This window comes from Acinetobacter sp. Ac_5812 (genome assembly GCF_013072695.1).
Classification (GTDB): domain Bacteria; phylum Pseudomonadota; class Gammaproteobacteria; order Pseudomonadales; family Moraxellaceae; genus Acinetobacter.
This window is the reverse complement of sequence record NZ_LXUK01000022.1, coordinates 480,098-537,768: the sequence shown is the minus strand read 5'-3', so window position 1 is coordinate 537,768 and position 57,671 is coordinate 480,098. Positions and strand designations below refer to the sequence as shown.

Below are 57,671 nucleotides of genomic sequence, written 5' to 3'. Positions count from 1 at the left end.
CGTTGATTGTTGAATCGGGTTTTATTATTTGCCGCACCAGGCCCATCAATTTGCAAGACGGTTAATAAAAAAGGTCGTGAAACGTTTGAACCTGTACTAAATGCCCAATCCTGTTTTACAGCATCAGCAAAGGTGGCAGCTTCAACCTGTTTAACATTAACGATAACACCAGCCTGAGCCGCATGCTGAGCAAAAACCAATGCGGCATTGCTATCTGGCCCTGTATACAAATCAACCGCCAAGCTATTGCTAAAACTAGCTTCTTTCAACAATGCCTTCGCTTTATTTAAATCTTGCTTACGTTGCGCAATACTGTGGTCATATACAGGATCACTAAAGGAATAGAGATCATTTGCAACTCGTCCTTGTCCAGCCAAAGCCCGTTTAACCAAATCATCTCTATTGGCAATCAATCTAAAAGCTTGACGTACTCGAGGATCATTGAAAGGTGCTTTTGAGGTATTCATATCAAAAGATTGCCAAGCATCTGTTTCAGATGAAACGAGATTCAATCGTTTATTGGCTTGAATTAAAGAAATATGTTCGGCACTTACCCCTGAAGCAATGTCAATTTGACCAGATTGCAAAGCAGCAAGACGCCCTGTCTGATCTTTAAAATCAATGATTTCGATTGCATCAGCATAAGGCTTATTTTCTTTCCAATAGTTTTCAAAACGAACAAAGCGTGAACGTTGACCTGGTGTAAAACTGTCAAGCTTAAAGGGACCTGCTCCTACGACATTTTTAACTGGGTCATAATCTGTAGGAACAATTCCTCCCCAACTCATCCATGCCTCAGGTAAAGCAACTAAGCCTTTTCCTTGAGCAAAAGGGATCTCAACGGTGTATTCATCGACCTTCCTAACTCCATCTCGTTGCAATGAATAAAGATAGGCAGCAAATGGAGACGCGAGTTTAGGATCCGTCAAACGGCGTAAGGAGAAAATAACATCATCAGCAGTAATGGTTTTACCGTGATGAAATTCGAGTCCTTTTTTTAAGCGAATGGTCCATTTCGTTCCATCATTATTCGGCTCCGCAAATTCAGCAAGTGCAAGTTTAGGCTGGATATCTCTGCCCCATTCCCATAATTTTGCATATAAAGGCCACCCTCTGAATGCACTGGACATACCAATAGGTTTATGCGCGTCTAAATTACCTGCTTGATTGCCATTGATCACCCCAATTTTGATCACGCCACCTTTTTTGGGCGTATCATTTTGATCTGTACTCACATGAGTATTCTCAGAAGATGAAGAATCAGTTTTAGAACATCCTATCAGGCTCATTGCTGCAACAGCTCCAACCCCAAATCCAGTTTGTTTAATGAGTTCTCGACGTGTAATTTTGTTCATTTTTTCTCCCTTAAACGACGACTTCTTGATTCAAGAGAGAATCAATGGATGAGTTTTTATTGAGCTTAGGTAGCTCAAAACCATGATCGAGCTCTAATAAAGGGAACAATAAATCAGCTACACGATAGGCTTCTCCAATTAAAGGGAAACCAGATAAGATAAAGGCTGATACACCATGGCTTTCATATTCTTTAATTCGTTCAGCAATATTTTCAGCACTGCCGACCAAGGCAGTACCTGCTGCTGGGTTTAAAATATCAAAACCAAATAAAGATGGCCCAGTCCAAACATTAGGATAAATTTCAAAATCTTTAGCACGAGGTAATACGCCATGGCGGAGCAATGTCAGATTTCTTTGAACGATCGGATTTGGACTTTGATAACTCTCAAAAGTTTCATTAGGAGGAAGCTGTCGTTTAACCGCTTCGATTGCATAATTGACATCAATTTTGTCGAGTAATGACTGAGCATACTGCCAAGCCTCTTCTTCTGTTTCCCGAACAATAATTTGTAATCGAGTACCAAACTCTAAACTGCGCCCAATTTTTGCAGCCTCAGCAGCAACTTTGCCAAACTTTTCTCCAAGCAACGGTGGCGTATTTGCAAAACTTAAGTACACATCGAGTAACTCAACAGAATGCTGAACGCCTTTCGCAGAAGTTCCGGCTCCCCATAAAGGAACACCCTGCTTTTGAGTTGGACCATGCCATTTGGACATAGACGATCCACCTTCTAGACGTGGAGCAATTTGAATAAATTCCCCCTCAAATCCAGACCGATCACCTAAATAGTTTTGCTGAAATGCTGTCCAGTATTCTTTGCTAAAGTCATAACGCTCATCATGAGTATAGTGAATACCTAAAGCTGCCAAACCCTGATCATTTCCATTGACGACATTAAATAACAAACGCCCTTTAGAAAATGCATCAAAAGTTTGCGCATATTTTGCCAATACTGCTGGCTGGACTTCCCCAGGATGTTGGGCAACCAGAAACTTTAAACGTTCAGTAAATGGAATTAAACTTGCAGCAACAGCAAGTGTTTCATACTCGCTGGTGCCCATCAGTGAACCGTAAAAACCAAGTCGATCCGCAGTAATCGCAATCTGTTGCAAGTGTTCATAATCGGTATCCCACCGCCCAGATTCCAACCAAGGATATGGCCCATCCGGAGAAGTGAGATACCATAAAAGTTTTACAGCCATAGTATTCTCTATATTTATATTTGAATCAGATTTCTAATGAAGTGGAAGTAATCCAAGCGACTTCGCTTTATCGGTTAAACCACTCATTCGCCACTGCTGGTGTAAAACACCCTGTCCGTATTCACGGCTTCCCCCAGCTAATTCAGCAAGTAGCTGAATCTGTGCACCTTCCTCAAGCAATAGGATAAATTCAGCTGTTTCTTGTAATCCCTGACGTCCCCATACGGTTGCACCACCGTTGGCTTCTAAAATTGCTCGATGTTCGATATCAACGTTGAGTTGATCTAAAATGAAATCTACTTCTGCCTGACGGCGATCAATATAAATCGGTAGTTCTTTAAATAAATGAAAGCGCTGAACAGGCACATAACGAATCGGTAAGGTACGATGGGTTTGCGCCCAAGCCCCTAAATTCGGCGCGTGTACATGAGATATTGTGGTGACATCTGCATGCTCGCGAAAAAGTTTGTTATAACGCCCACCTGCATTTTTTCCTCCCAATAAAACTTCACCATCAATTGTCTCCACAAGTACTTTGCTTTTTTTATCTTTAGACCAAGGTCCTGCATAGTTAAAAGTGACTAAGGTATTATCAGGTCCACGTTCAACAAAATTAACCGTTCCATTTGCCGTGATTGTTCTTGTTTCACGAAATACTTCAAAAGCAAATTCAGCTTTTTCACGATTCAATTCGATAAAATCATTAAGTTCAGGGGAAAGTGGCGTTTGAATAAGTGTTGTCATGATCAATATCCTATTAAAATTGCTTATTTTGGCGGCGCTTTAAAACTTCGAGTAAAGGACGGTGGTCGACCCAAGTATTAATATCGACATCACGCTCGAGAAAACCATGTAACCAAAGGAAATCTTTTTGTTGTCTTAAAAGCTCTAAACGCTCTTCACTTAATGATGGATGTAAAGACTTATGAAAATTATTACGGTAGGCTGTCGCGACACTCTCTGCGCCTGCAATCGTTTCATCTTCAAGAATAACCAGCACTTCATCTAAATGATCTTGCGCCCAATCTGCGGTATCAAACAGCTCTTCCAGAAAATCAACGACGACATCAAAGTGATCTTTCAATAAGTCTTCATGTACAGTAATTGGACGAGGCGTACCATTGTTTACACGGGAGGTCACATCCTCAAATTGATCCAAATCAATCCCAACTTTTAAACCGCGTTTCGTCGCAGCTTCCACAGCAGATGCTCCCTTTACATAAACTGCATCAACTTCACCGGTGATTAATGCATCTAATCCAGACCAATACGTACTGGCATCACGTTGTTGTGTATTCGATTCCGCTCGTTCAGGGACTTCAATAAAATCCACATCACGGAAGGTTAAATTTGCGAGTTGCAAAGCACCTCGAATACCCTGTAAAGACATCGCTCTAAAAATGCTACCTGCCCGTTTGTCTGCATATTCAGGTAAAGCAACTTTTACGTTTTTTAAATGCTCTGGTTTGCTGATTTCAGAATCAGGGCGAACAATAATTACCTGCCATTCATCAATCCATGTCAAACCAATGAGTCGACTTGGAGCACCTTCAGAACGAGCAGCTAATGCTGGAACATTTCCACCTTCACGAAATAATGCGGGTAGTTGATGATCAAAATGATGAACAGATAGACCTTTACGGGCATCTTGTAAAACAGCAACATCAATACCATGCTGTTCAAACTTTTCAATCAGTGTCCCACGTTTGAGTGAGATACCTGTTGCTGTTGGCACTGGACATCGTGTGACCCAAATTTCAGATAAGGTGTTTTTTACCAATTCTTTAGAATTTTCTTTTTTATCGATAACAAGTGACATAGGTATTCCTTAAGATATTTCCAATTTCATATCACTTGTATTGAGCAGCTTTTATGCCAACCTTTATTATCTATATTTTTCAATAATTTAAATAAATATCAGTATCTCATTATTGTTTATATTTCATCATTTTTTGAAATCAGTGTTGTTTTAGCAACAGCTATTAGGAAAGAAAATAAACCACTCTTTGGCAGAAACAGCTTATTTGGGATTTCACGAAAATTTAAATTTCATACTATTTATTTAAATAACCCATCTATCCTTTTATTTCTGAATCTAACAGGTATAGCTGCTTCCCCTTGGCTTTGTACAACAATAAAGAATTAACTCTTTTAACAAGCAAAAACTATTTTGGTAATTTATTAACTAAATTGCCTTCCAAAACACTTACTTCAAGTTACTGAATACATTGAGTATAAAAATGACAACTTATGTGTTGTTTAACGGTAAGATAAGCTGTAATTTTCTATGTTAATTATGCTTAAATGCTAACTCTCTCATTTTTCAACTCGCTCAGGTTATAATGATGGTCTCCCAAAATATGGTTGATCTATTATGAACGCCTCCAATGACCCTCTACACGGCAAAAAACTTGCTGACATTTTGGATGAATTATTGGATTACTACGGTGGCTTTGAAGGCTTAAGTCGTAAAATTGAGATTAGATGTTTTTGCATAGATCCAAGTGTTAAGTCATCGTTGCGATTCTTACGTACCACACCATGGGCACGTGAAAAAGTAGAAAGCTTATATTTGTATGTCTTACGCCAAAAAGCCAAACAGAAATCGTAGCGATCAAAACGCTGCGTGGCTATGACTTCAATGTACTTTCATGTTTGCTTCAGCCAAATAAGCTTTTTTCGATGTCTTATTCCATAAACACAGTTCTTGCGCTGTTTTGTTTTTCATATGTGCTTGCGAATATTTTCCTTCAATCAAGACTGCTGAATATCCAACACGATCATCAAACAGCATGACATTGCTCACTGTCTTGGCATTTTTAAGTTGGCTCGCTTTTATACAAGCCGCTTTTATTTCCTGATCATGCTTGTTCCATGCCTGTTCAGAACTTGCAAAAGTTACGCTGCTCATCACAGTAGAACTTGCTACAAAACCTAAAATAGCAAAATATTTTAATAATTTACGATATCTTAATGTCATGGTCAGTGTCCTGAAAATTCGAGTGTCTAAACCTATACTGGAACAATCTCATGAGAGAATCTAGCAATTTACACATGTTGTAACAGCACATATTCAGGATTACACATAGTTCTCATTTGCGTGGCTTGAGCCTGTTTAAATGAAATACAATCCTGTCGATTTAGCATAAAGAATAATACGTAAAAATCTTTCTATATCTTTGATACTGCCTTTTGGTTTAGACCTGTTTCGCTTGTTTTTTAGGATGTCCCGTTATTAACCTTGATTTGATTACGGATCAAGCCTGTAGATTTTCTACTGGCTTTAACGAAAATTTATCGTTTGCTCAACACACGGTTGAACTTTAATATGATTTTAAAATGAGCTAACTCTTTCATATTTCGAATGACATTAAGAGGTAAAAATCATGACTGAGAAAGTCGCTATTGTTACGGCCGCAGGAAGTGGTATGGGTGCAGCAGTTGCTAAAAAACTAGCCGCAGATGGATATAAAGTTGCAATTCTATCATCATCAGGTAAAGGTAAAATTCTTGCAGATCAACTGAATGGCTTAGGTGTTACTGGATCTAACCAATCAATAGATGATATTCAACGCCTTATTGATGAAACGCTTGCTCGTTGGGGACGTATAGATGTTTTAGTCAACAGTGCTGGACATGGCCCACGCAAAGGAATTTTGGAATTAACAGATCAAGATTGGCATGATGGCATAGATACTTATTTTCTCAATGCTGTACGCCCTATTCGTTTAGTGATTCCGATCATGCAACAACAAAAACACGGCGTGATTGTAAATATTTCCAGTGCATGGACATTTGAGCCTAGTTCACTATTTCCAACGTCTGCCGTTGCCCGTTCAGGATTGGCAGCTTTTACCAAGATTTGTGCAGACACATATGCTATTGATAATATTCGTATTAATAATGTCTTACCTGGGTGGATTGATAGCCTACCCAAAACAGATGAAAGAACCAATAGTGTTCCAATGAAACGATATGGTTCAACAGAAGAGATTGCAGCTACAGTGGCTTTCCTTGCGTCGGATGGTGCTGCTTATATTACAGGACAAAATATCCGAGTAGATGGTGGTCTAACTCGCTCTGTATAACGACGTTTAATAAAAATTTGAAGGGATATAAATGATCTATACATTATTCCTTCAAGATTTGAACTAACCGAATCATCACCAATAAGTATCTATTTGTATGTTTGCTCAGTACCTAAATATTCGATACACCACTGCCAAATTTTATCGACTGTACTATTTAGATGTGAGCTTTTTTTTCTGACCAGATAATAACTTGGTTCAACAATTTTTGTTTCCGAAGTGACTTGGACGAGCTTTCCTAACTGAATATCTGCATCTACAAATGCTCGGCATGCTAAAGCAACCCCTTGCCCAGACAAAGCCGCATCTAGTGCCAGCGTGGTTTGATTAAATATAGCTCCAGATAACTTAGCGTTAGTGTTCAGAAAATTTGGCCAATGATCATGGGCATCGCGTAGCAATGGCATGTTTATCAACTGTTCAAGTTGCAAAGGAAGTGTTAAATCCTGAATAAAATCAGGACTTGCTACAGCAATAAGTTCCTGATGAAACAATAATCGTGTTTCTAGATTTTCTGGAAATGATTTTTGGGTGAGCCTGATAGCAATATCAACTTGATCACGATCAAAATCTGACATAACTTCAGTTGCAAGCGTGCATAAATTGATATCAGGCAGTACTGTATGTAAATCACCTAATCGGGGGATCAATATTTTGGTTGCAATCGTTGGTGTTACACTAATGGTTACTCGATCTGGCTGATCGAATAATGATTCTGTTGATTCAGCAAGAATATCAAAGGCACGCGTTATATCGACCAGATACTTTGTTCCCTCAGGAGTCAAAGATACTCCCCGTGGAAGTCGTTGGAATAGCGTAACATTTAGATGATCTTCTAATGCTCTCACCTGTTGAGCAATCGCACCCTGAGTCACTCCCAACTCATCGGCAGCAGCGCGAAAACTTAACTTTCGGCCAGCTGTTTCAAATGCACGTAAGGCATTTAAAGATGGCAGTTTTCTACGTGATACCATAAACACACAAGCAAGTAGTTTTTCTACACTCTAATTTTTTTGTGAATTGTATACAAGTCATTAAAGGGGCTAAATTTGCTATGCAGGTCTCTTTAAGCGATGTTATGGCTTGTGATCTTGGAAAGCCCTTCTCTATCAAAAAACATATCTTGTACTTTCTCTATTTTTGTGTATGATTGAGTAATCACTCAATTAATATTTTTGTATATGGCCCGTCCACGTAGTGAAGATAAACGTAATGCAATTTTAAATGCTGCGATTGAAACATTGGCAGAACTAGGAGAGCGTGCGTCTACCTCAAAAATTGCCAAAGTCGCTGGTGTAGCAGAAGGTACTTTGTTTACTTATTTCAGTAATAAAGAGGAACTACTTAACCAGTTATACCTTTTGCTAAAGGCCGAACTGCGCCAGGTCATCATGCTCAATTATCCGAACAACTCAGACTTGCAAACTCAACTGTTTTATATCTGGCAAAGCTATTTGGACTGGAGTTTAGATGCCCCACTTAAACGTAAAGTGATGGCGCAACTATCGACTTCTGAACAAATTACGGAACAGAGTAAGCAAATCGGTATGCAAACTTTTTGTGATTTTACTAAGACCATTCAAGAACACATCGATGAGGGAAAATTAAGAGATTACCCACCCTTGTTTATCGGTTCAATTCTGGGTGCATTAGCTGAAGTTACACTCAATTTTATTGCCCAAGATGCATCTCAGGCTGATCTTTATCGTAAGTCAGGTTTTGAAGCATTTTGGCATGCAGTTTCCGTGTAGATAAAGACCAAAGTAAGGATGTGCAGCATTCTTATTTTTTAAATCAATTAATGAGTGATTAAATACTCATTTAAATAAATCAAAATAAGTACTTAACTCGAGTTCTTATTTACAGATATAAGTTGTTCCACTCAAGGAAAACAAAATGACGATTTCGAACACAACAGACTTGTCTTCTACCTTCATGTCATCACAGCAGCATAACGGGAAATTTAGCAATACACGCCCAAATCTGCACGCACATTCTTTCGGAAAAACGCTCGGCTTAATGTGGAAATTTTTATTTAACAAGCCCAAAAATACGGTGCCAAACCGAGAAATTCCTGTTCTAAGTTTATCAAAAGAACAACTTATGAGTGCCCCAGACCGTTCTCTATTTCGTCTTGGGCATTCGACCATTTTATTAAAATTGCGTAATGAATTTTGGTTAACCGATCCTGTTTTTTCTGAGCGTGCTTCACCTTTTCAGTGGATTGGCCCAAAGCGTTTTCATCAACCACCAATTAGCATTGCTGACTTACCGCCGATTAAAGGCGTGATCTTGTCACATAATCACTATGACCATCTCGACTACCATGCAGTAATCCAACTCAAAGACAAAGTTGAACACTTCTTAACACCGCTTGGCGTTGGTGACGCACTGATTAAATGGGGCGTGCCGGCAGAAAAGGTACAGCAACTTGACTGGTGGGACACGACTCATGTAGATGGTCTTGAGCTGATTGCCACCCCTGCCCATCATTTTTCAGGCCGTGGTATGGGTGATAGCAATGCAACACTTTGGGCATCGTGGGTAATTATTGACAATGATCTACGGGTGTTTTTTAGTGGTGATACGGGTTATTTCAATGGATTTAAAGAGATTGGACATCGTTATGGCCCTTTCGATCTTACCATGTTAGAAACTGGTGCCTATGATCCAGAATGGCCAGATGTTCACATGCAACCTGAGCAAACTTTACAAGCGCATATCGATTTAAAAGGACGTCATTTGTTGCCTGTTCATAATGGGACTTTTGACTTGGCACTTCATGCTTGGGATGATCCATTTGAGCGTATCGTGGCTTTAGCACATCAAAATAACTTGGCGATTAGTACGCCTCAAATGGGTGAAATATTGAACTTAAACGAGCCGAATGCCGAAAACTATTGGTGGCGTTCGTAATTTTTTCAATTATTTTTAAATTATTTATATAGTCAAATTCTAGGTGAAAAGTATTTAAATTCAGTTGTATAAAACTATTCTTTTGATCCATTCAATCTCTTAATAAAACTAAGACTAACTTTGTCCCAGTTTTATTCTTGACTACAAACACAGACTATATTAGTCTGTGTTTGTAGTTGATCAATTATGAAATTAAATGGCTTATATCACTAGTAGCGTCGAGTATGCGATTCACTGTCTTCTTTTTCTTGTAAATAATGAAGATAAACCATTGAGTAGTAAGGATTTGGCTGAATTGCAAGGTGTCTCGCCAAGCTTTATGGCCAAGATTTTTCCTAAACTTGAAAAGGCAAAGCTTGTTTTAGCACAAGAAGGTATTCGTGGTGGGTATTTACTGGCTCGACCTGCTCATGAAATCAGTTTTCTTGATATTGTGAATGCAATTGAAGGTGAAAAACCACTTTTCGAATGCCAAGAAGTTCGTGGCAAATGCGCGGTCTTTAATAGTGCTCCCCCTGATTGGGCAACACATGGAGTATGTGCCGTACATGCAGTTATGCTACAGGCCGAGAAAGCTATGCGAGATGCATTAGGCGCACATACACTGGGTGATATTGCTGACCGTTTTGGTCGTTATGCCCCTGATGTATTTTTTAGTGATGTAAATGGCTGGATCAATGAACGCATCGAAGGAAGAACAGCAAAAATGCGGAAAAGTAAAATATCAAGGGATATTCCCGACTAAAGCGTGATAGGACTTAGCGTCCTAACGTAATTACTTCCCTAATCTTTTTAACCCCCCTTCTCAGATTTTTCGAACAGTCAGAGAAAGGATTCGCTCATCCTGAATTTTATGATGAGTTGGAATTTGTATGTTCGAATGAATCGACCAAAAGGATCATTAAATGAGTAAGCGTATTATTATTGCCGGTTCTGGCTTTGCTGGTCTATGGGCTGCACTTGCCGCACAACGCGCAATTCATTTGGCTGCACAACAACAAAATATTGAAGTGGTGATGATTTCCCCTAATCCGAATGTTGATATTCGTCCCCGTCTTTATGAAACTGTACTTGAAAATATGTACCCTGACATTTTAGAGATATTAAATGTCGTTGACGTTAAGTATGTCGCTGGCTGGGTAAAAGAAGTGAATGCTGTGGCCCAAAATCTTGTGATTACAACAACTCACGGCGATACACAAAGCTTGAGTTATGACCGTTTCATTTTGGCAACAGGAAGTACCGGCTATATGCCGCCTATACCTGGCCTTAAAGACTATGGATTTAGTGTCAGCACATTAGAAGATGCGAAGAAACTGGATCAACATCTTAAAAGTTTAGCTAATAAACCTGTCAGTGCGGCACGTAATACAGTCGTCGTTGCTGGTGGTGGACTTACGGGTCTTGAAACAGTGACTGAAATGCCTGAACGCCTGCGTAGCATTTTAACTGAAACCGATATTCGTGTAGTTTTGGTTGATTCATCAGCAGAAATTGGTTCAGCAATTGGTGACGAAGCAGCAGCTGTGATTCGTGAAGCGCTCACCGAACTCGGTGTTGAAGCTAAAGCTGGGTTGCGGGTTACTGCACTTGATGCCACTGGTATCACCCTTTCTAATGGTGAGAGAATTGAGACCGAAACTGTCATTTGGACGGCGGGTATGCGAGCAAATTCACTTACTGCTCAAATTGCAGGTGAAAAAGATAATTTGGGGCGTATTTTAGGTGATGCTTATTTACATGCGCCTGAAGCAAAACATATTTTTGTGACGGGCGATACGGTAAAAGTTCCGACCGATGATTTAGGTAATTTCAACGTCATGTCTTGCCAACACGCAATGAGCTTAGGCCGTGTCGCAGGCTACAATGCAGCCGCAGAGCTGGTAGATTTACCATTACATCCGTATAGCCAGCCCAAGTACGTGACTTGTGTTGATTTAGGTCCATGGGGTGCGCTATATACTGAAGGTTGGGATCGACAGGTTCAATTTGTGCGTGAAGAAGCGAAAAAAATTAAGCAAGAAATTAATACGGTATGGATTTACCCGCCAGTCGCAGACCGTGAAGCAATTTTTGCAATTGCAAACCCTGATTTTGTTATTGTTCCTTAACATAAGCTGTTTGAAAGCCTCAGAAGTAGAGAGCCACTTTTGAGGTTTCATTTTGACTTATTATAACTCATGACCTTGTTGTATCTTCTAGCACAGCCATCTCACTTCGGTCGTTGAAGTAGTGCTTTGTGTGGGATTAGCTTGAGCGAGAGCACGCAATAAAAAGTCAGCTTGTTTTTGGTTATCTCCTTCAAGTACAACCTTATCGCCTGAACTGATTAACGTTTCCAAGACTTGAATAATATTTTTTCTAGGAATCACAACACCATCAGTATATTGACGTACTTGTTCTAGTTTCAATTGTTTAGCATGTCGACGTTTCGTCCATAGATTTGCTTTATTTTGAACAGAACATTCCATGTGCTTTTCCTTGGTAACGATGACTTACCTTATGAAAAGCTTTTTCTTATGTCTGATCAATCAACCTAAATTCAATACCATTAACTTGAAGTTAATGAGTTTGTACGATGCATTGCCTCTTTTTTCAATAGTAAAAAATAAACATAAGTGGCTTTAATACTTTGCTCACTTATTGAAGCTTAAAATTATCCATCCATATTTTACTAGTTTTGTTGGCTCTGAATGAAGCCAACAAAAAAGTTGCGGCTCTACTTCTACAAACGCTCAAACACATCACTTCTTCTTATGTAATAAAAAACCCACCGAAGTGGGTTGCAAAATGAACGGTATGTTGTGTGGTAAGAGATAAAATTATTATTGTCACGTTGCTATGAGCTCTTTTTTGTTCTTCTAAAATTAGCTTAATCGCTGTTCATGACAATCCAGTGTCACCCAATCTCTCTATCCATCAAATATCTTTGTGCGATATGCACTGATTGATCTTGTTTAGGCTGGCATTGTAACCACGTTCCATCTGCTTGAAGCTCCCATGCTCTGCAATTGTCTTTCAAATAATTTTTCAAACCATCTTCAATAATGAGTTTTTTTAGCTTTTTGTCTTCAATTGGAAAACAACATTCAATTCGTGAGAACAGATTACGCCCCATCCAGTCCGCACTAGCACAGTACAACTTAACCTCACCATCGTTGTAAAAATAATAAACACGGGTATGTTCTAAATAACGACCCACGATTGAGCGGACTCTAATATTTTCTGAAAGCCCTTTTACTTGTGGTCTTAAACAACAAATTGAACGGATAATCAAATCGATCTGAACACCTGCCTGTGATGCTTTATAAAGCGCATTAATCAATTGCGGTTCGGTCAAGGCATTTACCTTGATTATGATCTGCGCTTTTTTTCCCGCTTTACTATTTTCAATTTCCTGTTGTATTAATTCAATAAGTTGGGAGTGTAAGGTGAATGGAGCATGGAAAAGTTTTTTTAATTTTGCCATTTTCCCCATCCCTGTTAACTCCTGAAAGACTTTATGTGCATCCTCACAAATTTCATCATCACTGGTTAATAAACCATAATCGGTATAAATTTTTGCATTGGTCGCATGATAGTTTCCTGTGCCTAAATGCACATATCGTTTGATTCTGTCTTGCTCTCTGCGTACCACTAGAATCATTTTGGCATGGGTTTTATAGCCAACAATTCCATATACAACAACTGCTCCTGCTTCTTGAAGTACATTGGCTACTTCAATATTTGATTCCTCATCAAAACGTGCTCTTAATTCAATAACCGCTGTTACTTCTTTACCATTTCTTGCCGCCTCTGCAAGAATTTTGACAATTTCAGAGTCTGCACCACTCCGATACAGCGTCTGTTTAATCGCAAGTACTTTGGGATCATAGGCTGCGTCTCTGAGCAGCTTGATCACAGGAGCAAAGCTATCAAATGGATGATGTAACAACACATCTCCAGCTTGAAGCACATCAAAAATTGGCTTTTTGGTATAGAGTGCTTTTGGGATTTTTTGTTGGTAGGGCTGGAATCGTAATTCTGGTAAATCAAAATTAGAAATGAAACGGGCCAAATTGACAGGACCATCAACAAAATATAAATGTTCTTTTTCTAATTCAAATTGTTCCAACAAATAATCTGCAATATGCTCAGGACAGTTCTTATTGACTTCCAATCGAACGGCGCGCCCAAAACGTCGTGCTGATAATTCTCCTTTGAGCGCAATCGCCAAGTCTTCAACATCTTCTGATACGGTTAAATCGGCATTACGTGTCACACGAAATTGATAGCATCCCGTTGCTTTCATGCCTGGGAACAAATCTGCTATATGTTCCTGAATAATCGCAGAAAGTAAAATGTAATGTTCTGAATTACCTGAAATTTGATGTGGTAATTTGACCAATCGAGGTAATGATCTCGGTGCTGGTACGATAGCTAAATCAATTTCTCGTCCAAATGCATCTTTTCCTTCTAAAGTCACAATAAAATTCAGACTTTTATTAACCAATCGAGGAAATGGATGTGCAGGATCTAAACTTATCGGTGTGACAACAGGTTGTACTTCATTAAAAAAATAATCTTTAATCCATACCTTATGCTTTTCTAGGATGTCAGCATATTGGATGAAATGGACTCCATGACCCTGCAATTGTGGGAGAATGGAATGGTTTAATATTTTATATTGTTGTTCTACTGCCTCATGAACGACTTTAGAAATTTGTTGTAATACTTCCGAGAGAGCTGTCCCTTCGGGCCCTACCGTCTGAGTCGACAAATTCATTTGTTGTATTAGGCTTGCAACACGGATTTCAAAAAACTCATCCAGATTGCGAGAAAAAATAATTAAGAAATTAAGGCGTTCAAGTAGTGGATGCCCGTCATCTTTTGCCTGTGCAAGCACTCGCTTATGAAACTCTAATAATGATAATTCTCGATTTATATAAGTTTCCAAACAGTGTTCCTGACCATTTGTTAGTGCATGCATAGAAGTCATGAGTTACTCTAAATTATATAAAAGTGATTTTTCTAATACGTGATTAGACATAAATTTTTCCATTGTTTATTTTGTGCCGATTACATTGCAAATTAATGAAAATCCCATTTTTTATTCAATCATCCCCAATATATGAAAAACCTATTCATTTTAAAAAATACTTAAATAAATCAATCATATATAATAAATTCATTAAATTAGAGTTAAGTTCACTAGATATAAATGTACATACGACATTTCTCTAAAGTTACTTGTATAATGAGCTATGATCTATTTTTAATTCTGATATGAAAAATCCCTTTTCTGACAACACCCAAATTAAAACGGTTTCTAGTTTTTCTAAGCTTATCAATACCAGTTTTCAAGGTGATATGAATGCCATTTGCTGGCATCGAGATTTGTTAGGTGATTTTCAAGAGATTGTGGCTAAACTTGAGTTAAAAGAAAATATTACAGAAGTATCTGTTGAAGATCTTTTAGCGTTACAACTTTCAGAACAAGGCAGTCAGGCAAGAGAGACTATCTTGAATGATATACAGCGCTTAACTGATTTAGGTGCATCACCGTGCCTTAATCTACTTAAATGCTACGAACGCGATGAAGACCTCGATTTCATTTCAACCGATGTATATTCATATCATGTGGATCGGTCACCTATCGAAACAGATACTTTTTTATGTACGTATTACGGTCCTGCTAGCGATATTCTGGCTCACGATCAAGTTGAACAGAAAATTTTGGTTCCAGAAATTAGAGCAAAACTCAAAGAATTATATGATGGTCCAGATGCTGAGTTTGAAACGTTCCTCTCAGAGTATTTTTTCGATCTACACTACCAACCTCAACCAGATGCAGAACCAGTGAGTTTAGGCGTAGGCCATCTCTGGCGTTTAGCAGTAGATCATCCAACACAACAGGCTTTCCCCTGTGTTCATAGGGCGCCAGTTGAAAAATATGGTGAGTGTAGATTGCTGTTGATTTGTTAAGCATCAATCATATTACAGCAGGCTAACATGAGCCTTAATGTTGCCATTTTGGTGCAGACACATTAATCAAATAAATTTATGCGCCATTTTAAAACTCACTCAGCAATTTTTTAGCTTTTTGCCCCATTCGATGTCGTTATCAGTGTGGATTTATCGTTATATTTAAAGCGATATAGCGATAAAGTAGTCAGTCGTACATTACTGTTCTTTTTAAGCCATCAATTGGCATATTAGTTGCTTATTTTAAATCGCACACATCACTCTGCAGCCAACGATGCCTGCTTGTGTTTATTCGAACTCGTGAGTCGTAAAAGATCGCTAGTCTCAAATTCTCATTTGCTTAGTCTTTTTAAAGGTAATCATCATGGCTGATTCAATCAAAACCGTTTGTCCATATTGTGGTGTGGGCTGTGGCATGGTTTTACAAGTTGAAAGTGGCCAGGTTGTTAAATTATCAGGTGATAAAGAGCATCCAACTAATTTTGGTCGTTTATGTACAAAAGGATCTTCAGCAGATAAAGCCCTACGTAATTCAGGGCGTATGGAAAAAGCTTATGTGCGTAAAGAACGCACCGATGAGCGAGTAGCACATACAAGCGACTTAGCAATCAAACAAACAGCTCAGCGTTTACGCCAAATTATTGATCAGCATGGCCCAAATGCTGTTTCTTTTTATGTATCTGGACAGATGTCCATAGAAGCTCAATATTTAATTAATAAACTATCAAAAGGCTTTGTTGGTACCAATAATATCGAATCCAATTCCCGCTTATGTATGGCAAGTGCTGGCAGTGGCTATAAACTTTCTTTGGGTGCAGATGGTCCTCCAGGTTCTTATCAAGACTTTGACCATGCTGATGTGTTTTTTGTCATTGGCGCGAATATGGCAGATTGTCATCCGATCCTCTTTTTACGGTTGATGGATCGAGTCAAAGCAGGTGCAAAGCTGATCGTTGTAGATCCACGCCGTAATGCGACTGCAGATAAAGCGCATCTGTTTATGCAGATTAAGCCAGGCACAGATTTAATCCTACTCAATGGGTTATTACATTTGCTGTGGAAAAATAACCATCTCGATCATGAGTTTATTCAGGAATACACTGAAGGCTGGGAACAAATGCCCGATTTTCTGGATGAGTATACCCCTGCTTATGTGGCAGAGAAAACCAGCATTGAGGAAGAAAAAATTCGCCAAGCAGCACAATGGATGGGTGAAGCAAAAGAGTTTATGAGTTGTTGGACGATGGGGCTTAATCAAAGTACCCACGGGACATGGAATACCAATGCTATTTGTAACTTACACTTAGCGACAGGAAAAATTTGTCGCTTAGGGAGTGGTCCTTTTTCTCTGACAGGCCAACCCAATGCAATGGGGGGACGTGAAATGGGATATATGGGGCCAGGCCTCCCCGGTCAACGTTCAGTTTTGATAGAGAAAGATCGAGATTTTATCGAGGAACTTTGGCACATTCCTAAAGGTACCCTAAGCACCAATTTAGGTAAGGGTACAATTGATATGTTTGAAAGGATGAAGGCTGGTGAAATTAAAGCCTGTTGGATCATTTGTACCAATCCCGTTGCAACCGTGGCCAATCGTAAAACTGTGATTGAAGCTTTAGAAGCTGCGGAATTAGTCATTACGCAAGATGCATTTTTAGATACTGAAACCAATCGCTATGCAGACATTATGCTTCCCGCTGCATTGTGGGCTGAAGCTGAAGGCGTCATGATCAACTCAGAACGCAATATGACATTAATGCAAAAGGCAGTTGAGCCTCCTGGTGATGCATTAGCTGACTGGCAAATCATTAGTCGTATTGCTTGTGAAATGGGTTATGCTGATGCTTTCAGCTATAGCTCAGCATCAGAAATTTTTGATGAAATCTGTCTTTGTTCGAATCCCAAAACCGGTTATGACTTACGTGGGGCAAGCCATGCTCGGCTGAAAGAAACACCTTTACAATGGCCTTGCCCGCCTTTAGATCAGCTGAATGGAAGCGATGACCGCCACCCTATTCGTTATTTAAACGATGGTATTAGCCAAAAATTATTAGCTCCGGAAGAACATAAAGCCAAACCACGTTTAATTTTCCCAACTGAGCGAGCTAAAGGTGTGTTCTTTGCTCGGCCGCATTTAGACCCTGCCGAAATGCCAGATCAGGATTTCCCCTTTGTTTTGAATACCGGTCGCTTACAACATCAATGGCATACCATGACCAAAACAGGGAAAATTCCCATGTTGAATAAGCTGAACGCTGGGCCATTTGTAGAGATACATCCCGAAGATGCGGCAAACTTAAATATAAAAGATAAACAACCTGTAGAAATTCGATCAAGACGAGGTAAAGCTGTTTTACCTGCTGTTGTTACAGATCGCGTACTCGCCGGAAACTGCTTTGCGCCTTTCCATTGGAATGATTTTTTTGGTGAAGATCTAGCTATCAATGCAGTCACCAATGATGCGATTGATCCAATTTCACAGCAGCCTGAATTTAAAGTATGCGCCGTATCGCTAACCCCAGTTGCACCGACAGAAACACTACTTGTTGCGGATGCGCTGAAACAGCAAAAATCTACAGTTCAAAACTCAGTAATCGCAGACACGGCCGATTCAGTAGCAGAAATATTTCAGAGTACAGATATGTCAAAACCAAATGTTTTTGCTACCAGTCTTGGAATAGAAACTGTATCGCCACCTTGTTTCGATGATGCTGAAAAAATCTATTTAGCTGGTTTTATTGCTGCATTACAAAGCTTGCCCGTGTTGCCCAATAGTATGCCGACTTTACCCGCGAATGCTCCCATATCAGATCAAGCAAAATTATGGTTGAATGGCATGCTGGCTGGCTTATATTCACGTGCAGCTCTCGACTTTGCAGTATCTCTCAATCCTCATGAATTGGCGCTATCTAAAACGACAGCAACTCAAAAACCTAAAATCACCTTGATTTGGGCATCTCAAACAGGCAACAGTGAAAGCCTAGCTGAAGGCTTTAGTCAAAAAATTAAACAAGCAGGCTATGACGTTAATTTTCAAGAAATGTCTAACTTCTCTGTTGATCAGCTGGAAAAAACTGATCACTTGCTTTGTATCAGTAGTACATTCGGTGATGGCGATGCGCCTGACAATGGTCAAAACTTCTGGGATGACTTAAATAATAAACAACTTAGATTAGACCACATTAAATACAGCGTTCTGGCATTGGGTGACCCAAACTATGATCAATTTTGTGGACATGGCAAACGACTTGATGAAAAATTAGCGGCTTTGGGTGCTCAGCCAATTATTGCCCGAAGCGAATGTGATACGGATTTCCAAGAAAAAGCTGAGCAATGGCTATATACAATTTTAGCGAAAATCAGTACATCTACAGTTGAAGCAGAAGTCCCCGTAGTCACCTTACTTTGGGCATCGCAAACAGGAAATAGTGAAGCTTTAGCCGAATCTTTTGCTGAGAAAATCAAACAAGCTGGTTGTCAGGTCAATGTCAAAGAAATGAATAGTTTTTCTATTACGGAGCTGAGTAAAACACAGAACCTATTATGTATTAGTAGTACCTTTGGAGATGGGGATGCACCAGATAATGGACAAAATTTCTGGAATGATTTAACCGCTCAAGCAGACATTAAACTAGATCATCTCAACTACAGTGTTTTGGCCTTGGGTGATCCTAATTACGATCAGTTCTGCGGGCACGGTAAAAAACTAGATCAAAAACTCGCCGAATTAGGTGCATCCCGTATTTTTGATCGAATTGATTGTGATACCGATTTCCAAGAAAAAGCCGAGCAATGGCTTAACACCATCTTAAATAAATTAGCAGAATCGACAAAGATCAAAGCTGCACCCTCACCTTTAAAGCCTCAAAAGACTGATTTAACAGCACCAAGCAAAACTAACCCATTTCCTGCACGGCTTATACAAAATGTCAGATTGAATCAGCAAAGTTCCAATAAAGACATACGTCTATTTGCCTTTGATATTGAAAATTCTGGAATTACCTATGAGGCCGGCGATGCGTTAGGGGTTTGGCCACAAAATTGCCCTGAGCTTGTCAATGAGCTGTTAAGTATTACTAAACTAGATGGTAATAGCCTTGTGTCAATGGTTGACCTAAAAGGTATGTCTTTAAGACAAGCGCTTAGCGAACGTTTTGAAATAGCCAAGCCTCAATTAAATGCTTTAAGACTGATTGCCACTAAAGGCTGCTATCAACGTTTACAAGATTTATTAGATTATCCAGATAAAAGTGAGTTGAAAAAGTGGCTCTGGGGCAAACAACTGGTGGATGTTTTGAAGGAGTTTCCGATTAAACTATCAGTGAATGAGCTCATCAGTATCTTGTCTAAATTGCAACCTCGCTTATATTCAATTGCTTCAAGTCCTAAAGCATATCCAACCCAAATTCATTTAACTGTTTCAGCTGTACGATATGAACAGCAAGATATTTTGCGTAAAGGTGTATCTTCAACATTTCTCGCTGATCGGGCGGAACAATGCTCAATTCCGATCTTTGTACAAAAGTCAGCGTCATTTCATCCACCTGTTGATAGTGAGATACCGCTTATTATGGTTGGACCAGGGACAGGTATTGCACCTTTTCGTGGTTTTCTACAAGAGCGGCAAGCACTTGGTAAAGCCAGTAAAAATTGGTTGTTTTTTGGGGAGCAAAAATCAAGTACAGATTTTTACTATCAAGAAGAACTCAAAAAGTTCCAGTACGACGGTGTATTAACCCGCTTAGATCTCGCTTTCTCTCGTGATCAAGATCAAAAAATTTATGTGCAAGATCGTATGCGAGAACAAGGCGCCGAACTTTGGCAATGGCTTGAACAAGGTGCTTATTTCTGTATCTGTGGAGACGCGAGCCGTATGGCAAAAGATGTAGATGCCGCTCTAAAGGAAATTATCGTGCGACATGGCAACAAATCAGAAGATGAAGCCAATACCTATGTATCGAACATGAGTCGTGATAAACGTTATTTAAGGGATGTTTATTAATAACCCTAGGTATTGAAAAAATACAATTTGCCCTGTCAGTTGGTGATGGTGTTTTTTAAAGCATGAAAAATGTGAGTGCTGTTCATAATAAAAATAGCACCATCAACGCGACTGATTGTGGTTAATGGTGCGTTTATTTAATATATAATTTCTTGCAAATTAGATGCATCCATTTACCAGTTTATTTTTAAACCGAGTGAACCATTCAGCGCTTCACCTAAATTTCCAGCACCATATCCACCGCCTGCCCAATATTTTTTATTAAATAGATTATTGATATTGGCATTCAGTACAGCATCATACTTATTGAGTTTAAAGTTATAAGATGTTCCCAAATTGACAAGCGTATAAGCAGGAACTTTCATCTGATTAGTATTGGTAATATATGAAGATCCATTATAACGAACGTTCCCGTGTACACTTAAGCCTTCAACCATCGGAAAGCTATACTCAGCACTGGAAACGGCTTGCCATTTTGCAGCAAATGCAGGGCTATTTCCTTCAATGGCTTTATTTTCATCAGATACACGATTAATTTCACCGTCTAAATGAAGTAGCCCTAAACCTAATTTCAATTGATCGGATGGTCTATATGTCCCATTCATTTCCCAACCTTGATAGGTTGTCAGACCATCTTGGGTCAAATATTTTAAGCTATTGCGAATAACATCCATCGCTTCTACACGCTCAACTTTAAATAAAGCTGAGCTCAAGCTAAATTGATCAAGATCATATTTAAATCCAACTTCATACTGTTTACTAACGGTGGCATCCAGTTGTTCACCCGCATTTGCATACGGCGCTTCAATACGTTGCCCCCGTTCAATTCCTTCTACATAACTGCCATAGATAGTCGCATCTGGAATCGGTTTATAAATCAAAGCAGCGGTAGGTGTCGCCTTTTTAGTGCTATAACCATTTCCAGAGCCACTTGCTGCTTCATTATCAAAATAGGTATAACGCACGCCGAGAATAGCTTGCCACTGTGTCCCAAAATGAAGCGTATCGCTTAAGAAACCATAAATCTGACTCTCTGGTGTACTTTCGGGTGATAAATAAAAATTAGGCGTATGCGTTATTTTGTAATCAGGTTTTCGGTAGATATTACCCTTAAAATAATCACCCCAGAAAAATTCTGAATATTTATCAAAATTTCGGATATAGCCTGTCCCCGCGACTAGCTCATGTTGAATTGATCCAGTTTGAATATTGCCTGTTAGTTGCAACTGATTTAAGAAGTACTGTGATAAACCCGCAAAGCTATATAAATTCCCATCGTAATCTCCTTGCTCGTTGGCAAGGTTAGCAAATATTTTATTTGATAGATGTTTCTTGCGGGTATAACCAAAGTCATATTTGGCAGTCCAGTCATCATTGATTTTCCACTTTAAATTTGTAGAAGCAACCAACGTCGCTGTTTTATAATAAGAACCATCAATGTTGATGTGATCATAATCATATTTGATTTTAGGCAGTTTTCCATTGCTACCAATCACATCATAACTATCAAGATAGAACTGAATTGGCTCATGTTTTCGATTGTTATATTCGTAAACAACATTGCTTTCCCACGTTAAATCATCTGTTAACTGTTTATCGAATGCAAATGATGTCACAAAACGGCTATTGTCTGTTTCATTATATGCCGTCCCAGTATCGCCCCCCAGTGTGAAACGATAGTTTAAATCCAGACTGTCCAAATGATTACTATTGTCGACATAAGCAGAAAATAAACTCGAATTGCGATAATCAAGCTGTAAACTGCTTTTTGGTGTTGTTGTTGGGCGTTTTGTTTGATAACTGATTGCTCCTCCTGGTGTGCCAAAGCCATACATAAAGCCCGTCAACCCTTTTAAAGCAGTAACACTTTCAGCAACTTCTACAGGAAAATCACCGCCCCAAGATAAATACACAGGAACACCATCAACATAATAGTTGCGGACGCCTAATCCACGAATTTGGGTGCCCCACCAATCGGTGGACATCGAGTTGGTTGGTGTATAAACAGATGCATCATTGGCAAAAATCTGTCCTATCGATTTTGCACCGCGCTTTTCAATATCACTACTTTCCACTACGGTTATCGAAAAAGGGGTATCTAAAATCGACTTATTGCCCAAAACACCTGACTGAGTTTGTTTTTTTAATCCTTGGGGCTGGTCTTCCGCAGAAACTTTAATCACGGGAAGTTGAGAAGCATCAGCCGATTTTTCTGTACCATTTACTGCAATATTTTTAAGCTGTCCGACTTCGCGTATTTGTTTGGGTTGCTGTGAGGTTTTTTTTATTTTTTCAATGCTCCAACCACCATGGTCTTGCTGAACTAATTGTAATTTTGTACCTTTTAAAAGCTGTTCAAATCCTTCTGTGACACGATAAGAACCCGCTAAACCTCGTGTATACAGTCCGTTGGTTAAGTTTGGATCAAATGATAATGCGACGCCAGATTGCATTGCAAAACTGGATAATGCTTGTCCTAACTGCCCTGATCGAATCTCATAGTGCTGTTGTGTTTGCTTATCGGCAGCAAAGCTTGTGGCTGAAATACCGCATATAGCACTGAGTATTGCGATCCCGATTGCTTTTGTAAGTACGGTTTTTCCCTGTTGAGCGTACATGTTTTCCCCTAGTCATTAACAATGATGTGTTCCTTATCATCTATGCCAGTTGAGAATCAAAATCAGCTCATAAAAAATGATATTTTTCTGTTGTTTATTCTGCTGCTTGGATATGGGTGAAATAGCCACCTGCATATTGCTCAATTTTAAGACCGTAAGTTTGTGCAAGCATTGCATAGGCTTTTTCTAAATGATCAATTGGATAGGTTCCTGATATTTTAATGTTTTCAACATCAGTATTGGTTTTTATCATGCCTCTTTGATAGGGTTGTAAACGCGCAACAAACTCTTTTAAGCTCATTTCATTCACCATTAAAAAGCCCTTCGTCCATGCAATACTGCTTTCCTCATAGAGTTTTATTTGATCGATATGATGCTCATTAAAGGCAAGCTGCTGCCCTGCTTCAACGATTTGCTTTTGTTTTGATTGCTGAGCTGAAACGCGGACCTTTCCTTGTGCCACAGTAACCAGCGAATATTCAGGCACCATTTTCACTAGATATTTTGTTCCTAAGGCTTGTGCTGAGCCTTGTTCGGTATTCACCACAAATGGGCGATTAAGTTGGTCATGTCGAGTTTCAATCCAGATTTCACCTTTGCGTAAACGAATAGTTCGTTGCTGGTTAGTATAGTCAACATCAATGGCAGAAGAGGCATTCAGTAACACGATTCCACCATCTGGCAAAGTAATACTTTTGCGTTCACCAGTGCCACTGCGATAGTCCGCAAACCATTGCATCTGCTGATTGGTAAAATACAGACTTGAACATAATGGAACAAATGCCAACAACCATAAATATTTCTTATGATACTGCTTGGATGAATAACTCACTTTTTGTACGACAGGTATCACAACATCTATAGGAACATGTGAAAATTTTGTTTGTAGTAATAGCGCCTTTTCCCAAACCTTTTGATGCACTGTGCTCTGTAACTGCCACTGCCGTAGTTGTTCAAGTTCATCAGATGAAAGCTCGCTTTCTTGAATGCGTATGAGCCATTCAATCGCTTGCTCTAAAATTTGTTGCTTATCCAAATTGGACATGAGCTTAGATATCCTCAGCAGCTAACATTGCTTTCAAACAATGGAGGTAAGCTCGCCGAATATTGCGTTTCACGGTACTGACTGAAATATCCAAGCGATCTGCGATTTCTTGATATTTTAATTTTTCTAACTGGGCATATAAGAACGTTAGAACCACGCTATAAGGTAACTCAGCTAATAGCGTCATAACCTCTAATAAGGTTTCAATAATTATGATTTGATGTTCTGGTGATGGTTGTTGTATTTCAGGTTGCTCGATTAAAACCTCAAGATAAGCACGTTCTACTTCCTTTCGCTGTAACCAGTTCACCATGAGCCCTTTTGCGATATTGACAAGATACGCTCTGGGTTGCTGAAATTCTAATTGTTGTTGTCGCGCCAACACACGCAGAAAGGTGTCTTGCGCTAAGTCTGCAGCATCTGCTGAGTTTCCTAGTTTTTTATATAACCAGTGATAAATCCACGTGTGGTGCTGCTGGTATAGCATTGAAATTTGTTGGTCTATCGCAGGAGATGACATCAAATACGCCATTCGGTTATACAAATAATAATTATTATCATTTAAAGTCTTTCTAAATTCAATGTAATTTACGACTAAACTTCCAACCCGGCGCTCACATTGCAATGATAATTCAATTCATTTTTTATTTTTGCCAAAACTCTAAAAAAAGGAACATTGTTGTTCCTTTTTTCTAGTATGTAATCTAGCGTTGAATATCTAAAAATTAACTTATGCTTTTACAAGATATTGATCTAGATTTTTAAGTGCCAAGCTGATGTTTGATAAAAGGATTTGTTCTGAATAGCCATCTCTTGCCTGTACAGACAAGCCATGTAAAACCAACCCATAATATTGTCCTAATTGTTCAGGATCGGCATCCTCCAGCAATTGGCCATCCTGTTTAGCTTGCTCAAAACGTTGAATAAGACCTTCAACACGCTCAAGACGCTGCTGTTTCATCCAGACTAGAAGGTTTTGATTTTCTTCACTTAATACACTTGCCGAAGAAACAACCATGCAACCATAAGCATGATTTGTTTGAGTGTATAACTTGATCGCTTCTTGAAATAATTGGGTCATTACCGCTTTGATATTTTGCTGCTGCAATGCTTTTTTTGCAAAGCCACCTTCATTTTCTTCGTAATGTTTAACAGCCTCTCTGAAAAGCGCTTCTTTTGAACCAAAGGCTTTGTATATACGCGCTGAAGCAATACCCAAAACCTCAACTAAATCTGACATGGATGTTCCTTCATAGCCATGCTGCCAGAAAAAATCTCGTGCTTTGACCAACGCTTTTTCTCGATCAAACTCTCTTGGTCGACCCGCCATAGTGCTTCTTTTATCAAATCTAGTCTTTTTTTATTATTAATCGGAAAAATATTTTTCGCAAATAAATCAATATGATTTGTTGTATCTAAGCCCAATTTTTGACATTCATTTGAAAAAATGAGTTGTTTTTAAAGAATATTCAGCCTATTGTTTGTCAATCGACAACTAATTGAGTTTCAAAGATGCAAACAATCAAAGGCCCAAGTATTCATCTCGCGCAGTTCAGTGATAATGTTTTCCCATTCAACAATTTAGCAAGTATTGCAGCGTGGGTTGCGGACAATGGCTTCAAGGCTGTTCAACTTCCTGCTTGGGATAAACGATTATTTGATGTCAATTTAGCAGCGGAAAGTCAGAATTATTGTGATGAGATCAAAGGCATTTTAGATCAAAACGGTTTGCAAATTAGTGAGTTAAGCACACATATTTTTGGTCAGTTAATGGCAGTCCATCCCGCTTATGACGCATTATGTGATGGTTTTGCACCCGCATATTTGCATGGAAAACCAACAGAAAGAACCCGATGGGCTGAACAACAGATGTTAGCTTCGGTTCAAGCTTCTGCACGTTTAGGGCTACATGATATGGGAACTTTCTCTGGTTCTTTAGCATGGCCTTATATCTTTCCCTTCCCGCAACGTCCTGAAGGGCTGATTGAAACAGCTTTTGATGAACTTGCTCGCCGTTGGACTCCGATCTTAAATGTCTGTGATGAATATGATGTTAATCTTTGCTATGAAATTCATCCTGGTGAAGATCTGCATGATGGCATTAGCTTTGAAATGTTTTTAGAACGCACCAATCATCACCCACGCTGTCAGATCTTGTTTGATCCTAGCCATTTTATTCTTCAACAACTGAACTACTTAGAATACTTAGATATCTACAAGGACTTCATTCGTATGTTCCATGTAAAAGATGCTGAATTCACACCGACAGGCCGCCAAGGCATGTATGGTGGCTATCAAAATTGGGGAGATCGAGCTGGTCGCTTCCGTTCCACAGGTGATGGTCAAGTTGATTTTAAAGCGATTTTCTCAAAATTAGCACATAACGATTATCAAGGTTGGGCAACGTTGGAATGGGAATGTTGCCTAAAAAATAAAGATGATGGTGCACGTGAAGGTGCTGAATTTATTAAACAAAATATTATCCATGTGACCGATAAAATATTTGATGACTTTGCCGCTACGCCAGTAAATCAATCACAAATCAACCAATTATTGGGCATTTAAGCGTAGAACGAGAAATAATGATGACGACGCACACTGAAAAATTATCAAATCAATTTAATCATCACTATATCCATATTGAAGCTAAAAAATTACATTACGTATCCACAGGAAATGGCCCCGCTGTTTTACTGATTTCGGGGTGGCCGCAAACATGGTATGCATGGCGACATGTCATGGCTGAGTTGGCTCAGCATGGTTATCAAGCGATTGCGGTTGATCCACCTGGAACTGGATATTCAGCTCCACTGGATGGTCATTATGATACTGGACGCATTGCCGCAATTCTATCTAGCCTGATGTCTGAACTTGGACATCATCGCTATGCCGTTATTGGGCATGATATTGGGATGTGGGTGGGTTATGCACTTGCCTGCGACTTTCCTGAATCCGTCACTCATCTTGCTCTCACAGAAGCTGTTATTCCGGGGTTGGCTCCACCGCCCCCAATTTTTGTTCCACCTGAACAGAATATTTTTCTCTGGCATTTTATGTTTAATCAGATTAGCGATTTGCCTGAAGCTTTAGTGATGGGGCGTGAAGAAACCTATCTCAATTATATTTTTGATAAATGGTCATGGCATCGAGATAAAGTTGCTGCTGAAACTTATATAGAGGCGTATAAGGTTTCTGGGCGTTTAACAGCAGGTTTTAATTACTATCGCGCCATCCCTGAAACTATTCGTCAGAATAAACTAAGGGAAACCAAAACTTTAGACATGCCCGTATTCGCAATCGGTGCCGAGCATGCCACAAATGATGCGCCTTATGAAACCATGAAAAAAGTGAGCACTCAGTTATCGAGTGCAATTGTCAAAGATTGTGGTCATTTCATTATGGAAGAACAGGCAGAAGTATTTTGTTCATTGATCCTTAATTTTTTACAGCAGGGAAAAGCAAGATGACTTTAGATACTGAAATCAAAAATTGGCTTAAGTCTCAGTCTACATTACCCGCTGCAAATACATTAGATGAACTCAGAGCACAAGTAAATCAATCAATTATCCAACAACAAGGCGTTGAACGAGACTCATCTTATCAACATAGCTTTAGGGTGATGACTGAGGATCAAGCGGAAATTGAAGTTCGTGTTTATGTTCCCTATGCCTTAGAACATGTACAACAACGCCCCGCTATGGTCTTTGCCCATGGCGGTGGATGGTGTCTTGGCAGCCTAGATGCATGGGACCGTGCTTGTCGTTTATTGGCTGAATCAACGGCGCAAGTGATCTTTTCCGTCGACTATCGTTTAGCGCCAGAAGTTAAATTCCCGATACCATTAAGCGATTTTTTTACTGCATTGTCTTATATTCAGCAAAATGCTTCGATATTTGGTCTTGATAAAAACCGTATTGCAGTGGGTGGAGACAGTGCTGGAGCAAATATTGCAGCAGCGGCTTGCCTACTGGCAAAACAACATCCAGATATTAAAATCAGGCATCAACTGCTGTTCTACCCAGCCTTAGATGCCACCATGAGTAACACTTCTTATCAAACATATGCACAAGGATTTGGCTTAACGACTGAAACTATGGCTTATTGTTGGGATCAATATCTTAATGTTGAGTCTGACAAAGTAAATGAACTTGTCAGCCCTTTGCTCGCACATTCATTACAAGACCTACCTGATGCCACGATTTTTGTATGTGAATACGATCCACTTCGGCACGATGGTGAAAAGTATGCAGAGAAATTGAGAGAAGCTGGTGTCGGTGTGAAATTCCACCTGTTAGAAGGCATGATTCATGGTGCGATTCATATGTTAGCGATCACATCAGCTGCGAAAGCAATCTATGACAAAGTTCGAATCTAAATAATGGTGTGCGTTTAATAACGTAGCCATTTTATTTGTTTAATCGTCCTATATCGATGCAGGTATAGGACGATTTACTTTCAACTTAATAAAAAGAAAACACGCGCTAGACCAGTTCCTTGTCTCGATAATTCTGGATAAACTGCTCAATTTTAGGGGGAATTTCACGATATTGCTTCTTGATTGCCAGTTCCATCAATTCTATTTGGACTTGCTCTTGTGCAAGCATATAGTCTAGAAACTCACGATCTGCTTTTGTTCCTTGAGCATGGACTTGTTTTAAATCTTCCATATAAACTTTGGTTTTTGAATAAACCAGTTTAAGTAATTCATCCAATAAGAAAGATGGCGTTGAACTAATCAGTGATGCTTTTGCCTTCGTCAAAAAAGATGGTGTTGCATCGAGGCCTAACTTCTCTGCATATGCAAAATAATGTGCTGTATTGAATCGTTCTAACTTTTCATAGGCACTCCAGAAAATATATTCTTGTGTTCCCTGTACGCGATTGGCGATACGTACAATTGCGCTAAGCGCAAAAGCACGATTTTGCAATTCATAGTTAATTCCATTTAGAAACTGTTGAGACCGCATATTTATTCCTTATTCATTAGAATGAAGATCATGTAATTCAAGGCGACTACGGAACAATCACAGACTTAACGTCTGTTTGTGAATAATTTCTTTGGCAGCACGTATACCTGACTGTAAAGCACCATCTAGATAGCCACTCCATTCAGTTGCCGTTTCTGTACCCGCCCAATGAATTCGATCGACAGGCTGTCTGATACAATCACCATAAGTGGTCATCACCCCTGGTGGCATATGTGCAACATATCCCCCTTGAGACCACGCTTCAGTGAGCCAGTCTTGTTCCACATACTCCAAAGGATGCGCTGCTTGTTGACCAAAGTAATAAATAAAATCTGAAATGACCCGTTGGCGACGTGTCTCACTATCAAGTGAACTTAACTCAATTGCATAATCACCTTCGATCAAGCCGAGTAAAACCCCATGATTTGCTCCTTCAGGAGATTGATCAAACACAACGCTGACTGCTCGATCTGTCGCTACCACAGCGCCATTTAAGTTTTGTTGCTTCCAAAAAGCTTTGCTATAGGCCAAATGAACTTTAATCACAGCACCCATAGTCATACTCTGTAATAACCGTTCACGCTTTGTAGGTAGCGGTGGTGTGTAATGAATTTTGGATGCGAGTACAGGCGGTGTGGCAATGATGATGTTTTTTGCCTTATAGCTTTGGGCTCTACACACAACTTTGACATGATCTGCATGCTGCTCAACGGCTAAAACGGGTGAATTTAAGATTAAGTTATCTTTTAATTGATCTGCAATCAGTTTCGAAATTTGCCATGCCCCCCCGATGAATTTATCTTGCTGTGCCCCACCTTCAGTTGAGATGAGAACTTCAAGTCCATGCGCTTGTCTAAAGTATTCGAGAAAAAACAAATAGGATAACTGAGAGCTATTACAACAGAAGAGTGCCCCTACGATGGTTCGCATAAAATCTCGCGCACCGTCTGTGAGCACATGTTTTAACAACCAGCTTTCGACCGACTCTGCATCCCATTGCTTCGCTTGTGCTGCTAACCAAGGTTCTCCATTCGGTAATGATTGAGCTTCTTTATTCCAACGACGTTCAAGTAGCGCAATTTCAAGCAGTGAAGCAATTGGCAGCTTGGGGATATTGGAGCGATAGGATTTGACTAAACCATTACGACTGACCAAGCTCGCGCCTTTGATAAATTGAGGGTAGGTTTTGACACCTAGTTCTTGGGCCTGTGCCAATAACAGTTTTTGTTGCGGACCAACCCATTGCCCACCTAGATCAATGGTTTCTCCATAAATTTCCCCTGCTTTTGAGCGACCACCGACACGATCACGCGCTTCCAGAAGCAATACATCTTTACCCGCTTTCTTTAATTCCAATGCTGCTTTTAAACCTGCTAAACCAGCACCGACCACGATTGCATCCCACGTTTTTTCAGTTGTTTGAGTATCCATCATTATTTCCTGCTATTAAAATTATCATTCATATTTTAATGAACGCGTTCATTAAAATTAAATTTGATTTTATGGAACGTGTTCACTAAAATCAATAGCTATGGAAAATAATCAAACAAAAGCACCTCGCCGTGGACGTCCTCCTCGCAGTCAGGAACAAATCGAAGCCAATCGGAATGTGATTATTCAGGCGGCCAGAGACCTATTTGCAGCACATGGATACGAAGGTGTATCTATGCGTAAAATTGCAGCCCAAGCAGATTGTTTACCCGCAACGCTCTACACTTTATTTCCGAGTAAAAGACAGTTATTGCACCATATTTGGGAAGTGATTTTTTTAGATTTAATGCTTGAACTGGAAGAATGCTACAACAGCAGTCCTGAATCGGAACGACTAGAAAAGCTGTGTACAGCTCAAGTTGATTTTTGGTTAAACAGACCGAATGATTGCAGAGCAATTTTCCTTATTGAAGATCATCCGCAAAATGCAGACGAACATTATTTTGTCGATGCTTCGCAAGCAGTCCCTCAATTAGAAATTTACACCCGTGCGATTCAGGAAGCACAAGCCCGTGGTGAAATACGTGCAGGTGATGCGAACGAAATCAAGAACGTTCTACTCTGTAGTATGTTAGGGATTACCTTAAGTCTGATTGGTATTCCCGAATATCCTTGGGGAAATCCGAATACCTTAAAAGAAATGACGATCAGCGCGCTGATTAAGGGATTGAGCTAAGGAAAAGATCATGGCTAAAGCAATTACCCCAGAACAAATCCCATATTTATTCCAAACGGCTTGGAATGAACATGATATGGCTGGGTTTGCCTCGCTATTTTGTGAGGATGCAAGCTTTGTAAATCGCTTTGGGCACTATGTAAAAGGTATAAAAGAAATTGTTGCCTTGCATCTTCCTATTCATGAAACCATCTATCGCGATTCGACCCATTCAGAATGAAATCTTAGAGCTGAGTCCAATCACAGAGGATGTGGTGATTATCCATTTTTGGAGCAGATTAACAGCAGGTCTAGCTCACCCAGTTGGTGTACATCAGGTAGATACTTTAATTCTTGCCGTATTGACCAAGCAGCAAGAATCTTGGCTGATTCGTGCCTTAGAAAACGTAACCCTCACCAATCCAAGAACTGGACAAGCAATCTTAAGAGATGACTAAAATTTAGAGACTACTTTATTTCCATCATTAAATTCTTATGCACTAAACCATCATTGTGGCAAGGCATGCTGCTTGGCATGTAATTTTAAAATTTGTCTTAATTCCAGAATTGCTTCTGGTTTTTCTTGAATCGAATGCCCACCTTGGATGATTTTTTCAGATAAAGCCCCCTCTAAATGTGAGCTGGTATATGGCACGATACCATCGGTCATTTTATCGGGGTCTTGGCTTTGCGTGATATTACCCATGATTGAATGGTAGGCTAAACCCTTTATCGGTTGAATATCCTGAGTCATTTTCATAAATTTAGACTGATAGCTTAAATCACTTGGTCCGTTTTCAATGATGCCTGAGGAAAGATTATTTTTCATTTGCTGTAAGTCAATTTTCTTTTCTGTGACCGCAACCTCGGCTGCAGTTAAAAACTTGCTGGGTAAATGAATAACTTTGCGTAACGCGAGTGTAAACCAGCGATCTGCATAGGCCGTACCTTTATGCGGTGTTGCAATAAAAATAACACGGTTAATTTGATCAATTGGACGGAAGATAAAGCGCTTACTGACGGCGGGTGAGAAAATAAAATCATGTGCTTGTTCGTTATTGATGGCATCAACAGCCTGCTGACGGATATCACCCTGCCCCATGATCAGACGACTAATAATGCCGCCCATACTATGTCCAATCAGAACAGCGTCAGACATTGCAGCGTCTTTAGGATCATGCATTGAAAATGCCTGTTTCAACAAGGCATAAATTTGAGCGCGGCTTTCTAAAATCGGCATGTTGGTGGAGTAGAAAACCTGCCAAACCTGATATTGCTTACGTAAGTTATCATCCCCTAAAATATCATTCGTCAGCGTAATCCACGCTTCAGGACTGCTTGCTAAACCATGGATAAAGATAATAATTTTTTTATTCGGTTGATATGGCTCCAACATGAATAAATGTGGCATGCTCAACTGTTCTTTACGATCGATCAAGCTCTTGTAGCCTGTACCACCTAAGTTATTTTCAGCTAACCAAAGACCATATGGTGCTGATTAATTAGCTGTTAATAAATAATTCCCACCCGCGACCTGAACCTCATCATGGCGAAAAGGATCAATCAGCTTGATTTCTAATGCAGCATCTCGAAGTAAATCTTCAACTTGAGTCTGTTTTAATGGTTGTGCTACAGCAGTAACAGATAAATACCTTGCTGCATGAATATATGGATTTTCCTGAGCAGCATAAAAGGTTTCTGGATCATAAATATAATCGGAGCTGAATGGCTGCTTATTCTTTGCAACCAACACAAATTCAGAACCAAAGCCATCTCGACGATTGACGCTGTAAAATCCAGAAAAACGCATATTGTAACTCGATTGTAATAACTGAATATCTGTCATTGCTAATTCTGGATAATCATCGAAATTGAAAGAATAAAGATGCTGATTAATGAGCAATTGTTTTGGAAACTGAGTGAATTGATAGCGTAAATAAGCCGTCGTGATCAATCGTGAAAGTGCCACATTATAAAAAAGCCGAACCTGCGTTTGCCTCTGATCAAAAATACGCTGTTGAGGTGTATGTTGCGTTTCAAATAAATAGGCATAGCTAAAACGGATACTTTGATCAAGTGAAGTCAGTACTTGATCTAGACATTGATTTTGTTTCGTTAAATGCTGTCTTTCCAATAACGATACATGACATTTTTTTTCTTCACTTAACCCTAAAGCATGAGCCAAATATACTTCACTGGCTGCAGCATAACGCTGTTCATTATTATCAGTTAGTTTTTTTTCTAAAGTCTGTACACATCTATCGGGCTGATTGATACATTCATTGGCCGAAATACCGGCAAGAAGCAAAGTATTTTGTGAAGCATCGCTTAATTGAGGTCGCGTTAAGATGCTTTGAGTTTTATCGGTTAAGGATGCACTTAAACTTCGTTGTTGAAGTTTGACGAGCTGGCAGGCAGATAAGCTGTAAAAGAGACAAAGCATAACAATGCCCTTTATTAGCGTATTTCTATTGATTACCATGCGATACAACCTCATACATCATGATTTAACAACAAAGCACTGAATATATATTAACTCTGTCCATTTAAGTTTCAGGCTGAACAAAACGATGATGAGCTGCAAGATAAGCCAAATAAAGCACAGGAATGATAAAGAAAGCGACACTCCAAAAATCGAGGTAAACATAAAGAATCGCACCCAGAAATGCACCCACAATAAAACCAACAACAATGCTTAAACTTTGCAATAATTTCTGTTTATGTTCAGGGCTGGCTTGTCTCATATAATTTGAAATATCGATCCCTAACTGGGTGGTATTTCCTGTCATCATGGTACTTGGACTAATGTGTTTAATTAGAGTTTTACTTGATGTGTTTCGAATTGCCAAGGCAATTAAACCCAAACCACCTGTAAGTGCGACTGTAAGACTATTTGCATTGTTGAACGGTTCGAAATAAAGCCCAGACAGCATAAAGCCCGTTAAAAAAATGGCTTCACCAAGAAATAGGTAACTCAGCGTCTTACTCTTTTGAGCACTACGATCGATACAATATTTAGTGATCGCCACTGTCACAATGAACAATGGAATCGCAGCAAGTTTAATCCAGATACCAGACCCACCACTCACCCATGCCGCACCAGCCAGTACCAAGTTTCCTGTCACATGTGCAGTGAAAAAACCGAACAGTGCGATAAAACCTATGGTATCAATTGCACCGCCAACGACAGTGAGTAACACAGGATCTCGACAACTGTCCCATAAGCTCAAGGGTTGTTTTTTTATCATCTCATCCATCTTCTAATTCCTAAAAAACAAGCCTATATTCGGCTAAATTTCAACTGATCAAATTTCTTAGCGCAGGAAGTAATTGTTCACCGATCACCATTCCTAACAGTCCACACAATGCCACTAATGGTGGTGCTGGTGATTTAACATTCAACAAGTAATATATGACACCGACCAAAAGCCCAGCAGCTAAAGAGATCAAATACATTTTCATCGTGCTTTTCCCTAGATTTCACTTAAAATAAAGTGAAATCTATCTGCGGTTCCAAGTTAAAAAGCGAAACAAGAGCAGCCCAATGCACCCCAAAAAGACTTTTTGTCTTTGTCATTAATGGGCACATCCAGCATCCACGCATGGCTATGCCCATGCATACCACAGCTACTAGAACACGCACAGGTTGCAGAGCTACTTTGTAACGGTGATAACGAAGGTGCATTACGATTTTCTGACCGTCGCCATTGCCCACCGAAACGTTTGACTGGTGACCAATCTGGTGATGCTGGTGGAATCGATGGATCTTGATCCTTAAACTCTGCGCCTGCATAGACAATTTTGCCATTCATCACCGTCAGAACAGACTCAATCCACTGAATTTCATCATCTTCCACAGCAAAGTAGTCATCTGAAAGCACTATCAGGTCAGCAAGCTCACCTGAACTTAATGCACCTTTGTGCTGATGTTCTCCAGAGAACCATGCAGAGCCTTTGGTCCAGAGCTTTAACGCTGTTTTTCTGTCTAATAGATTTTGTTCATCATAAAGTGGTAAACCACTGACTGTTTTGCCTGTACTTAACCAACTTAAGCAGACCCATGGATTGTATGAAGCAACACGTGTAGCATCAGTACCTGCACCGACAGGCACACCTAACTCCAGCATTCTTTTCACAGGTGGAGTCGATTTTGCAGCGTCCAGACCATAACGCTGAACAAAGATCTCACCTTGATAGGCCATACGATGTTGAATCGCGATACCACCACCCAAAGCACCAATCCGTTCAATATTTTGATCTGAAACAGTTTCAGCATGGTCGATAATAAAACGCGTCGCAAAAGGTTGTCTGCCATTTACGCGTTCGAAGACATTCAATAAGCGATTAATACTTTCATCATAGGTGGCATGAATACGAAATGGCCATTTCTTTTCAGCCAACAACTCAACAATGCTTTCTAGTTCAGCTTCCATCTTTTCAGGCAGGTCTGGCCGCGGTTCGTAGAAATTTTCAAAATCTCCCGCAGACCAAGTCAGATTCTCACCCGCACCATTGACCTTAAGAACATTATCTCCATCACCAGGGAATGTCATCTCGGTCCATTTTTTATAATCTTCAAGTTCTTCTCCTGCTTTTTGCGCAAACAGGTTATAAGCAATCCGAACTGTCATTTGATCATTATTATGCAGTGCTTGGATCACCTCATAGTCATCAGGATAGTTTTGGCCGCCACCACCCGCATCAATTGCGGAGGTAATACCTAAACGATTTAGTTCACGCATAAAATGACGCGTAGAATTGACCTGATCTTCAAGCGGCAGTTTCGGTGCCTTGCCTAAAGTTGAATACAGAATCATTGCGGATGGTGTCGCGAGAAGCAGTCCTGTCGGCTCACCCCTCTCATTTCTCTCAATCTTTCCACCTGGTGGATCTGGCGTATCTTTATTAAAACCCAGCACCTCAAGCGCAGCACGATTCAACATGGCGCTGGCATAAAGATGTAACACGAATACTGGAGTATCTGGAGCTGCTCGATTTAACTCTTCCAGCGTTGGCATTCTTTTTTCAACAAACTGAAATTCAGTCCAACCGCCCACCACTCTAACCCATTGTGGAGCAGGCGTATTCTCTGCTTGTTCTTTTAACAGTCTCAATGCATCTGATAGCGAAGGAACACCTTCCCAACGCAACTCCATATTATAGTTCAGACCACCTCTAATAATATGCAAGTGGCTATCATTTAAACCCGGAATTACGCGACGACCATTTAAATCAATCACCTTGGTTGTACTGTTTGATAAACGCATGATGTCATCATCACTGCCCGTTTTTACAACTTTTCCATCAGCAATTGCAATTGCTTGCGCTTCTGAAATCTGTTCATCAAGGGTGGTTATTTTGGCATTTCTTAAAATCAATTGAACGTCTGACATCAGTCATTCCCTCCGAATCTAGCCTTATTATTTTCAGTTGTAGATACTGAAGGCATATCATGCCTCCAGCATTTTTAATTATTTCACTGCAATTGGCGCCAATACTTCATGTGGTGAAGTGGTACGTTCTCCCGTCTTATGTACCATGGTATATGCATAGTCGACACCCATCCCATAGGCACCTGAATGTTCCCGAACAATATCCATCACTGCATTATAAGTATCACGGTTTGCCCAATCTCGTTGCCATTCAAGTAAAACTTGTTGCCATGTCACTGGAATGACACCCGCTTGGATCATTCGTTGCATTGCATAATCATGCGCTTCTTTGCTGGTACCACCTGAAGCATCTGCAACCATATAAATTTCATAACCACCTTCTAGCATTGCACTTAAAGCAAATGAGTTATTACATACCTCTGTCCATAAACCTGAAACAATCACTTTTCTGCGTTTATTATTTGCTAATGCATCACGTACTTTCTGATCATCCCAAGAGTTCATTGAAGTACGTTCTAATAATGGTGCCTGAGGAAATACATCTAAAAGTTCTGGGTAGGTATGACCTGAAAAGCTTTCGGTTTCAACAGTTGTAATGATGCTTGGAATATTAAAAACTTTAGCCGCTTTGGCTAAACCGACTGTATTGTTTTTAAGTACTTGACGATCGATCGACTGTACGCCGAAAGCCATTTGCGGCTGATGGTCGATAAAAATAATTTGGCAGTTTTGTGCAGTTAATAGTTCTAAATTTGAATGGCTCATATTGAATTTCCTTGTTTATCGATGTTTTCTGAACACAGGATTAATATTGCAAATTAAGAAAAAGAACACAGCAGTATTCTTAAGACGAATTGTTCTATTTATAAAACAAAAATATTGAATTTATGTGATATTTCCTACTTATTGAAACACTGATAAAGATTATTTGTGTATGGCATTAAAGAAAAAGACCAGCTAATAGCTTAACTGGTCTTTTCAAAATATTCGTTTTATCTTTTATAGATATAGAGAATGTCTATATTTTTAAGTAAGTTAGAAATTTACGGTCCATGACAACTGAGCTGTACGCGGTGCACCAAGGAATAAGTAATCATCCCCAGCAAAATTACCAACATCTCGCCAGTATTTTTTATTAAATAGGTTATCTACATTTAATCTCAAGTTATTGTTATAACCATAAGCACGGAAGTTATAAGCTGTACCTGCATTAAACACTGTATAGCCTGACACTTTTACAGTACCTGTTTTTTCTGCATATTTACTGCTGCTGTATTGCATACCAGCCAATAAGCGTAACCCTTCCACTTGTGGGAGTTGATAAGACAGATAACTGGCAAAACGCACAGCAGGTGTATTTTGAGTTTGATGACCTTGATATTCGTTAACCTGTATATCTTTTAAACGTGAGCGTGTGAGGGATAAAGTCGATGTAATATCTAAATTTTGTCCTAAACTACCCTGTGCCCCAAGCTCTAAGCCAAGATTATGTCGCTTGCCATCTGTAAGATAGTAATTATCTGAATTGGTATATTGGTTGTCTTGTTTTAAATCAAATAAGGCTGCCGTGAAAAGTAAATTTTGCCACTGCTGTTTAATCCCTACTTCATACTGAGTTGAATGCAACGGAGCCAGAGTTGCATAAGCATTGCCTTCAATCCCTTTATCAGGATTACCTATAGCATAAGCAGGTGCTTGAGTTCCATCACTTAAACCTTTGGCGTATGACGCATACACATGAGTACGTTGCCAAGGCTGATACATCACTGCAAACTGCGGCAAAAAGCGATTAAAATTAGTGTCTCTGATTTTGTTGCCTTCTGCATCATAAGCATCTTCATTTAAATGCAAAAGCTTTCCACCCGCCAAAACTGACCAATTGTTATTAAAATCAATCTGATCTAATACATTCAAGGCTGTTTGCTGACTATTTAATGATGTGTAATGATTGCCTAAAGCTTTTTCACTTGGTGTATATGTTTCGGGATCATTATAAATATTTCCTGTTAATTCAGGGTCTCGGAATATAGCATCATATTGTGCATGACGTTTGTAGCTGTGTGACAACTCTAAACTGAGCTTATGTTGCCAAATTCCTGTATTAAACGTGCCATTTAGTCCAGCTTTAAATTGATTAGTTAAATAGCTATCGTCCGGATTTATATAGTCATAAATATCGTAGTTACCATTTTCGTCAAAAGTACTCCCTTTCGTTTGGCATGCGTCTGTATAACATCCCCATGCAAATGAAGAATAATCATCGACCACCACTCGACTTTGTGAAGCACTTAGGTTGGTAGCCCATTTATTATTGATTTGGTACGTATATTTTAAGCCAGTATTTAGGCTTTCATTGGTGACGGGTTTGCTCCAACTTTGATAACCAAGTAATCGGTCCCAATCAATACCTGTAGGCACAGTTTTACCATCAAGTAATTGATAACCCGGTACAGAACGTTGACGTTGGCGTTGAGACTCTAGATCAAATTCGAGTTTTGAACGATCTGAAATTTTCCAGTCCAAAGCAACGGAGCCAAACCAACGTTGTCCATTGGCATGCTCGACATAAGGATGAATTTCTTCTTTGGCGAGATTGACTCGATAGCCAAATTGCTGATCTACACCAAGCAAACCACCTAAGTCTGCGGCTACACGATTACCGCCATGACTGTCTGTTTCCACGGTGATAGAACGAATCTCTTTGGGACGTTTGGTCACATAGTTAACCACACCAGCAGGCGTTGACATGCCACTTTGCATGGCACTAATACCTTTTAAAATTTCGACCTGTTCTTTATTTTCAAGTGCAACATTTTGCTCACCTCGTAACAAGTTACCATTCAATAAGTAACTTGATCCTAGATTTAAAGCAAAGCCACGCATAACAATATTTGGATAATAACCAATAGGTGCATAACCATCGCCTGCCGCTGCATCATTCTTAATAATATCTGTTAATGTTTTAGCATGCTGATCTGCAATTCGCACAGCAGTTACTGTGCTGATAGAGGCTGGAATTTCAGCAAGATTTTGTTGAATAAAACCCGATAAATTAACAGTCGGTTGATAATAAGAAGCCCCTGCTGTTTGGGCTTTTACTGTAATAGGTGCTAATCGCGGTGTATCACCCTCAGTTTCTGCATAGGCTGATATGGAACTTAGCCCAAGACATGAAAAAGAACCAACCGCCAATAATGCTTTTTGTAAACGAGAAAATGGATACGTTTTCACAGTCGTTGTCTAACCCCAAAAGATAATCTTACAGCATGAATTTTACGGGCTTGAGTATTCACAATTTTCCCAAATTGAACAAGCATGTTATGCAACATATCTCAATTTTTTATAAAATTTTTCGATACAAAGTTAATGAAAGAAATCAATGTTGCTTGAGTTTTGTATAAGCCTTCACATTTTTAATGTAGAATCATTCTCAATTAAAATCCCGTCAATTTAAAAATAATCTCAGGCTAAGATCAAAGGAAACAAGATGATAAAAGATAAACTGTTCAACCGAAAAAATGAAGTTAAGCACCTCATTCCACTTTTATCAATAGGTGGATTTATCTTTTTATCCAACTCATCTTTTGCTGCCTCAGCGACAGAAACTGTAAATTCTGAGAAAGGCTCAGAAGTACTGCCAACTATTACCATTACAGCTTCACGTGCAGATGAACTGTCTTCCTCAGCAAAGCAAGTCACCAAATTAGATGAAAAACAAATTGAACTTCTGAAAAATTCCTCATCAGGAAACATTGCCACTGTACTAGCAAAAATAGTCCCAGGTTTATCTGATTCAAGTCGTACCATTACCGATTATGGACAAACTTTACGTGGTCGTAATGCACTGATCTTAGTCGATGGTGTACCCATGAATTTAACCAGAGATACCTCCAGAGGGCTTTCTGCAATTGATCCTGAAAGTATTAGCAGTATAGAAGTCATCCGTGGCAGTAATGCCATATATGGCAGCGGTGCAGCTGGAGGTACAATTTCCATTACCACAAAAGCTGCAGGTGGTGAACCTACAGCAAAAACAGTGATTGGACTGCAAAGTGGCTTAACTAATCTTCGCTTAGATGCCTTGAGTGGTGACATCCATCAATATTTTTCAGGCAGCCTAAATAACTTCGACTATGCATTAGACTTTGGTTATCAACGCATTGGTAGTCCATACGATGCACGTGGAAGACGTGTTGCGCCTGAACCAAGCCAAGGGGATCTATTTGATGCAGATGCCTACAGCATCGGTACCAAGCTTGGTTACCACATTGATGACAATCAATATCTTCAGTTTGCCGCAAATTATTATAATGCTGAACAAGACTCAGACTATGCATCTGATCCTAGTGTCGCCCTACTCTCTGCCGGAAGCGTTCCTGCGAAAGCAATCAAGGGGATCAAACTAAAAAACCAGAATAAGAACGAAAATCAAATCTACAATTTGACCTATTCCAATAAAGATTTTTTTGGCAACAAAGTAGATGCTCAAGTCTATTACCGAGATTTCTTTACTCGTTTTGCTCCATTTGATGCCCGTAAAGTGCCAACACGCGGTGAACAAGTGGATCAGGTATACCAAGAAAATAATGTGCTGGGTAGCCGTTTAACGGTCAATACACCACTTGAGTTCTTAGGCGACACCTCAATTGTTTGGGGCGGTGACTTTAGCCGTGAAAAAAGTGAAATGCCATTAGATACTTTTGATCCCAAAATTTATGATCAGTCTGGTGGTCTGGAATTTGTCAAAAATGGAAAACTGATTTATTTACCAGAACTCACCACTCAAAGTATCGGTGGATTTGCTCAATTAAAGCACCGTTTCAGTGACCAATGGTCAGCGGAAGTAGGTACACGCTATGAAGATAGCTATGCCAAAATTGATAGCTTTATTCCATTATCCCAACTGGGCAAAACTAATCCATATACGGTGCAAGGTGGAAAAGTTAAAGCAGATGCTTGGCTGTACAACGCGAATGTCAGCTTTGCACCAAACGATGAGCACTCGATTTACGCCTCCTTTAATCAAGGTTTCCAACTCCCCGATGTTGGTATTGTCATTCGAAATGCTAACGTAGGCTTTAACCTAGCCTCTTCATTTTTAGAGCCAGTAAAAGTGGATAATTATGAACTTGGTTGGAATGGTCATTTTAAGAATTTTAGTTCTAGTTTAGCGGTGTTCCATTCCAAATCAGATCTAGGCGGTGTTCAGTCTTTTAACAATGGTTTAGTGCTGGCCAGAACCAAAGAAAAAGTGACGGGTGTTGAAGCAACGCTTGACTATCTTGACGATGCTAAAGTATGGGGAACTGGTGGTAGTATTACTTGGATGAAAGGTCGTGAAACACCGCAGAATAGTAATACCGAGCAAGATATGACAGGTTATCGTATCCCACCGCTAAAAGTCACAGGCTATATTTCTTATAGTCCGACCGATACGTGGACCAACCGTCTACAAGCCACATATTTCGGTGCAGAAGATTACCGCTTAAATGGTGTGAATAGTTTTGGTCGTTATGATGTGAAGTCATATACAACTGCAGACTTACTCAGCAGCTTTGCACTGAATAAAAAGGACACAATGACCATTGGCTTAGAAAATATATTTAATAATCAGTACTACCCGCTCTATAGCCAACTGATGAGAAATAGTAACAATACCAGCCATTTGGTCGCGAATGGTATAACGCTCAAAGTGTCTTATAGTCATAAGTGGTAATTTAAAGAGTAATAGCCGCTCAAAAGCGGCTATCTTTTACTTTGTTGAATTTCTTCAGCTTTAATACTAAATTAGATGGCTGCATCAAATCCATAAATGAATCGCAAATGGTCCAACCAGTACCATCAAAATACCTGCAATCACCATGGTTAAACTTGCGATCACGCCTTCTTCACTGCTACGTTGCTGTGCTCTTACCGTACCAAAACCATGTGCTGCATTACCAAATGCTGCGCCGTTTGCCACATTAGAACGGATTTTGGTAATGGCTAAAATGGCATCGCCACAAATCATCCCAACCAAGCCTGTAATCACTGTAAATAAAGACACCAAAGCGGCTGAACCATGAATATCTTCTGCTAAAATCATGGCAAAAGGTGTTGAGATAGAGCGTGCCATCAGACTATTGGTCACTTCAGGGCTAAAATGAAATAACTTTGCCATCTCGTAGGCCGACATCACACCAACACTCATCCCAACCACAATCGCAATCGACAAGACACCCAAGTTTTTACGAATCGTTTCTCGATAACGGTAAATTGGCACGGCGAATGCCACTGTTGCTGGTCCGAGTAGATTTACAATCCACTGCGTATCTTGCGCGTAAGTTTGATATGAAATGCCAAAGATCGCCATCAACAGAATCGTGACTACAGGCACACTAATCGCAGGAGATAACCAGAGCTGAGGATGCTGTTGATAGACACGCTTTGCCACAATGTATGCAAGCAGCGTCCAGATCAAGCAAACAATTGACCAAATATTCATATTGACTGCCTTAGATGTGCTTATGCTGAAAGCGTTTACGTATCTGTAAATAGCTTTTTAAGCGGTTGTAATAATGGATGGTTAAACAGGTGCTTAACATAACCAGAATAGTACCGATGGCAATACTCAATACAATTTGCCAGCCTTCTGTCATAAACAGGCTTTTATATTGCACGACGGCGACCACCACAGGTACAAAAAACAGCAATAGCTCACCTAAGACAAAGGTAGCGCCCATTGCCACTTGATCCATCTTAATTACTTTAAGAAACAGGCTGAAAAGCAATAGAAACATACCCAATATCCCTGCTGAAATTGGGATACCCAGTTTCTGGTTTAACACATAACCTGCCAACCAAAATGCAGCAAGAATCAAAATTTGTTTAACTAATGCCAACAGTGAGTTTTGTGGGAGAGATTCAGAAACAGCTTTGGTACTCATTTAACAACATCAAATGGTGAACAACATGATTATCTTATCCACTGTACATCGATATAATATGAATTATTCATGCTAAAATTATGCCTAAATGGAATAATTTTAGATTGACTATGCTTTCTCTCAAATCATTACAATGCTTTGTTCATTTGGTTAAAAGCAAAAGCTTTACCCGTACTGCTGAAGTGCTCTCCCTAACGCAGCCGACCATTAGTAAAATGCTGCAGCAGCTAGAAGAACAACTACAGGTACAGCTTTTTGTGAAGCCTGAACATGGCCGAAAAAGACAGGTTGAACTGACTGAAATTGGACAGCGTGTTTATCAACATGCTTTAGAATTGCTGCAAGCTGAGCAAAATATCTTTTTTGAAATTGAAAATTATCAACAATTAAAAACAGGGACCTTAAAACTCGGTGTGCCACCCCTCGGTTCGCAACTCCTCACTACTGCCCTGTTTGATTATCATCAGCAATGGCCAGATATCGAACTTGCTTTTCTCGAAGTCGGTTCTCGAGGGATCGAGCAAGCCTTATTGAATAACGAACTCGATGTCGGTGTGTTATTACAGCCCTTTGACCATCAAATTTTCAACAGTATCGAACTGTGTGATTACCCACTGATGGTGCTATTGCGACGAGATGCAACTTGGGCAACTCGGAAGAAAATAAATTTGGAAGAACTGCAACATCAATCCTTTCTGATGTTTCCTGAAAATTTTTCGCTCAACAGCATCATTCTTGAAGCCTGCCAACAGCACGGTTTTTACCCCACTATTGCTTGTCGTACCAGTCAATGGAATTTATTGGCTGATATGGTGCTACAACGTATGGGCATTGCCTTACTGCCACAATATTATACCGATATGCTCGATCCCCAATTATTCGCAGCAATCCCTCTGGAAAAGCCCAACATTCAATGGCATTTGGCCATGGCATGGAAAAAGAACCTTCCCGTCTCACCTGCAGTACAAGCATGGCTCAGTGTGATTCATCAACATTTTCAAAAGATTAAGCCTACGTTAGAGCAGTGAAAAAGAGGAATAACATTCTCAGAAAAATGAATAAAGCTTTGCCACAAAAAAGCTACCCAATCTTAGGTCAGCTCGCCTAGACTAGAATGATCTGTTGATCATATGGCAAATAACAATGAGTGATTCAAACTATATCCCCCCGCAAGTTTGGCAATGGACTGGAGAAAAATCTGATTTAAATCAACCCACGTCTGGCAGCCGCTATGAACATATATTACCTATTGGTAAACATCCGCTTCAATTGTATTCATTGGCAACGCCAAATGGCCAAAAAGTGACAATCCTGCTCGAGGAACTGTTAGCCTTGGGATATCAAGATGCCGAATATGATGCATGGTTGATTAAAATTGGAGAAGGCCAACAATTCAGTAGTGGCTTTGTCGAAATTAATCCGAACTCTAAAATTCCAGCATTGGTTGATCGTAGCCAGAACCCGCCATTAAGAGTTTTTGAATCAGGTTCAATTTTGCTTTACCTAGCCGAAAAATTTAAAGCCTTTATCCCGACAGATCTTGCTGCACGTACTGAATGTCTAAACTGGCTGTTTTGGCAAATGGGCAGCGCACCCTACCTCGGTGGTGGTTTAGGACATTTTTATGCTTATGCACCCGTGAAAATTGAATATGCGATCAACCGCTTTGCCATGGAAACAAAGCGCTTATTGGATGTTTTAGACCAACATTTAGCAAAACACGAATATTTGGCAGGAACAGAATATTCAATTGCAGATATTGCTGCCTTCCCTTGGTATGGGAGTATCGTCAAAGGCTGGGTTTATAACGCCGATGAGTTCTTAGCTGTAGATCAATATAAACATGTACAACGTTGGGCAGATGCCATTCTGGCGCGTCCTGCGGTGCAACGAGGACGAATGGTTAACCGTACTTTCGGAGACTTGAAAACTCAACTGCATGAACGCCATGATGCAAGTGATTTTGATACCAATACGCAAGACAAACTTCAATAAGAAAAATTTAAGTCAAATTTTTATGCTAGTTCGCTAGCATAAAAAATTTAGACGCAACTCAATGAAAGAAATAGCTTACTAAAAATTAAGCAATATCTTATATGGTGTACACATGAACCTGTATCAATTGTCTTTTCGAATCCTCCCCTTATTTATGTGTATGGGTCTTAGTTCATCAATTTGTTTAGCAAAAAACTTATCGCTTTTGTTGGATAAAGATTTGCAAGAATCATTAATTACAATCAATGGAAAAGAATTTATTGAAAAGAACCAAATAAAGACACTTGCCAATAAAAGCTATCAATATTTTTCGGTTAAGAAAGAAAATGGAATGGTTTATGAAGCGTATATCAGACAATGCGCTGATGATTACTTAAAAAATCTTGATAAAAAAGAAACAAAAGCATTCGACATCTGTACTCATGAAGTTATGGATAGTTTAGATGAATTAATGAACCAAACCAAAGCCTTGCATATACATTTTACAGGTACGCAATATGTCTATGATGGCGATGAAAACTCTACCCTGTTCCATTATTATTCTTTTGTTCATATTAAAAATTACTATATGACCAATGAGCAAAAACATCCAATGTATGGAGTAATATATCGCTGTAAAGTGAAAGCTGAGACAATGGGATTAGAGAAATTTGTTGAATATGCGAAAAGTAATTGTGCCAACACAATGGCTGTATCAGGAAATGAGCACCGATAATCCCATGTATTGTGACTATTAGTCCTTGATTTAAAATGCTCATCGGACTGCAATAGCTTATTCATTAAAGCAACTTAAGTATGTATAAAGTAATATTTTACCTATCAATGTAATCAATATAAAAGCACATATTTTATCATAACAAATTGTATAAAAAAGATTTTTCAACCAATCATCAAATTTATTGCGACATTTTATCTATTCAAAAAAGTCAATCAATTGCACTATTTTCGCTATTTTGTATTTCAGGATTTGGCTTTATTCTGAAGGATAGAATGGAAAAAGCATAGAGACATCCTGACCTAGGATGTCTGGATTCAATAGATGGGAGCAGTGAGTTGAGTAATATATTACAGTCTAAAAATGATGGGATACAATTTCCAATTCAATCCGGCAAACAGACTCCCAGTACAACAAATACAGCAAAGAAAATTTTATATGCCGCATTGAGTAGTGTTGATTCTCCACTTGCATCACAACTTAAAGCAGAAAAAAATTGGAGAAAAAAGTACCCTGCTTACTTTCAAGAACTCGTTAAAACAGGAATCAGCTCGGTACATTATCCATTACTCATTGCTCAAAATGGTCTAGATGCAGCTAAAAGTCTCTTCACATTTAACCGAGCTGGTCAACAATCGACTTTAGAGCAAGCAATGTCTAATATTGAAGACCAACCTTTTGATAACTATGTCTTAAAGGGTGTAGGTAATTCTGCGATTGAACCTTGGTATATTCCTTTCAATGGAGAAAAATTACAGGGACAAGCATTACTCAAACAAATAGATCACTGGGAAAATCAAAAAGTTATCGAACCTAGCCATGCAAAAGCACTGCGCCTACTTCAAGCTCATCCTGAATGGTTTGATCTATCTTCACGGACTATGGTGTTGTTCGGTGCAGCTTCTGAAGCGGGCCCCCTTAGTTGGTTGGCAAAATGGCGTGCCAATATTATTGCGATTGATTTACCAAATCCTAAAATCTGGGAAAAAATTACTCAAACAGTTCAGCAAGGTAATGCGACATTGATCGCTCCACAGATCAGCTTAGCCAATAAAGAGAAACAGCTCGGTGCCAATCTATTAACCCAAACTCCAGAAATTGCGAATTGGCTGAATACCTTTGCGGAAACCTTAGATCTTGCAGGAATTGCATATTTAGATGGTGAAAAACATGTCCGTGTTTCAATTGCTATGATCAGCATTATGGAGCAAGTGAGCAAACAAAAAGCGGATAGTAGTATCATGTTTATGCTGACACCAACTGATATTTATGCGATTCCAAAAGCTGTAGTGAATTCCATACAAGAAAAAACTCAACAACGTCCAATGATAGAAAAGTTACTCACTCGATCTATTCACAATATTTCCTTGACTAACTTCTTTAAACCAAATGCAAAGCAGTTAATCCAATCTGATAATGGTCAACAGTATGGTATCTCCGATTGTATGGTCATTGAACAAGGGCCGAACTACGCTCTTGCTAAACGTCTACAACAATGGTTTGCAATACGCAGCCGTGCACGTGGCCAAAAAACGGTCATCAATATTGCGCCCTCTACAACAACCCACTCCGTGGTTAAAAACCCAATTCTCAAAGCTGCCTTTGCTGGTGCAGATTTATTTAAAGTAGAAACATTTAGTCCAGAGACGACCAATGCCATCATGGCAGCACTTTGGGTACATGATTTAAATAATCCAGAAAGTGCGACTAATCCAAGCAAACAGCTAAATCATCCCTTAGAGTTGATTATGGAAAATGCCAATCATGGCGGCTTGTGGCATGTACCTTACTTGGCGCGAACTGCTTTGCCCTTTGCAGCTGCATATGGTTGGATAAGAGAAAAGTTCTAACAAAAGGCTATTTTAAGTTGAGCGAGAAAATGTCGAAAGCATTCTCGCGCTCTTATTTTACGCACAAGTTATTGCAAATAATTATCATTACTATGCATAATTAATGAAATTTCACTTAATTATGATAGGTAAATTGACAATGACTAAGCAAAAAGTGACTTCAAACGATAACAATATACTCAAACAAAATGATCATATGAGAAATCTCGAACAGACCGAGATGACAATTACTGCAATTTCAAGGCCATTCCCAAGCATTTTAAGAGTTCACGGTAAAATTAATACAAATCAACCAGATATATGGGATAAGCCAAATTTAGCTGTCCGTATCGAGGTTTCTGAAAATTTAACCCGTGTTTACACGATTCGTGCATTTAATCATGATCTTCAAGAAGTAGAAATTGATCTGATCGAACATGAAGATGAGAGTCCTGCAATGCAATGGATACATCAAGCAAAGGTAGGAACAACAACTCAACTGATTGGACCAAGGCCGCATTTTGTTCCAGATTTTGAGGCAGAAAAGCATATCGTGATGTTTGCCGATGAAACTGCCCTACCTGCGCTTTATTCAATCTTGCAACATTGGCAAAACAATATTACTGCAGATATTTTTATTGAAAGCCATGATGCCAATATTTGCGACTATCTACCACATCAACAAAATGTCCAAATACATTTACTGCAAAGAGAATGCCAAGATCAAGCAGGAAAAATGGGGCTGTTGCTTAAAGCTGCTTACCAATTCAAAAAAACAAATAACCTAGGTGTTTGGGCTGCATGCGAACGGAATGAAGCCCGAGCAATTCGCAAATTCTTTTTGGAGGAAAAATCACTGCCTAAAAAAGATGTACAAGTGACAGGTTATTGGAATGTTGGTCTTTCAAGTACAATTTTAGATGAAGTTCGGTTGGAATATTATCAAAAGCATTTGGAAGCAGGAAAAACCCTAGAAACATTTGATGATTTAGATATGCCTGTATAAAAACGTTAGAGATTAAACAAGAGAGTTTTTAACCTCTCTTGTTTTTCATCGATATTTATCAGAACTAAATTTAGTTGTTTTGAGTCATTTCATCCCATTCTAGAAATGGATTGTCAAAGCTTTTCCACGCATTTGCCCCGAGTGCCATTTCTTCATCATTTAATAAGCAAGCATTGAAACTATGAATCAGTTCAGACTGATTCATTTCCATTCCAATCAAAACGATTTCTTGTCTGGCATCTCCTGTTAGATCGTCCCATTTCTTTTCAATAGCTTCGCGACTTTGTTGATCTTCTGGCCAATGTTCATCTGGTACAGCTGCCCACCAATAACCTGCAACCCCATGTCTCGCCATAGCGCCAGCTTGAGACCAAGAACCCGCAAACTCTGGGTGAGATGCTAACCAGAAAAAGCCCTTTGAACGAATCACCCCAGGCCATTCAGATTGGACAAAATCAAAGAAGCGTTGTGGATGAAATGGTCGTCGAGCATTATAGACAAAGCTGCTTATTCCATACTCTTCGGTTTCTGGTTGATGTTCCCCTCTAAGCTCTTTTAGCCATCCTGGTGCTTGAGCTGCTTCGTGAAAATCGAATAAGTGCGTATTCAATACAGACTTAAGATCAACCCGTCCGAATTCTGATGTTTCGATTTTTGCTCTTGGGTTAAGTGAATGGAGAATTCCAAATAGTCTGGCTTTTTCTTGTTCGTCGACTAAATCGACTTTATTCAATACGATTACGTCACAAAATTCAATTTGATCAATTAAGAGATCGACGACATTCCGTTGATCTTCTTCACTTAATGATTCTCCTCGAGATTGTAAACTGTCTAGCGAACTATAGTCTTTTAGAAAATTATAAGCATCAACCACGGTCACCATTGTATCTAGTCGGGCAAATTCATTTAATGAGATACCATTTTCATCTTCAAAAGTAAAAGTTTCAGCAACAGGTAAAGGCTCAGAAATACCTGTTGACTCAATCACCAATTGGTCAAAACGTTGATCCTCGGCTAAACGGCGTACCTCAAGTAATAGATCTTCTCTCAAAGTACAGCAAATACAGCCATTACTCATCTCAACCAATTTCTCATCTGTTCGTGATAGCTCTGCTCCACCTTCTCGGACTAAAGCAGCATCAATATTAATTTCAGACATATCATTAACAATTACAGCAACTTTCCTGCCTTCTCGATTGTTTAAAATATGATTCAGTAGCGTCGTTTTTCCTACGCCCAAAAAACCTGATAATACTGTTACAGGAAGTTTTGATGGAGTGGCTAAAGAATGATTCATTGGCGTTCTCACTGTTTAAGTTTTTTAGAATCCATGCTTAAAAGCACGGAAGATTTAGATCTAATATTCTTTAATGATTAGGATTGAGAATTGGCATGTTTTGCTTTCATTTGGTTTTACCCATCGTGTTGAATCGTGAGATAACAGAATTAGAAAAATCTTTCATACATGGTGATGATGTATAACGATGATCCGCACCCCATGTACGATAACCAGCAGCATCAATATGGATTTGTCCTGATTCATAGACACCCAATCCCATATGCAGTGTTTCACCGTGATCTAACCAAAATTGGCAAAGTTTCAGTTTCGTTTCTTGGATGAATATTTGCTGTTTAGCATCTGGGTTCTGATCGCCAATTCGGAAATCTAAAGCTGCATTAAAAACATGTCTTGAACTTCCAGCTCCACCAGCGCACCGATTTAATAAATTATTTCGATAAACGGATGTCACTGTGAAATTTTGAATCACGTGCTGCTCAACCAACTGATTCAAAATATTCAGTGTTGGAATAATGTTGTTCCAAAGTTCTTGATGAGGAACTTCATATTCATTGGCATGGCACTTTTGCCAATCCTTAGCAGTCTGTAGAAATTCATGGTCAGGAATATAAAAAACCAGCCCCTTATTTTTTAAAAAAGTTTTATAGGCCTTTATCTGCTGCTGATGTTCAATTTGGCCTGACCATTTTAAATATGAAGATGGGGCCATGTTTTGTTGTGAAAAATCAGATATTTTATTGATTTTATTATTAAAAGATGAAGTTTTAATAATGGAGTTAGTCGTTTGTTTAGGGTTTTGCGTATTGTATTGACATGCTGAAACACAAAAAATAAAACCTAAAAGATAAATATTCCTCATGTCGATACACCACCACCCTGTCATCAAAGTACAGATGGCAATTTCATCACCATCAATTGTTATGTTATAACATAACAATTGATGGTGCAAGCACAAACATTAAACAAATACTTGTAGATGCTTAGGGCTGAGCCTGATCTCCTTTTATTCTTCGACGAATTTCTTCACGCCACTTTGCAGCATTATCTTGTTGCTTATTCAACACGACACCAAGCATATAAGCGGTGACTGCTGCACCAATCAATGCAATACCACTTTCATAGACGATATCAATGACAAATTCAAATATGCCTTCTGATAAAAAGCTCAATGCACCTGAATATTTAAGAAATTTTGCAATCGCAACAATCACAATGCCTAAAAGTGCACCAGCCCAGAGAAAAAATTTATGGATATTGATCGGGGCAGTTATTTCATCAATTTGATCAGGATATTCACGGTAGTATTCCACCTCTTCATCCGTAACTTCAGGCGAAGATTTGAAGAATAACCGCATAAAAAGTGCATCATGATCTAGCTTTAAGCCTTTTTTCATTCTCATCATCTATATTTTTAAATTAATAACATATTAGCTATTTTTGATTTGCTAATAAATAAACGCTTAAGCTAAACATTTTAGGCCTATCATAAAAAAATTATTAAAATTATTAAAATTATTAAGAAAAATTTAACGATAAAAATGCACAAAAATCCATCTATAGTGATGAAATTAAATAATTATTCATGTAAAAAATTTATCATTATTCATTAAAAATAATTAAGTATCCTCTTTAAAAAAAAGATTTCTTTGTTATAGTATTTCTCCAATGGTTTCCATAAAGAGATCAATCGGGTGTTGATGCTTGGAAGATTGCTTGGGTTCTATGCAATCTTTTTACAAATCGCTGTGTTCTTACAGCCATTGCTGCCAGAGAAATATCAAGTTTCTCCAGTATGTGAGACTATTACCCAAATTTTATTACAAGACCATCATTCTACCTCTGCATTCCATAGCCATCATATAGTGAATCAGCATGATCATATGCTTAACTCACCACATGATATGGAACATCAACAGCATAAATTTTCAGCTGAAGCGAAAACACCGTTTAGTCAGCATCATCACCATGATGCCAACCACCAATGTCAATATTGTGTGGTGTATAGCCATGTACTCCCTTTACCTGATCTTGATCTGCGACACATACTGATCAGGATTCAGGTTCGTTTTCTGGCCTTTATTGAAAACTATTTCCATGTTTTCTTTCAGCTTCAACAACTTTTTCTCACCCCTCAAGGTCGAGCACCTCCACTCTTAATCTCTTTCTGACTTGAAGCTCAAAACTGTTGGGTTTTGAAAAACTTATATTTTCAAGAGATTAGAGTAATGTTTTGTTTTTTTAATCATACCTGTAAATTGGTAGGAACATCTGTAGCTATACCTTTAGCTCATCAGTTACAAGATGAGGTGTGGTCATGACTTTAGGTTTTACCGCACTCGAACTGGCACGCATACAATTTGCCTTTACCGTTTCTTTCCATATTATCTTTCCTGCCATTTCGATCGGATTGGCCAGCTTTTTAGCAGTTTTAGAATGGCGTTGGCTACGAACCAAAGATCCGATTTATAAAGATCTGTTTAAGTACTGGGTCAAAATTTTCGCAGTTGCTTTTGGTATGGGCGTTGTTTCAGGCGTGGTCATGAGTTACCAGTTTGGGACCAACTGGAGCGAATTTTCCCGTGTTGCGGGAAGCGTGACAGGGCCTTTACTCACCTATGAAGTATTGAGTGCCTTCTTCTTGGAAGCAGGTTTCCTCGGCATCATGTTGTTTGGTTGGGGACGCGTCAGTCCCAAAGCGCATTTCTTTGCCACCTTGATGGTTGCGATCGGTACCTGTATCTCCATGTTCTGGATTTTGTCCTCCAACAGTTGGATGCAAACGCCTCAAGGTTTTGCCATTGAGAATGGCATTATTGTGCCAACCGATTGGTGGGCAATCGTCTTTAATCCATCTTTCCCTTACCGACTTGTGCATATGGCAATTGCAGCCTTTATGGTTGCAGCGCTACTCGTTGCTGCAACAGCGGCTTGGCATTTACTCAAAGGCCGTCGTGATGCCTTGGTCAAGACCTCATTCTCAATGGCAATGTGGCTCATTCTGGTCTTGGCACCTTTACAAGTATTTGTTGGTGATGCGCATGGCTTGAATACTTTAGAACATCAACCTGCCAAACTTGCCGCAATGGAAGGACATTGGGAGACCAACTATGATGAAGGGATGCCGCTATACCTATTTGGTGTTCCGGATATGCAAGAAGAACGCACCAAATACGCCATTGCAATTCCAAATCTAGGCAGTCTGATCTTAACCCACTCTATGGATGGCACGGTCAAAGGCTTAAAAGACTTCGCCCCAGAAGACCGACCAAACTCAACCATTGTGTTCTGGAGTTTCCGCATCATGGTGGGCTTAGGTATGCTCATGCTTTTGCTTGCCTTCGCTGGTGCTTGGCTCAGAAAAACTGGAAAGCTTTTTGAAAGCAAATGGTTTCACCGCTTTGCATTAGTGATGGGTCCGTCAGGATTTATTGCTGTACTCGCAGGTTGGTTTACCACTGAAGTTGGTCGCCAGCCTTGGGTGGTCTACGGGGTAATGCGCACCAAAGATGCGCTTTCTCCTGTTTCCGCCGAACAAGTCGGTCTCACCCTGATTATCTTTGTGGTGGTGTACTGTGTTGTGTTTGGTATCGGGATCTACTATATGCTGAAACTGATGCATAAAGGCCCGCAATTTGTTGAGGCTGTGGATCTTGAGCCCGCAGGTCATGGGCATTTCAAAACACCAATGCGTCCATTAAGTGCAGTTGATGAAAGCATTGATCAACAAGACCCAAACAAGGAGAAGCACCATGATTGATTTATCTCTGATTTGGGTTGGCATTATCGGTCTCGGTGTTCTGATCTATGTCATTCTGGATGGTTTTGATCTCGGCATTGGTATTCTATTTCCGTTCATTAAAAGCAGCGAAGAACGTGATGTGATGATGAATACCGTCGCACCCGTATGGGATGGCAATGAAACGTGGATGGTACTCGGTGGTGCGGGTTTATTTGCCGCCTTCCCACTAGTCTATTCAACAGTGCTTTCTGCTTTGTATATGCCGATTACCCTGATGGTGATTGCATTGATTTTCCGTGGTGTTGCTTTTGAGTTCCGTTTTAAAGCCAATCGCACCAAATATTTATGGGATCAAGCTTTTATTTGGGGATCAATTCTAGCCAGCTTCCTGCAAGGTGTGATTTTAGGGGCTTATATTCAAGGGATTCAAACCACCAATGGTATTTTCTCTGGTTCAGGCTTGGATTGGCTGACTCCTTTCGCCTTATTCACTGGACTAGGTGTGGTTGCTATGTATGCGGCATTGGGCTGTGGCTGGCTGATTATGAAAACCGATCATGAATTACAAGACCAGATGTACGCGATGATGCCAAAATTGATCATCTTACTATTTGTGGTCTTTGCTGGGGTGAGTTTATATACACCGCTAACTCATCCTGAAATTGCAGCGCGCTGGTTTGCCCTACCAAATCTACTGTATTTTAGCCCAGTACCCATCTTGGTCTTACTCTTTACATTCCTGATTTTAAAAGCATGTAAACAACGCCAAGAGTTAAAACCGTTTATCTTTACCTTGGCTTTAGTGTTCTTGGCCTTTACGGGTTTTGTGATCAGTCTCTGGCCGAATATCATTCCGCCTTCGGTCACCATTTGGCAAGCTGCTGCACCATATTCCAGTCAGAAGTTTGCCTTAGTTGGTGCTGTGATACTGATTCCGATCATTATCGGCTATACCATTCTATCGTACTGGGTGTTTAGAGATAAAGTACGGGTTGGTGATACGGGTTACCACTAGGAGGTAATGTCATGAAACTATCTAAGACACAATGGTTTATCGTACTTTGGCTCGCTGGATTCTTCGGTTTATTGGTGATTGCCATGTTCTTTAGAATATTGTTAAAACTCGCTTATTAAGCTGAAATTTTAAATTTAATTCAAAAGACTATACCTCGGTATAGTCTTTTTATTCGCAAGTGATGGGTTACTTTTTATTTATTGTGCTTTGGTAAAACTGATCAATCGCATCCACCATTTGCGATAAACCCGGTTGTTCTAAAGGGTAATGCCCTGCATTTTCCAACATCACAGTTTTAACAGGCACCTTATGGATGCGGCTTAGAAAAGGTGTACTTAAATCCAGCGGAGTCCAACGGTCTTGGGCAGGTTGAGTCAATAAAATTGGACTCACATCAAAATCTTCAGCTGTTACCTCTGGTTTATAGTGAATATATGAATCTAAAAAGGCCAATGAAACAGCGTTACCCGCTGAGGTTTTATCTTTCATAAAGACCTTTAAAGCTGCTTTGTTATTCACTAAAGTGCTCATTTTACTGGCCCAGCTCATCGGAAAACGCATTGAAGCCAATGGTGTCTTTGCACTCCAATGTGCTAAAGGCGTACCGACACGGCTCATAAATAAGTTACTTGCAACCGTGTCTTTCACCACTTGGTTACTTGTATCAAGAAAGGTCATTCCCACAATGGCTTTTACTTTCTTATTTTTAGCTGCAACATGGTATGTCAACATTCCACCAGCACTCAAACCATAAAGTACAATTGGGCGATTATCTTTGGCCAATTCAAGATCAATTAGGTCGCTGCCTGCCTGTACCCAATCTTCATATCGAATCAAGTTGCCTTTGCCGACTTGGGTCATACCATAACCTGGCATATCAATCGCAATGGTTTCATAACCACGATCGGCCAAAGGCTTACCGAGAATCATCGACATTTGACGACCATTGGTACCAACACCATGAAATAGAATGACTTTGATTTTTGCATTCGGATTTCGATAGGTATCTAAATGAATATTGTTGCCTTTCCATGCCCACCACTCTTCTTTTGGTAACTGTTCTTTGGCAATGTGGAACTGCTGTGGAAGGAATTGCTCAATTTGTTGCCAAGCGATTTGATTTTGATAAGTCATTGCGGAGTCTCCCATTTCTATTTCTTTGGCAAAAGAACTACCGACAGCACACATCACCAAAATGCCTACACCTAATTTTTGGATATATTGACGTACCAAACTGACCGAATTTATATATTGAATGGTATTCATATCTTGTTGTTGCCTCATATCGGATAATCAAATCCTAGGCTTTTAGCGACGATACAGCCATGCTAGATTGGGACATAGATTTTAGTATTTAGGCCAATTGATGTTTGAGTTTCAAGATTATTTACGTGCACCTTCCAGTGTGCAATTGTTACTCGAATTAGCTGAACGTCATCATCTACAGAAAAGCTTACTCTTGCTTGGAACTGGATTAAACCTGAACAGATTAAATGATGCCAACTGTGTTGTGAGCGCTGAGCAAGAAATTGCCGTGATTACAAATTTAACTCAGCACTTGGCAATCGATACAACAACTTTGGGCTTGATTGTTGGCTTCCAGCATAAATTGACCACTTATGGCATTTTGGGTTATGCACTCATGAGTAGTGCAACAGGCTTAGATGCTTTTAAATTGGCAAAACGTTATCTCCCCCTGACTTATACCTTTGTTAAAATCAGTTTCCGTCTGGAAAAACAACAGGCTATTATTCATTTTACTGAACCCGCGAGCCTCTCAATAGAATTACAGCAGTTTGTCATTGCACGTGCCATGGCAGCGACTTCAAGGGTCATTAGCGATATTTATGAAGCTTGCTTTCAGTTTGATGCCTTTCATCTTAAAAACCCTCAACCACAGCAATCTTTAGCAGAGCTTCCGCAGCATTTTTTAGCAGCACCGATTTTATTTGAGCAAAAAAGCAATGAATTAAAGTTCGATGCTGCTCAATTAAATCAACCACTACCGCATGCCAATGCGAATACTGCGGCCATGTGCGAACGTTTATGTTCGGAACTGATTAGTCAACGGCATACCACTTTGACCACTACCATGATTGTCCATGACTTTTTAAGCAATGCACCGTCCGGCAAGCTTCTTACCCTGCCTGACATTGCCAGCAAATTGCATATCAGTGAACGCACCTTAAAAAGGCGCTTACAAGAGGAAAACAGTTCATTTCGCTTGATTCAAAATGAAGTATTACATCAACGTGCCAATGAACTTTTATCAGGAAAGTTAAGCCTCACACAGGTCGCTGAGCAACTTGGTTTTTCTGATTTATCTACTTTTTCACAAGCTTATAAACGTTGGACTGGCGTTGCACCCAGCCAATCACTCAAAGAAAGAAAACAATCATAATATGAAATGTCGACCATCCTCAGTCCGAAAATAGATATGACTGAATT

General features: G+C 39.5%; 46 protein-coding genes and 3 pseudogenes (1 of these 49 cut by a window edge). 23 read left to right on the top strand and 26 right to left on the bottom strand.

Annotation, left to right across the window (positions count from 1 at the left end; all coding sequences use genetic code 11):
- The 4 genes in view from A7P55_RS16020 to A7P55_RS16005 are tightly spaced (at most 33 nt apart) and all read right to left on the bottom strand, a layout consistent with a single transcriptional unit that may run on beyond the window.
- On the bottom strand, positions 1-1,355 hold the 5' portion of the coding sequence (locus A7P55_RS16020; RefSeq protein ID WP_171552872.1) for an ABC transporter substrate-binding protein. It extends 220 nt beyond the left edge of the window; 1,355 of the gene's 1,575 nt are visible here — the first part of the coding sequence; the start codon lies at positions 1,353-1,355; its stop codon lies beyond the left edge, outside the window.
- Positions 1,356-1,365: 10 nt separating this feature from the next.
- Positions 1,366-2,559, bottom strand: coding sequence for an LLM class flavin-dependent oxidoreductase (locus tag A7P55_RS16015; protein ID WP_171552871.1), 1,194 nt, complete (start codon positions 2,557-2,559; stop codon positions 1,366-1,368).
- A 33-nt stretch (positions 2,560-2,592) separates the two neighbouring features.
- On the bottom strand, positions 2,593-3,303 hold the full coding sequence (locus A7P55_RS16010; protein WP_171552870.1) for a class II aldolase/adducin family protein: 711 nt from the start codon (positions 3,301-3,303) through the stop codon (positions 2,593-2,595).
- A gap of 13 nt (positions 3,304-3,316) precedes the next feature.
- On the bottom strand, positions 3,317-4,378 hold the full coding sequence (locus tag A7P55_RS16005) for an ABC transporter substrate-binding protein (RefSeq protein ID WP_171552869.1): 1,062 nt from the start codon (positions 4,376-4,378) through the stop codon (positions 3,317-3,319).
- Between the two features lie 555 nt (positions 4,379-4,933).
- Between A7P55_RS16005 and A7P55_RS16000 the strand changes: the two genes are divergently transcribed.
- A complete protein-coding gene (locus A7P55_RS16000; protein ID WP_003651786.1) occupies positions 4,934-5,170 on the top strand; it encodes a VF530 family protein in 237 nt (78 codons plus the stop codon).
- A gap of 27 nt (positions 5,171-5,197) precedes the next feature.
- Here A7P55_RS16000 and A7P55_RS15995 read toward each other — a convergent pair whose 3' ends face one another.
- The gene (locus tag A7P55_RS15995; RefSeq protein WP_171552868.1) at positions 5,198-5,539 is read right to left on the bottom strand and encodes a hypothetical protein; all 342 of its coding nucleotides are present in this window, start codon (positions 5,537-5,539) and stop codon (positions 5,198-5,200) included.
- Between the two features lie 406 nt (positions 5,540-5,945).
- Here A7P55_RS15995 and A7P55_RS15990 point away from each other — a divergent pair, with 406 nt between their 5' ends.
- Positions 5,946-6,647: an SDR family oxidoreductase gene (locus A7P55_RS15990; RefSeq protein ID WP_171552867.1), complete on the top strand. Its 702-nt coding sequence runs from the start codon at positions 5,946-5,948 to the stop codon at positions 6,645-6,647.
- Positions 6,648-6,736: 89 nt separating this feature from the next.
- Here A7P55_RS15990 and A7P55_RS15985 read toward each other — a convergent pair whose 3' ends face one another.
- The gene (locus A7P55_RS15985; protein ID WP_171552866.1) at positions 6,737-7,621 is read right to left on the bottom strand and encodes a LysR substrate-binding domain-containing protein; all 885 of its coding nucleotides are present in this window, start codon (positions 7,619-7,621) and stop codon (positions 6,737-6,739) included.
- A 207-nt stretch (positions 7,622-7,828) separates the two neighbouring features.
- Here A7P55_RS15985 and A7P55_RS15980 point away from each other — a divergent pair, with 207 nt between their 5' ends.
- The 4 genes from A7P55_RS15980 to A7P55_RS15965 all read left to right on the top strand — a co-directional run bounded on the left by A7P55_RS15980 (position 7,829) and on the right by A7P55_RS15965 (position 11,674).
- On the top strand, positions 7,829-8,398 hold the full coding sequence (locus tag A7P55_RS15980; RefSeq protein ID WP_171552865.1) for a TetR/AcrR family transcriptional regulator: 570 nt from the start codon (positions 7,829-7,831) through the stop codon (positions 8,396-8,398).
- A 145-nt stretch (positions 8,399-8,543) separates the two neighbouring features.
- Positions 8,544-9,563 (top strand): MBL fold metallo-hydrolase, encoded by a 1,020-nt coding sequence (locus A7P55_RS15975; protein ID WP_171552864.1) that lies wholly within the window; start codon positions 8,544-8,546, stop codon positions 9,561-9,563.
- A 196-nt stretch (positions 9,564-9,759) separates the two neighbouring features.
- On the top strand, positions 9,760-10,308 hold the full coding sequence (locus A7P55_RS15970; protein WP_171552863.1) for an Rrf2 family transcriptional regulator: 549 nt from the start codon (positions 9,760-9,762) through the stop codon (positions 10,306-10,308).
- A gap of 160 nt (positions 10,309-10,468) precedes the next feature.
- Positions 10,469-11,674, top strand: a complete 1,206-nt coding sequence (locus A7P55_RS15965) for an FAD-dependent oxidoreductase (protein WP_171552862.1) — start codon at positions 10,469-10,471, stop codon at positions 11,672-11,674.
- 132 nt (positions 11,675-11,806) lie between these two features.
- Here A7P55_RS15965 and A7P55_RS15960 read toward each other — a convergent pair.
- Positions 11,807-12,034, bottom strand: a pseudogene (locus A7P55_RS15960) (malonate decarboxylase subunit alpha); the annotation flags it as partial.
- 428 nt (positions 12,035-12,462) lie between these two features.
- Positions 12,463-14,541, bottom strand: coding sequence for a polyphosphate kinase 1 (gene ppk1 / locus A7P55_RS15955; protein WP_171552861.1), 2,079 nt, complete (start codon positions 14,539-14,541; stop codon positions 12,463-12,465).
- Positions 14,542-14,828: 287 nt separating this feature from the next.
- On the opposite strand from ppk1, the gene A7P55_RS15950 reads away from it, so the two are divergent.
- Together A7P55_RS15950 and A7P55_RS15945 are read left to right on the top strand one after the other, a co-directional pair.
- Positions 14,829-15,527, top strand: a complete 699-nt coding sequence (locus A7P55_RS15950) for a DUF1826 domain-containing protein (RefSeq protein WP_171552860.1) — start codon at positions 14,829-14,831, stop codon at positions 15,525-15,527.
- 364 nt (positions 15,528-15,891) lie between these two features.
- On the top strand, positions 15,892-20,529 hold the full coding sequence (locus tag A7P55_RS15945) for a molybdopterin-dependent oxidoreductase (protein ID WP_171552859.1): 4,638 nt from the start codon (positions 15,892-15,894) through the stop codon (positions 20,527-20,529).
- A 173-nt stretch (positions 20,530-20,702) separates the two neighbouring features.
- On the opposite strand, the gene A7P55_RS15940 is transcribed toward A7P55_RS15945, so the two are convergent.
- From A7P55_RS15940 to A7P55_RS15925, 4 genes are all read right to left on the bottom strand, one after another.
- Positions 20,703-23,147 (bottom strand): TonB-dependent receptor, encoded by a 2,445-nt coding sequence (locus tag A7P55_RS15940; RefSeq protein ID WP_171552858.1) that lies wholly within the window; start codon positions 23,145-23,147, stop codon positions 20,703-20,705.
- A gap of 94 nt (positions 23,148-23,241) precedes the next feature.
- A complete protein-coding gene (locus A7P55_RS15935; RefSeq protein ID WP_171552857.1) occupies positions 23,242-24,192 on the bottom strand; it encodes a FecR domain-containing protein in 951 nt (316 codons plus the stop codon).
- Positions 24,193-24,196: 4 nt separating this feature from the next.
- Complete coding sequence (locus tag A7P55_RS15930) at positions 24,197-24,712, bottom strand: sigma-70 family RNA polymerase sigma factor (RefSeq protein WP_171552856.1); 516 nt, start codon at positions 24,710-24,712, stop codon at positions 24,197-24,199.
- 210 nt (positions 24,713-24,922) lie between these two features.
- On the bottom strand, positions 24,923-25,522 hold the full coding sequence (locus tag A7P55_RS15925) for a TetR/AcrR family transcriptional regulator (RefSeq protein ID WP_171552855.1): 600 nt from the start codon (positions 25,520-25,522) through the stop codon (positions 24,923-24,925).
- Positions 25,523-25,704: 182 nt separating this feature from the next.
- Here A7P55_RS15925 and A7P55_RS15920 point away from each other — a divergent pair, with 182 nt between their 5' ends.
- Genes A7P55_RS15920 through A7P55_RS15910 form a run of 3 tightly spaced genes read left to right on the top strand, consistent with a single transcriptional unit; the run spans position 25,705 to position 28,567 of the window.
- Positions 25,705-26,757, top strand: a complete 1,053-nt coding sequence (locus A7P55_RS15920; protein WP_171552854.1) for a sugar phosphate isomerase/epimerase family protein — start codon at positions 25,705-25,707, stop codon at positions 26,755-26,757.
- Positions 26,758-26,774: 17 nt separating this feature from the next.
- The gene (locus tag A7P55_RS15915; RefSeq protein WP_171552853.1) at positions 26,775-27,659 is read left to right on the top strand and encodes an alpha/beta hydrolase; all 885 of its coding nucleotides are present in this window, start codon (positions 26,775-26,777) and stop codon (positions 27,657-27,659) included.
- Positions 27,656-28,567 (top strand): alpha/beta hydrolase, encoded by a 912-nt coding sequence (locus A7P55_RS15910; RefSeq protein WP_171552852.1) that lies wholly within the window; start codon positions 27,656-27,658, stop codon positions 28,565-28,567. The genes A7P55_RS15915 and A7P55_RS15910 overlap by 4 nt, the downstream gene beginning before the upstream one ends.
- Before the next feature lie 106 nt (positions 28,568-28,673).
- Here A7P55_RS15910 and A7P55_RS15905 read toward each other — a convergent pair whose 3' ends face one another.
- Positions 28,674-29,159: a hypothetical protein gene (locus tag A7P55_RS15905; protein ID WP_171552851.1), complete on the bottom strand. Its 486-nt coding sequence runs from the start codon at positions 29,157-29,159 to the stop codon at positions 28,674-28,676.
- Between the two features lie 57 nt (positions 29,160-29,216).
- A complete protein-coding gene (locus tag A7P55_RS15900; protein WP_171552850.1) occupies positions 29,217-30,590 on the bottom strand; it encodes a flavin monoamine oxidase family protein in 1,374 nt (457 codons plus the stop codon).
- A gap of 100 nt (positions 30,591-30,690) precedes the next feature.
- On the opposite strand from A7P55_RS15900, the gene A7P55_RS15895 reads away from it, so the two are divergent.
- Together A7P55_RS15895 and A7P55_RS15890 are read left to right on the top strand one after the other, a co-directional pair.
- Entirely contained in the window at positions 30,691-31,326 is a 636-nt protein-coding gene (locus A7P55_RS15895; RefSeq protein WP_171552849.1) for a TetR/AcrR family transcriptional regulator, read from the top strand.
- Between the two features lie 10 nt (positions 31,327-31,336).
- A pseudogene (locus tag A7P55_RS15890) lies at positions 31,337-31,763 on the top strand (SgcJ/EcaC family oxidoreductase).
- A gap of 50 nt (positions 31,764-31,813) precedes the next feature.
- On the opposite strand, the pseudogene A7P55_RS15885 reads toward A7P55_RS15890, so the two are convergent.
- From A7P55_RS15885 to A7P55_RS15860, 6 genes and pseudogenes are all read right to left on the bottom strand, one after another.
- Positions 31,814-33,787, bottom strand: a pseudogene (locus tag A7P55_RS15885) (alpha/beta hydrolase).
- Between the two features lie 64 nt (positions 33,788-33,851).
- Positions 33,852-34,562, bottom strand: a complete 711-nt coding sequence (locus A7P55_RS15880) for a YoaK family protein (RefSeq protein ID WP_171552848.1) — start codon at positions 34,560-34,562, stop codon at positions 33,852-33,854.
- Between the two features lie 40 nt (positions 34,563-34,602).
- Positions 34,603-34,767: a DUF1427 family protein gene (locus A7P55_RS15875; protein WP_004653475.1), complete on the bottom strand. Its 165-nt coding sequence runs from the start codon at positions 34,765-34,767 to the stop codon at positions 34,603-34,605.
- A gap of 56 nt (positions 34,768-34,823) precedes the next feature.
- Positions 34,824-36,698 carry an amidohydrolase gene (locus A7P55_RS15870; RefSeq protein WP_171552847.1) on the bottom strand — a complete coding sequence of 625 codons (1,875 nt, stop codon included), beginning with the start codon at positions 36,696-36,698 and terminating at the stop codon, positions 34,824-34,826.
- A 78-nt stretch (positions 36,699-36,776) separates the two neighbouring features.
- Positions 36,777-37,463: a hydrolase gene (locus tag A7P55_RS15865; protein ID WP_171552846.1), complete on the bottom strand. Its 687-nt coding sequence runs from the start codon at positions 37,461-37,463 to the stop codon at positions 36,777-36,779.
- A gap of 270 nt (positions 37,464-37,733) precedes the next feature.
- Positions 37,734-39,929, bottom strand: a complete 2,196-nt coding sequence (locus tag A7P55_RS15860; RefSeq protein WP_171552845.1) for a TonB-dependent siderophore receptor — start codon at positions 39,927-39,929, stop codon at positions 37,734-37,736.
- 256 nt (positions 39,930-40,185) lie between these two features.
- Between A7P55_RS15860 and A7P55_RS15855 the strand changes: the two genes are divergently transcribed.
- Complete coding sequence (locus A7P55_RS15855) at positions 40,186-42,414, top strand: TonB-dependent receptor (RefSeq protein ID WP_171552844.1); 2,229 nt, start codon at positions 40,186-40,188, stop codon at positions 42,412-42,414.
- An 84-nt stretch (positions 42,415-42,498) separates the two neighbouring features.
- On the opposite strand, the gene A7P55_RS15850 is transcribed toward A7P55_RS15855, so the two are convergent.
- On the bottom strand, positions 42,499-43,182 hold the full coding sequence (locus A7P55_RS15850; RefSeq protein WP_171552843.1) for an LrgB family protein: 684 nt from the start codon (positions 43,180-43,182) through the stop codon (positions 42,499-42,501).
- Positions 43,183-43,192: 10 nt separating this feature from the next.
- Complete coding sequence (locus tag A7P55_RS15845; RefSeq protein WP_171552842.1) at positions 43,193-43,624, bottom strand: CidA/LrgA family protein; 432 nt, start codon at positions 43,622-43,624, stop codon at positions 43,193-43,195.
- Positions 43,625-43,734: 110 nt separating this feature from the next.
- Between A7P55_RS15845 and A7P55_RS15840 the strand changes: the two genes are divergently transcribed.
- The 5 genes from A7P55_RS15840 to A7P55_RS15820 all read left to right on the top strand — a co-directional run bounded on the left by A7P55_RS15840 (position 43,735) and on the right by A7P55_RS15820 (position 49,169).
- Complete coding sequence (locus A7P55_RS15840; RefSeq protein ID WP_171552841.1) at positions 43,735-44,652, top strand: LysR family transcriptional regulator; 918 nt, start codon at positions 43,735-43,737, stop codon at positions 44,650-44,652.
- A 115-nt stretch (positions 44,653-44,767) separates the two neighbouring features.
- Positions 44,768-45,619, top strand: coding sequence for a glutathione-dependent disulfide-bond oxidoreductase (gene yghU, locus A7P55_RS15835; protein ID WP_171552840.1), 852 nt, complete (start codon positions 44,768-44,770; stop codon positions 45,617-45,619).
- Positions 45,620-45,731: 112 nt separating this feature from the next.
- Positions 45,732-46,334, top strand: a complete 603-nt coding sequence (locus tag A7P55_RS15830) for a hypothetical protein (RefSeq protein WP_171552839.1) — start codon at positions 45,732-45,734, stop codon at positions 46,332-46,334.
- A gap of 338 nt (positions 46,335-46,672) precedes the next feature.
- Positions 46,673-48,184 carry a hypothetical protein gene (locus A7P55_RS15825; protein WP_171552838.1) on the top strand — a complete coding sequence of 504 codons (1,512 nt, stop codon included), beginning with the start codon at positions 46,673-46,675 and terminating at the stop codon, positions 48,182-48,184.
- Between the two features lie 139 nt (positions 48,185-48,323).
- Entirely contained in the window at positions 48,324-49,169 is an 846-nt protein-coding gene (locus A7P55_RS15820; protein ID WP_171553272.1) for a siderophore-interacting protein, read from the top strand.
- Between the two features lie 70 nt (positions 49,170-49,239).
- On the opposite strand, the gene zigA is transcribed toward A7P55_RS15820, so the two are convergent.
- The 3 genes from zigA to A7P55_RS15805 form a co-directional block, all read right to left on the bottom strand.
- The gene (zigA, locus tag A7P55_RS15815; RefSeq protein ID WP_171552837.1) at positions 49,240-50,466 is read right to left on the bottom strand and encodes a zinc metallochaperone GTPase ZigA; all 1,227 of its coding nucleotides are present in this window, start codon (positions 50,464-50,466) and stop codon (positions 49,240-49,242) included.
- A 106-nt stretch (positions 50,467-50,572) separates the two neighbouring features.
- Entirely contained in the window at positions 50,573-51,328 is a 756-nt protein-coding gene (locus A7P55_RS15810) for a D-Ala-D-Ala carboxypeptidase family metallohydrolase (protein ID WP_171552836.1), read from the bottom strand.
- A 121-nt stretch (positions 51,329-51,449) separates the two neighbouring features.
- Entirely contained in the window at positions 51,450-51,863 is a 414-nt protein-coding gene (locus A7P55_RS15805) for a hypothetical protein (RefSeq protein WP_171552835.1), read from the bottom strand.
- Between the two features lie 303 nt (positions 51,864-52,166).
- Here A7P55_RS15805 and A7P55_RS15800 point away from each other — a divergent pair, with 303 nt between their 5' ends.
- The 3 genes from A7P55_RS15800 (at position 52,167) to cydB (ending at position 55,223) form a co-directional block, all read left to right on the top strand.
- Positions 52,167-52,637: a DUF2946 domain-containing protein gene (locus tag A7P55_RS15800; RefSeq protein ID WP_171553271.1), complete on the top strand. Its 471-nt coding sequence runs from the start codon at positions 52,167-52,169 to the stop codon at positions 52,635-52,637.
- 146 nt (positions 52,638-52,783) lie between these two features.
- On the top strand, positions 52,784-54,226 hold the full coding sequence (locus A7P55_RS15795; protein WP_171552834.1) for a cytochrome ubiquinol oxidase subunit I: 1,443 nt from the start codon (positions 52,784-52,786) through the stop codon (positions 54,224-54,226).
- The gene (gene cydB, locus A7P55_RS15790) at positions 54,219-55,223 is read left to right on the top strand and encodes a cytochrome d ubiquinol oxidase subunit II (protein ID WP_171552833.1); all 1,005 of its coding nucleotides are present in this window, start codon (positions 54,219-54,221) and stop codon (positions 55,221-55,223) included. The genes A7P55_RS15795 and cydB overlap by 8 nt, the downstream gene beginning before the upstream one ends.
- 186 nt (positions 55,224-55,409) lie before the next feature.
- Here the strand turns inward: cydB and A7P55_RS15785 are convergent, their stop codons facing one another.
- Positions 55,410-56,489, bottom strand: a complete 1,080-nt coding sequence (locus tag A7P55_RS15785) for an alpha/beta fold hydrolase (protein ID WP_171553270.1) — start codon at positions 56,487-56,489, stop codon at positions 55,410-55,412.
- A 100-nt stretch (positions 56,490-56,589) separates the two neighbouring features.
- On the opposite strand from A7P55_RS15785, the gene A7P55_RS15780 reads away from it, so the two are divergent.
- A complete protein-coding gene (locus tag A7P55_RS15780) occupies positions 56,590-57,624 on the top strand; it encodes an AraC family transcriptional regulator (protein ID WP_171552832.1) in 1,035 nt (344 codons plus the stop codon).
- The last annotated feature ends 47 nt before the right edge of the window (positions 57,625-57,671 follow it).

Coding starts and splice junctions, on each gene's coding strand:
- A7P55_RS15855 (WP_171552844.1), top strand. CDS start 40,186: ATGATAAAAGATAAACTGTTCAACCGAAAAAATGAAGTTAAGCACCTC.
- A7P55_RS15900 (WP_171552850.1), bottom strand. CDS start 30,590: ATGGATACTCAAACAACTGAAAAAACGTGGGATGCAATCGTGGTCGGT.
- A7P55_RS15970 (WP_171552863.1), top strand. CDS start 9,760: ATGGCTTATATCACTAGTAGCGTCGAGTATGCGATTCACTGTCTTCTT.
- A7P55_RS15990 (WP_171552867.1), top strand. CDS start 5,946: ATGACTGAGAAAGTCGCTATTGTTACGGCCGCAGGAAGTGGTATGGGT.
- A7P55_RS15920 (WP_171552854.1), top strand. CDS start 25,705: ATGCAAACAATCAAAGGCCCAAGTATTCATCTCGCGCAGTTCAGTGAT.
- A7P55_RS15995 (WP_171552868.1), bottom strand. CDS start 5,539: ATGACATTAAGATATCGTAAATTATTAAAATATTTTGCTATTTTAGGT.
- A7P55_RS15940 (WP_171552858.1), bottom strand. CDS start 23,147: ATGTACGCTCAACAGGGAAAAACCGTACTTACAAAAGCAATCGGGATC.
- A7P55_RS16005 (WP_171552869.1), bottom strand. CDS start 4,378: ATGTCACTTGTTATCGATAAAAAAGAAAATTCTAAAGAATTGGTAAAA.
- A7P55_RS15925 (WP_171552855.1), bottom strand. CDS start 25,522: ATGGCGGGTCGACCAAGAGAGTTTGATCGAGAAAAAGCGTTGGTCAAA.
- A7P55_RS15810 (WP_171552836.1), bottom strand. CDS start 51,328: ATGAGGAATATTTATCTTTTAGGTTTTATTTTTTGTGTTTCAGCATGT.
- A7P55_RS15840 (WP_171552841.1), top strand. CDS start 43,735: ATGCTTTCTCTCAAATCATTACAATGCTTTGTTCATTTGGTTAAAAGC.
- A7P55_RS15870 (WP_171552847.1), bottom strand. CDS start 36,698: ATGTCAGACGTTCAATTGATTTTAAGAAATGCCAAAATAACCACCCTT.
- A7P55_RS15820 (WP_171553272.1), top strand. CDS start 48,324: ATGACTAAGCAAAAAGTGACTTCAAACGATAACAATATACTCAAACAA.
- A7P55_RS15950 (WP_171552860.1), top strand. CDS start 14,829: ATGAAAAATCCCTTTTCTGACAACACCCAAATTAAAACGGTTTCTAGT.
- A7P55_RS15785 (WP_171553270.1), bottom strand. CDS start 56,489: ATGAATACCATTCAATATATAAATTCGGTCAGTTTGGTACGTCAATAT.
- A7P55_RS16015 (WP_171552871.1), bottom strand. CDS start 2,559: ATGGCTGTAAAACTTTTATGGTATCTCACTTCTCCGGATGGGCCATAT.
- A7P55_RS15930 (WP_171552856.1), bottom strand. CDS start 24,712: ATGTCATCTCCTGCGATAGACCAACAAATTTCAATGCTATACCAGCAG.
- A7P55_RS15935 (WP_171552857.1), bottom strand. CDS start 24,192: ATGTCCAATTTGGATAAGCAACAAATTTTAGAGCAAGCGATTGAATGG.
- A7P55_RS15880 (WP_171552848.1), bottom strand. CDS start 34,562: ATGGATGAGATGATAAAAAAACAACCCTTGAGCTTATGGGACAGTTGT.
- A7P55_RS15845 (WP_171552842.1), bottom strand. CDS start 43,624: ATGAGTACCAAAGCTGTTTCTGAATCTCTCCCACAAAACTCACTGTTG.
- A7P55_RS15800 (WP_171553271.1), top strand. CDS start 52,167: ATGCTTGGAAGATTGCTTGGGTTCTATGCAATCTTTTTACAAATCGCT.
- A7P55_RS15850 (WP_171552843.1), bottom strand. CDS start 43,182: ATGAATATTTGGTCAATTGTTTGCTTGATCTGGACGCTGCTTGCATAC.
- A7P55_RS15795 (WP_171552834.1), top strand. CDS start 52,784: ATGACTTTAGGTTTTACCGCACTCGAACTGGCACGCATACAATTTGCC.
- A7P55_RS15975 (WP_171552864.1), top strand. CDS start 8,544: ATGACGATTTCGAACACAACAGACTTGTCTTCTACCTTCATGTCATCA.
- zigA (WP_171552837.1), bottom strand. CDS start 50,466: ATGAATCATTCTTTAGCCACTCCATCAAAACTTCCTGTAACAGTATTA.
- A7P55_RS15895 (WP_171552849.1), top strand. CDS start 30,691: ATGGAAAATAATCAAACAAAAGCACCTCGCCGTGGACGTCCTCCTCGC.
- A7P55_RS16010 (WP_171552870.1), bottom strand. CDS start 3,303: ATGACAACACTTATTCAAACGCCACTTTCCCCTGAACTTAATGATTTT.
- A7P55_RS15805 (WP_171552835.1), bottom strand. CDS start 51,863: ATGAAAAAAGGCTTAAAGCTAGATCATGATGCACTTTTTATGCGGTTA.
- A7P55_RS15875 (WP_004653475.1), bottom strand. CDS start 34,767: ATGAAAATGTATTTGATCTCTTTAGCTGCTGGGCTTTTGGTCGGTGTC.
- A7P55_RS15830 (WP_171552839.1), top strand. CDS start 45,732: ATGAACCTGTATCAATTGTCTTTTCGAATCCTCCCCTTATTTATGTGT.
- A7P55_RS15905 (WP_171552851.1), bottom strand. CDS start 29,159: ATGCGGTCTCAACAGTTTCTAAATGGAATTAACTATGAATTGCAAAAT.
- A7P55_RS16000 (WP_003651786.1), top strand. CDS start 4,934: ATGAACGCCTCCAATGACCCTCTACACGGCAAAAAACTTGCTGACATT.
- ppk1 (WP_171552861.1), bottom strand. CDS start 14,541: ATGACTTCTATGCATGCACTAACAAATGGTCAGGAACACTGTTTGGAA.
- A7P55_RS15915 (WP_171552853.1), top strand. CDS start 26,775: ATGATGACGACGCACACTGAAAAATTATCAAATCAATTTAATCATCAC.
- cydB (WP_171552833.1), top strand. CDS start 54,219: ATGATTGATTTATCTCTGATTTGGGTTGGCATTATCGGTCTCGGTGTT.
- A7P55_RS15780 (WP_171552832.1), top strand. CDS start 56,590: ATGTTTGAGTTTCAAGATTATTTACGTGCACCTTCCAGTGTGCAATTG.
- A7P55_RS15865 (WP_171552846.1), bottom strand. CDS start 37,463: ATGAGCCATTCAAATTTAGAACTATTAACTGCACAAAACTGCCAAATT.
- A7P55_RS15945 (WP_171552859.1), top strand. CDS start 15,892: ATGGCTGATTCAATCAAAACCGTTTGTCCATATTGTGGTGTGGGCTGT.
- A7P55_RS15985 (WP_171552866.1), bottom strand. CDS start 7,621: ATGGTATCACGTAGAAAACTGCCATCTTTAAATGCCTTACGTGCATTT.
- A7P55_RS15910 (WP_171552852.1), top strand. CDS start 27,656: ATGACTTTAGATACTGAAATCAAAAATTGGCTTAAGTCTCAGTCTACA.
- A7P55_RS15980 (WP_171552865.1), top strand. CDS start 7,829: ATGGCCCGTCCACGTAGTGAAGATAAACGTAATGCAATTTTAAATGCT.
- yghU (WP_171552840.1), top strand. CDS start 44,768: ATGAGTGATTCAAACTATATCCCCCCGCAAGTTTGGCAATGGACTGGA.
- A7P55_RS15965 (WP_171552862.1), top strand. CDS start 10,469: ATGAGTAAGCGTATTATTATTGCCGGTTCTGGCTTTGCTGGTCTATGG.